Genomic DNA, 42226 nt, shown 5'->3' with positions numbered 1-42226 from the left:
GGCCGCCGGCCGGCTGGCCAGTGGGCGCGCTCAAGGCGCCCCCGGGCAGGCCGCTGCCCACGAACCCCGGTTGACCGTGCACGGCACGGCGCCGGGGCAGATCAGCCTCACCCGGGACCTGGCCGCCCTGCGCCCCGGCCGCTACGGCCTCTCCGGCGACGGCTCCCACGCGGTCGTCGGGCCCGTCCTGGCCGACGTCCCCGGCACCGCCGACACCGTCGTCCGCCGCCTGGAGCGGGTCACGCACGGCACCCTCGAAAGCGGCGACAAGGTCTGGCTCACCCCGAACGTGTACGTCGGCAACCCGAGCGCCGCCCTCGGCATCGAGCACGCCGACGTCGACGTCCCGGGCGAACTCGGCGCCCTGCCCTTGTGGTTCGTGCCCGGTTACTGTTTACACCCTGGGTGATCGCCGTGCACGGCCTGGGCACCACCCGCGAACTCGCCATGAACGTCATGGGGTTCCTGCACCGCAACCGCGTCCCGGTGCTCGCCCTCGCCTACCGCGGCGACCGCGGCGCGCCCCGCAGTCCCGACGGCCTGAACCACCTCGGCGAGACCGAGTGGCGCGACCTCGACGCGGCGATCCGCTACGCCGTGCGGTACGGCGCCCGGCAGGTCGTCCTGCTCGGCTGGTCCACCGGCGCCACCATGGCCCTGCGCGCCGCCGCGCGCTCGGAACTGCGCGACCGGGTCTCCGGGCTCGTCCTGGACTCGCCGGTGCTCAGCTGGGAGGCAACCCTGCGCGCCCTCGCCGCGGCCCGCCGCACCCCAAGCGCGCTGCTGCCGCTGGCGGTCCGTGCCGCGCAGGGCCGCACCGGCCTGTACGGCGACCGCGACGCGGCCACGCCTCCCGCCGCGGGGCTCCGCGTCCCCGCGCTCGTCATCCACGGACCGGACGACACGGTGGCCCCCTGGGGACTCTCCCGCCATCTCGCCGACACCCGCCCGGACATGGTCGCCCTCCACCGCGTCGCCGGCGCTCCCCACGGAGCGATGTGGAACGCCGACCCGCCGGCCTACGAGGAGGCGCTGCGGCGCTTCCTGGTACCGCTCATGTGACACCGCCCGCGTCATGCCCCGGGCGCACCTCGAGTTCACGCGCCCTCCATCCCGTCGCCACCACCTCGCGCTCCGCCCGCCGACGACCGGTCGCGATGATTCCGTTTAGCGTCGTACCACTGGCCTGTTCATGGCCCTCGGCCGCTCCCGGCACCCGGTGCGTTGGCCATCCCCGTCGCCCGCCGTGACATTCCGTTTGGGTTTTCGGACCGTCAACCGGGAGACTGCCCCCGTGACGTCCCGTATCCCGCGCGACTCCAGGCTTCGACTCGTCCGCCCGCGACCCCTGGCCGCCGCCCCCAGAGCGATGAATCAGCGGCCCTCGCGCCGACCCGCCCCGCGCCCTCCGGAGGGCACCCCGGCACCGGCGGAGCTGGCCAGAATGGCACGCTCACGTCTGGCCGGCGCGGCCCGCGTCGCCCGCTGGGCCGACGCCGCCCTCGGCCCCGGCCGGGACAGCGCCACCGCCGACGGCAAGGCCACCCTCTCCGGCGCGACCGCCGAACGGGCCGCCGACGAGTTGGGCCTGACCCCGGCTCAGGTCAGGGCCGACTGGGACACCGCCCGCCTCGCCGGCCTGGTCGAGGTGCACGGCGACAGCGCCCGCCCCGGCTGGCGGCTGCGCGCCTGGGACCGCGACGACAGCGCCGTACTGCGCGGCTGGGTCGCCCTCTTCGACGCCTGGTCGCTCGCCCACCCGGAGCCCGAGGGCCACGAGCCCGCCGCCGTCGCCGAGGTCGTCTCGGCCATGCCGCAGGCGCTCTCCTTCCTCCAGCTGTCCGCCGGCCCCGTCCCCGTGGAGCAGCTCCTCGACCTCCTGGAGCAGCGCGTCACCGAGCTGCGCACCGCACGCTGCGAGATCCCCTACGGCCCGCAGCCCGAGCCGGTGGCCGAACCGGAGCCCACCGACGCCCCGCTCGCCCCGCTCCTCGACTGGGCCCTGCGCGCCCTCGCCTCCGTCGGCGCCCTCACCTACGGCGACGGCCAGGCCACACTCACCCCGCTCGGCAGCTGGGCCGTCTGGGTCAAGCTGGAGCAGATCTGCGTCGCCGCGCAGAGCCCCGCCGGGAACATCGAGCAGGGCGCCGAGGACATGCTCCGCGGCTGCGCCCAGCTGCGCCCCAACGCGGCCCGCGCCGAGTACCGCGCCTGGCTCGCCGCCCGCCCCGTCGGCAGCGCCGTCACCGAACTCCTCGGCGCCGCCCGTGGCGAGGACGCCCTGCTGCGCGGTCTCGCCTTCGAGGCGCTGCGCGTGGTCGGCGCCCCCGCCGAGCCGGACGTCCACGCCGTACTGGACGAGCCGACGCTCCGGCCCTACGCGCTGATGTGGCTGGCCGAGCACGACGGGGCCGACCCGGAGGACGCCCACGAGGTCCTCACCCGGGAGGAGGCGACCTGGCTGTGGGTGGACACCGCCGCAGCCGTCGCCGACCACGGTGAGGCTCCGCTGCTCGTCCGCCACCTGGAGTCCGCGGTGCAGCCGACCGTCCCGATGCTCCTGGACGAGGTACGGGCCGTGGGTCACCCGCGCACCGTGCAGGTCCTGGTCGCCCTCGCGGCGGCCCACCCCGACCCCGCCCTGGCCAAGGCCGTACGCCGGGCCGCCTTCCAGGTGCACACCGGCGGCAGCTAGCCCCCCCGGGCCGGCGGCCGGCCCCGGGCCGTCAGGCCGCTATCTCGGGCGCGTACGTCCCGAAGCTCCACACGTTGCCCTCGAGGTCCCGGGCCATGTAGTCCCGCGAGCCGTAGTCCTGGTCCGTCGGGGGCATCAGGACCTCCGCACCGTGGTCGACGGCGCGGCGGTGGTGCGCGTCCACGTCGTCCACCACGACGTAGACCCCCGTACTGCCCGAGCCCTTCATGGCCGCGTCGAACACGCCGCCGCGGCCCTTGGTGCCGACCATGACCGCGCCGTTGCCCTGCGTCAGCTCGGCGTGCATCACCGAGCCGTCCTCGCCCTCGTACACCGACAGCTCCGTGAACCCGAAGGCCTCCGTGAGCTGCCGGATCGCCGCCTTCGCGTCCGCGTACAGCAGCGTCGGGTAGATGCTCGGACGCCCGCCGGACGTGCCTGCCATGGCGATCACTTCCTCGTGCCTCGCTGCCCGGGAAGGCCGGAATCCGGCCCGCTGTTCAGTCTTCCACCGGCCACTGACAACGGCCCCCGGGCCGTCGTGACCAGAACCGCACCAGGATCCAGAAAAAGTGGTTGCACGCCCCCGTTAGACTGTCCCCCATGGCCATTCTCCTCGCGCATTAGACGGCGGGAACGTCCTCAGCCGCCCATCCCGCCCCCGTATCCGCCCTGGAGTCTGTCCGTGATCTCCGCCTCCGGTATCGAGCTGCGCGCCGGTGCCCGCGTCCTCATCGAAAACGCCTCTTTCCGTATCGCCAAGGGTGACCGCATCGGCCTGGTCGGCCGCAACGGCGCGGGGAAGACCACCCTCACCAAGTGCCTGGCGGGCGAGGGCATGCCCGCCGGCGGCGCCATCACCCGCTCCGGCGAGGTCGGCTACCTCCCGCAGGACCCGCGCACCGGCGACCTCGACGTCCTCGCCCGCGACCGCATCCTCTCCGCGCGCGGCCTGGACGTACTGATCCGCAAGATGCGCGAGAACGAGCAGCGCATCGCCACCGGCAAGGGCGGCACCCGCGAGAAGGCCCTCAAGCAGTACGAGCGCCAGGAGACGGAGTTCCTCACCAAGGGCGGTTACTCCGCCGAGGCCGAGGCCGCCACCATCGCCGCCGCGCTGAACCTGCCCGACCGGGTGCTCGGCCAGCCCCTGCACACGCTCTCCGGCGGTCAGCGCCGCCGTATCGAGCTGGCCCGCATCCTGTTCTCGGACGCGGACACGCTGCTGCTCGACGAGCCGACCAACCACCTCGACGCCGACTCGATCATCTGGCTGCGGGACTACCTCAAGACCTACCGCGGCGGCTTCATCGTGATCTCCCACGACGTCGACCTCGTCGAGACGGTCGTGAACAAGGTGTTCTACCTGGACGCCAACCGCGCCCAGATCGACATCTACAACATGGGCTGGAAGCTCTACCAGCAGCAGCGCGAGGCCGACGAGAAGCGCCGCAAGCGCGAGCGGCAGAACGCCGAGAAGAAGGCCTCAGCGCTGCACTCGCAGGCCGACAAGATGCGGGCCAAGGCCACCAAGACCGTCGCCGCGCAGAACATGGCCCGCCGGGCCGACAAGCTGCTGGCCGGCCTGGAGGCCGAGCGGAAGTCCGACAAGGTCGCCAAGCTGCGCTTCCCCGAGCCCTCCCCGTGCGGCAAGACCCCGCTCATGGCCGAGGGCCTGTCGAAGTCCTACGGCTCGCTGGAGATCTTCACCGACGTCGACCTGGCCATCGACAAGGGCTCACGCGTGGTCATCCTGGGCCTCAACGGCGCGGGCAAGACGACCCTGCTCCGCCTCCTCGGCGGCGCTGAGGAGCCCGACACCGGCCGGGTCATCAAGGGCCACGGCCTCAAGCTCGGCTACTACGCGCAGGAGCACGAGACCCTCGACCCGGAGCGCACGGTCCTGGAGAACATGCGCTCGGCCGCCCCGGACCTGGACCTGGTGGAGGTCCGCAAGACGCTCGGCTCGTTCCTGTTCTCCGGCGACGACGTCGACAAGCCCGCCGGTGTCCTCTCCGGCGGCGAGAAGACCCGCCTGGCCCTCGCCACGCTCGTGGTGTCCTCGGCGAACGTGCTGCTCCTCGACGAGCCCACCAACAACCTCGACCCGGCCAGCCGCGAGGAGATCCTCGGCGCGCTGCGCACCTACAAGGGCGCGGTCGTCCTCGTCACCCACGACGAGGGCGCCGTCGAGGCGCTCCAGCCGGAGCGGATCATCCTGCTGCCGGACGGCGTCGAGGACCTGTGGGGCGCCGACTACGCGGATCTCGTCGCCCTGGCCTGAGTGTGAGCGCCGCCTGAGCGTCAGTGCCGCTTGATCGAATGCGTGATCAACGGCGTATGGATCATTCGGCCCAGTGGTGATCCATCATCTGTGTGAGATCTCCTCGTACCGAGGTGTGTCCTACATCGATTTCGCGGCCGAGCCCCCGATTCTTCCGGGCTCGGCCGCGACGCCTTTCTGACCAGGCATTTCCCGGAACAATCCGTTCGGGCGTACGGACGTCACTCCTCGGAATTCCATATTCCGCTTGTGGGGACGCGCTCCCGTCGTCACAACCTTGTCTCACGGACCTTGCCGAATGGGTGGCCATCAGGGCCCGGAGGGGTGATCATGAGGAGACCAGAGCGCACTTCCCATGAGGAGGCACGGGTGGCCGAGACTCTGAAGAAGGGCAGCCGGGTGACCGGCGCCGCGCGCGACAAGCTCGCGGCAGACCTGAAGAAGAAGTACGACGCCGGTGCGAGCATCCGGGCGTTGGCCGAGGAGACCGGCCGCTCGTATGGCTTTGTGCACCGCATGCTCAGTGAGTCGGGCGTCACGCTGCGAGGGCGTGGCGGGGCGACCCGGGGCAAGAAGGCCACGGCCTGACCCCGGGTGGCCCCTCGGCTTCGATGGTGGCCACCCGGTCGTTCGGCTGATCGCCCGGGTGGTTACTGTGCAGTCACTTAGCTGACCGCACACATCGGAGGCGTCCTATGGCTTCGCCCGACAAGGACCTCGTTCCCGTACTCGACAAGGACGGCGTACGGCTCACCGTCGACGACGCGATCGCCACGGTGACGCTGACCAACCCGGCCAAGCGCAACGCGCAGAGCCCCGCTCTGTGGCGGGCGCTGACCGAGGCCGGGCGGCAGCTGCCAGGCTCCGTCCGTGTCGTGGTGCTGCGGGCCGAGGGCAGGTCCTTCTCGGCCGGGCTCGACCGGCAGGCGTTCACTCCCGAGGGCTTCGACGGCGAACCGTCGTTCGTCGACCTCGCGCGCGGCAGTGACGCCGAGTTGGACGCGACCATCGCCGAATACCAGGAGGCGTTCACCTGGTGGCGGCGCAGCGACATCGTCTCCGTCGCCGCTGTCCAGGGGCATGCCATCGGGGCGGGCTTCCAGCTCGCCCTCGCCTGCGACCTGCGCGTCGTCGCCGACGACGTGCAGTTCGCCATGCGCGAGACCAGCCTCGGACTCGTGCCCGACCTGACGGGCACGCACCCGCTGGTGGGACTCGTCGGCTACGCCCGCGCGCTGGAGATCTGCGTGACCGGGCGCTTCGTCACGGCCGACGAGGCCGTGAACACCGGGCTGGCCAACCTCGCCGTGCCCGCCGGCCAGCTCGACGACGCCGTTCGGGACCTGCTCTCGGCCGTGCTCGCGGCGCCCCGCGACGCGGTCATCGAGACCAAGGCCCTGCTGCGCGGCGCCCAGGACCGCACGTACGAGGAGCAGCGCACGGCCGAGCGCCAGTCCCAGGCCCGCCGCCTGCGCGACCTCGCCGGCGTCGGCGACTGAGGACCGCCGGTCCTGCCCGGGGCGCGGTCAGCCGATCGCGCTCACCACGACCGCCGCCGTCGGGTGGTCCGACAGCGTCCGCCTGACCGCCGTCCGGACCTCGCGGGCCACGTCCCTGGCCCTCTGGTCCGCGCCCACCGCCAGCTCCAGCCGGACATGGCGGTGGGGCAGCGCCGCGCCCTCGGGGAACAGCAGCTCGATGTGCACGGGGTGGCCCAGCGTGCCGGTCAGATGGAGGACACCCGGGACGCCGAGCGCGGCGGCGGCCACCCGGGCCTCGTCGTCGCCCACGGCCCGCGCGGCAGCCGGGAGCTCGGGAAGGGCGACGGCGGGTCCGCCCTCCGCGGGCCCCTCCTCGTCCAGCAGCCCCGTCACCTGCAGGTCCACCTCCGTCACCGTCAGCCCCAGCCGCCGGTCCGCCGCGTTCGCCAGTGCCTCCCGCAGCACCGAAGCCGTCGCAGGCAGGGGTCGCGCGGCCGTCGCGGCGATCTCCGCCGTCACCCGCAGCGGCCCCGGCGGCAGCGCGCTCGGCGGAGCCGGTACGGCCGGCTCCCCGACGTCCGTCACATCGGCGAGCGTCACGCGCAGCGCGTCGAGGCGCACGCCCGGCGCGTCCCCCGCCGCGCCCCGCAGCACCGCCTCGGCGGCCCGCTCGGCGATCCACGCGCCGTCCCGGGCATCACCCAGAGGCAGCAACCTGCCGATACCCAGCTGATGTCTCACTGCCTGCGTCCATCGGTCGGCCGTCATTCCTCCAGCCTGCCGCATCAAAGGCGCGCTGCCACGCAACCGTGCTTACGGTGGTCGAAGGACGTCAACCGAAAAGGACGTACGGCGATGACCGATATGACCGAGAACCGGGGCGGGGAGAGCGAGACAGCGGCGGCACGCAGGAGTCCGCTGGTCAAGCGCGGCGGGGGAGACCCGGGCTCCCGCGGCCGGACCACCATCGCGGACGGCGTCGTGGAGAAGATCGCCGGGCTCGCCGCCCGCGACGTCGACGGCGTGCACGCCATGGGCAGCGGAATCTCCCGCACCTTCGGAGCCGTGCGCGACCGCGTGCCCGGCGGCGCCAAGTCGGTGACGCGCGGCGTGAAGGCCGAGGTCGGCGAGGTGCAGGCGGCCCTCGACCTGGAGATCGTCGTCGTGTACGGCGTGTCGATCGCCGACGTGGCCCGGGACGTACGGGAGAACGTCATCAACGCCGTCGAGCGGATGACCGGCCTCGAGGTCGTGGAGGTCAACATCGCGGTGAGCGACGTGAAGCTGCCGGACGAGGAGGAAGAGGAACCGGAGCGCCGGATCCAGTGAGGCACGGGCCACGGACAACACAGCGGCTGAGGAGCTGAGGAGCGCATGAGTATGGGCGTAGCCGGCATGATCGCCGGCATGGCGCTGGCCTTCGCCGGGTACTTCGGCGGGTTCGGAGCCTTCCTGCTGGTGGCGGCGCTGGGCGCTGTCGGCTTCGTCGTCGGCCGGTTCCTGGAGGGGGACATGGACTTCGGCGACTTCTTCCGCCCCCGTGACGAACGGCGGCGGGGACGCCCGTGAGCACGGGGGCCGGTGAGCTCGGCAGACCTCTGACGGTCGTCCCGCCGCGCGAGCGCGGCGCGACGCGGATCGCCGACCGGGTCGTCGCGAAGGTCGCCTCGCAGGCGGCCCACGAGGCCGTGGGGACGCTGCCGCTCGACGCCGGGCGGCCGTCCGCCACCGTCGTCGTCCACCACGAGGTGGCCCACGTCCGGGTCCACATCGAACTCGACTACCCCTGCGACGTCGGCGCGCGCTGCCGCCAGGTGCGTCGCCAAGTCGTCGAGCGGGTGGGCGATCTGGTCGGAATGCAGGTGCCGGAGGTCGTCGTCCAGGTGGAGCGGCTGCATCTGGTGGCGCCGCCCGGCGCGGTACAGGGGAGGACGCGATGAGCGAACCCCGGGGCACCGAACCCTCCGACGGCGCCACCGAGCGCCTGCCGGTCCCCGACGAGTCGGCGAACGGTACCGAACCGGACGGGTCCGCGCCCGATTCCGGCAGCGGACCGCCCCCTGTCGAGGACGCCGAGCAAGGCCGGGAGGGCCGTTTCTGGTCGGCACGCCGCATCCCCGCGGGCATCGTCGCGCTGCTGCTCCTGGGCCTCTTCGGACTGTTCCTCTACGACATCGTCTCCGTACGGGCCGGCCGGCCCGAGATGTACTGGCGGCGGGAACTGGCCGACCAGCTCGCCGAACGGCCCCTCGACGACACCTGGGTGCTCGTCGGCGCCGGAGTCACCGCCGTCCTCGGCCTCTGGTTGCTGGTCCTGGCCGCCACACCCGGCCTGCGGGACCTGCTCCCGATGCGGCGCACCCACAGCGACGTGCGCGCCGGACTGCACCGGGACGCCGCCGCGACCGCGCTGCGCGACCGGGCCATGGAGGTCGCCGGTGTGCAGTCGGTCCGGGTACGGATGCACCGGACCAGGGCGGACGTCCGCGCCGCGGCGCACTTCCGGGAACTGGACGACGTACGAACCGACTTGGACGCCGTGCTCACCGAAGCCGTCGACGGACTGGGACTGTCCCGGCCTCCCCGGCACTCGGTGCGCGTCCGGCGGCCCGGACGAAAGGGGTGACCGCGGTGCTCCGGGTCGTCAACCGCGTGTTCCTCGGGCTCGTGGGCCTCGTCCTGCTGGTGCTCGGCGGCTCCGTGCTGGCCGTCGGCCTGGGCGCTCCGGCGCCCTCGTGGTGGATCCACGACAGCAAGCACGACGTCCTGCTGAGCGACGCCGAGCGCACCCGCTGGCAGGACGAGAGCTGGTGGTGGCCGGTCGTCATCGCCGTCCTCGCCGTCCTCTTGTTGCTCACCTTGTGGTGGCTGGTCGCGGTGCTCCGCCGACACCGCCTGGCCGAGATCCTCGTCGACACCGGCGACGACGAGGGCGCGCTCGTGCGCGGCCGGGCCCTGGAGGACGTCCTCGGCCAGGAGGCGGGCACGATCGACGGTGTGGCCCGCGCCCAGGGCCACCTGACGGGCCGCCGCACCGCCCCCGAGGCCCGCGTACGCCTCGCACTGGAGCCGCACGTGAACCCGGGGACCGCGCTGCACGACTTCACGAGCGGCCCCCTGGCGCACGCGAAGACGTCGGCGGGCCTGGCGTCACTTCCCGCGGAGGTGCGGCTGCTCGGGGTCAAGCACGGTGCCGAACGGGTGGGTTGAGTGCGGCAGAGCCGTTTTGAGGGGTGTCGGGAACTGCGCGACCAGCCCCCACGCACCCGCACCCGGCACCGCTCAGAACCCGTGCCGCGCGCCCCCGTCAACCGGCACCATGACCCCGGTCACATAAGAGGCCGCCGGCGACAGCAGGAACGCGGCCACCCGCCCGAACTCCTCCGGGGCCCCGTAACGCCGCAACGGGATGCGCGACTCCGAGGCCGCCCGCGTCGCCTCGGGATCCGCCGACAGCGCGTCGAGCTCGCGCACGCGATCCGTGTCGATCCGCCCGGGCAGCACACCGACCACCCGGATCCCCCGCGGCCCCAGCTCGTTCGAGAGCGACTTGGCGAAGCCCGCGAGCCCCGGCCGCAGCCCGTTCGAGATGGTCAGCCCGGGAATCGGCTCGTACACCGACCCCGACAGCACGAACCCGATGACACCCCCGGGCCGCAACTCGGCGGCCGCGGCGCGAGCCAGCCGCACCGCACCGAGGAACACCGACTCGAAAGCCGCCAGCCACTGCTCGTCCGTGTTGTCCGCGACGAACCCGGCCGGCGGCCCGCCCACGCTGACGAGGACACCGTCGACACGGTGGAAGTGCTCCCGCGCGGCGCCGATCAGCCGGGCCGCCGCCTCGGGGTCGGCGTTGTCGACGGCCACGCCCACCGCGTTCGGGCCCAGCTCGGCCGCCGCCTCGGCGACACTCTTCTCGTCCCGCCCGGAGATCACCACCTTCGCCCCGTCCGCGACGAGCTCGCGCGCGGAGGCGTTGCCGAGGCCGCGGGTGGCCCCGGTGACGACGTACACCCGGTCATTGAGTCCAAGATCCATGGTTCCTATCCTGCCCCGTCCTGCCCGAACAGGGCGAGGGCGGTGTTCACGAGGCCGATGTGGCTGAACGCCTGCGGGAAGTTGCCGAGCTGCCGGCCGGACACCGGGTCGTACTCCTCGGAGAGCAGACCGACGTCGTTGGCGAGCCCCACCAGCCGTTCGAACAGGTCGCGGGCCTCCTTCGTACGGCCCGTCAGGTGCAGGGCGTCCGCGAGCCAGAACGAGCACACCAGGAAGGTGCCCTCGGAGCCGGGGAGCCCGTCGACGCCCCCGCTGCCGTCGGTGCTGTAGCGGCGCAGGAAGCCGCCGTGGTCCAGCTCCTCGCGGACCGCGTCGATGGTGCCGACCACCCGCGGGTCGTCGGGCGGCAGGAAACCCAGGCGCGGGATGAGCAGCAGCGCCGCGTCCAGTTCGCGGGAGCCGTAGGACTGCGTGAAGGTGTTGCGCTCGGAGTCGAAGCCCTTCTCGCACACCTCGCGGTGCACCTCGTCGCGCAGCGCGCGCCAGCCGTCCAGGTCGCCGTCCAGCTCCGGATGGGACTCCAGGGTGCGCACCGCACGGTCGGCGGCCACCCACACCATCACCTTCGAGTGCACGAACTGGCGCCGACCGCCGCGCACCTCCCACAGCCCCTCGTCGGGCTGGTCCCAGTGGGTCCGCAGAAAGTCCATCAGGGCCGTCTGCAACGCCCACACGTCGGGCTGGGCGGACAGGCCCGAGACGCGGGCCAGCGACAGGGAGTCCATGACCTCGCCGTACACATCCAGCTGGAGCTGGTCCACGGCGTCGTTCCCGACGCGTACGGGGACGGACCCGTCGAAGCCGGACAGCCACGGCAGCTCGTACTCGGGCAGCCGCCGCTCGCCCGCCACGCCGTACATGATCTGGAGGTCCGCCGGGTCGCCCGCGACCGCCCGGAGCAGCCAGTTCCGCCAGGCCTCGGCCTCCTCCTGGTAGCCCGCCGCCAGCAGCGCGCCCAGGGTGAGGGTGGAGTCGCGCAGCCAGCAGTAGCGGTAGTCCCAGTTGCGCACCCCGCCCGGCTCCTCGGGCAGTGAGGTGGTGGGGGCGGCGACGATGCCGCCGGTCGGGGCGTAGGTGAGCGCCTTGAGGGTGAGCAGGGAGCGGACGACGGCGTCCCGGTGCGGTCCGTCGTAGCGGCACCGGGCCACCCAGGACTGCCAGTCCTCGACACTGTGGCGCAGCGCCTCGTAGGGGTCGACGAGCGGCGGGCGCGGCTCGTGGGAGGGATGCCAGGTCAGGACGAACGCGACCTTCTCCCCCCTCCTGACCGTGAACTCGGCGTGCGTGCCGAAGTCCTCGCCCCAGCTGCGCACCTCCGGTTCGCTGCGCAGCCACGCCGAGTCGGGGCCGGCGACGGCGACACGGTGGCCGTCGGCCCGGCGCACCCACGGGATGATCAAGCCGTAGTCGAAGCGCAGTTTGAGGGTGCTGTGCAGCGTCACCTCGCCGTCGAGGCCCTCGACGACCCGCACGACGTCGGGGGCGATGTCGCGCTGCGGCATCAGGTCGGTGACCCGGACCGTCCCCCGCTCGGTCTCCCACTCGGTGTCCAGGACGAGGGTGTCCCGGCGGTAGGCGCGCCGGGTGCACCGGTCCGCGCCCACGGGGGCGATACGCCAGTACCCGTTGCCCTCGTCGCCGAGCAGTCTGGCGAAGCAGGCCGCCGAGTCGAAGCGGGGCAGACACAGCCAGTCGATGGATCCGTCCGTGCCGACCAGGGCCGCGGTCTGTTCGTCGCCGATGATCGCGTAGTCCTCGATGCGGGGGTGCACGGAGTGCGGGTTCCCGGCAAGTCGGCGTGGCAATCAGGGCAGCGGCCGGGGGAGTGACGTGCCGACCGCGGTCGGCGCGCCGGTGCCGGAGAAGATCACCCCCGGGTCCGACGGGGCCTGGTTGAGCACCCACAGACCGATCAGGGTGGCCAGCGTGAAGACGACGGTGATCAGTACGGCGAGCACGAGCCGCCGCCGGCGTTCCCGCCGCAGCCACTCGCCGCGCGCCGTGCGGTACGCGTCGGGGTCGGGGAGCACCCCGCCGGCGAGTGCCCGCAGCGCCTCGCGCAGCTCCTGCTCGGTGTCGCCGTGGCCGGTGCGGTCCGGACCGGTGTCACGCGACCCGGTCGCGTCTCGATGTGTCATCGCCGGGCCTCCATCGCCTGGGTCAGGGCGGCGATGCCGCGTGCCGTGTGCGTCTTGACCGAGCCGCCGGAGATGCCCATCGCGGCGGCTATCTCGCCCTCCTTGAGGCCGAGCCAGTGCCGCAGCACCAGGGCCTCGCGCTGCCGGGGCGGCAGTTGCTGGAGCGCGTCGATCAGCACACGCTGGTCGTCCCGCAGCAGTGCGGCGTGCTCGGCGGAGACGACCGTCTCGTCCGGCGTCTTCTCCTCGTGCCGGCGGGCCACCTGAAGGTGCCGTATCCGCATCCGTGTCAGATTGCAGACGGTGGAGCGAAGATAGGCCTCCGCCGCGGCCACGTCCCGCAGCCGCCGCCACTTGCGGTAGATCTGGTAGTAGGCCTCGGCCACCACGTTCTCCGGGTCGTCGGCGCCGAGCAGCACGGCGAGCCGCAGCATCGAGGAGTAGTGCAGCTCGAAGAGGTGGGCGACACCGGCCTCGCGCTCCTGGTCGGCCGGGTCGCCGGCCGGGGGAACGAGCGGCTCGGCCGGTGCCGGTGCCGGTGGCAGCGTCGGGTTCTGTCTGTGTCTCACGGGTTGTTCGCTCCCGTCTCCGGGCGTCGCCGGACGGTCAGGCGGGACGGCAGGTCGGTCGTGTCGGTGCCGCGCGGCACGCCGAGTCGGGTCAGCGCCGCGGTGCCGGCCAGCGCGACGGTCAGATTGAGCAGCAGGGCGGCGAGCCCGGCATAGATCTCCAGCGGCCCGGCGCCGGTGCCGAGCGGCACGATCGGGGAGAAGCCCTCCCGCACCACCAGGTACGTCCCCGACGCCATGCCCACGGCCCATCCGGCGAGCAGGGCCCGCGGGTGCAGCCGCCCGGTGAACAGCCCGACGGCGACGGCCGGGAAGATCTGCAGGATCCACACGCCGCCGAGCAGCTGGAGGTTGACGGCGTCCTGGTCGCGGAGCCCGAACACGAACGCCACCGCCCCCGCCTTCGCGGTCAGCGACACCGCCTTGGCGATGCGCACCTGCCGCTTGGGTGTGGCCGTCGGATGCACGTACTCGACGTACACGTTGCGGACGAAGCTCGTGGCCGCCGCGATCGACATCACCGCGGCCGGGACGAGCGCTCCCACGGTGATCGCGGCGAACACCAGCCCGGCCAGCGGCGCCGGCATCAGCCGGTCGACCAGCATCGGCACGGCCGCCTCGGCGCCACCGCGCGGCGCGCGCACCCCGGCCGCGAGGGCGGCGATGCCGAGGAACCCGAACAGCGCGAGCAGCCCGGTCCAGGCGGGCAGCGCCACCGAGACCTTGCGCAGGGTCCGCGGCCCGTCGGCGGCGAACCCGGCGGTGAGCACGTGCGGGTACATCAGCAGGGCGAGGGCGGAGCCGAGGGCGAGCGTGGCGTAGGCGGGCTGCTGCTCGGGGGAGAGGAGCAGCGCCGGTCCGCCCAGCCGCCGGGCGGCACCGTCGAAGACCGGACCCGGGCCGCCGAACCGCTCCAGGACCAGCCAGGTCACCGCGGTCAGCGAGACGAACACGGCCACCGCCTTCAGCGCCGAGATGACCGCGGGCGCCCGCAGCCCCTGCCGGTAGGTGGCCACCGCGAGCCCCGCGAACAGCGCCACCATCACCAGGTCCCCGGCGGCACCCCGCGGATAGACGCCCCCCGCGGTCAGCACCGCCCGGATCCCCAGCAGTTGCAGCGCGAGGTACGGCATCGTGGCGAGGATCCCGGTCAGCGCGACCACCAGGGCCAGCGACGGCGACCCGTAGCGGCCGCGTACGAAGTCCGCGGCGGTGATGTAGCCGTGCCGCCGGGCCACGCTCCACAGCCTGCTCAGCAGGACGAAGGCGAGCGGGCAGACGATCACCGTGTACGGCACCGCGAAGAAGGCCCGCGCGCCGTTGCCGTAGGCCAGTCCGGGCACGGCGGTGAAGGTGTACGCGGTGAAGACCGTGCCACCGAGCAGCAACCACGTCCAGCCGGGGCCGAGGGCGCGGTCGGCCAGCGCCCAGCCCTCCAGCGAGGGCAGCCGGTCCACCGGGCGGAGCCGCCGCGCGGTGACCGCGAGCAGCGACGCCCCGCCGATCACGGCGAGGAACGTCGCGGTCATGGCGCCGTCAGCCATAGGTCACCGTCCTTGGTGTGCCTGTGCCCTCGCGCGAGAGTTGCGCGGGCGGCCCGTCCGGAGGACAGGGAATCGGCGGGAAATCTTCCGTGAACGCCGTGTCATCCACTCCCGGCGGGAGCGCAACTCTTGCACAGACCGACAGCGAGCGGGAGAGGTGCGCGGATCAGGGAAGCGCACCGGAACCGACCCCGCGCACGTCCTGTCGCACACCACCGTCACGGTGAGGAGCCGCCATGCCCGTATCAGCCCTGCCCGAATCCGGCCGGTCAGCGCCCGAAAAGCGTCGAATGCCCCTTAGGTCCGTCCTGCTTTGGGGTGCCGTCGCCCTGCTCGGCGCGGTCGCCTGGGGGGTGCTCGCCCTGGCCCGCGGCGAGCGGATCTCCGCGGTCTGGCTGGTCGTCGCCGCACTCGGGTCGTACGTCATCGCCTACCGCTTCTACGCCCGGTTCATCGCCCGCCGGGTCCTGCGACCGGACGACCGCCGGGCCACCCCCGCCGAGCGTCTGGAGGACGGTGTCGACTTCCAGCCCACCGACCGCCGGGTGCTGCTCGGCCACCACTTCGCCGCCATCGCCGGCGCCGGGCCGCTGGTGGGCCCGGTGCTCGCGGCGCAGATGGGCTACCTGCCCGGGACCCTCTGGATCGTGGCGGGGGTGATCTTCGCGGGGGCGGTGCAGGACATGGTCGTGCTGTTCCTGTCGATGCGGCGGGACGGCACGTCGCTCGGGCAGATGGCCCGTGACGAGATCGGCCGGGCGGGCGGGGCCGCCGCCCTGATCGCCGTGTTCGCCATCATGATCATCCTGCTGGGTGTACTGGCGCTGGTCGTGGTCAACGCCCTGGCCCACAGTCCCTGGGGCACCTTCTCCGTCGCGATGACCGTCCCCATCGCCCTGTTCATGGGCTTCTGGCTGCACGTCATCCGCCCGGGCCGGGTCGTCGAGACCAGCCTGATCGGGGTGGTCCTGCTGCTGCTCGCCATCGTCGGCGGCAGCTGGGTCCAGGAGTCCTCGCTGGCCCCGGCCTTCACCCTCAGCCCGACCACCCTCGTCTTCTGCCTGGCCGGCTACGGCTTCGTCGCCTCCGTCCTGCCGGTGTGGATGCTGCTCGCGCCGCGGGACTACCTCTCCACCTTCATGAAGATCGGCACCATCGCCCTGCTCGCGGTGGGCGTGGTCGTCGCCGCGCCCGTCCTGCGCGCGGACGCGGTGAGCGACTTCGCCTCCTCGGGGGCCGGGCCCGTCTTCGCCGGGGCGCTGTTCCCGTTCCTCTTCATCACCATCGCCTGCGGCGCGCTCTCCGGCTTCCACGCGCTGGTCTCCTCGGGGACCACCCCCAAGCTGATCCAGAAGGAGTCCCAGGTCCGGCTGATCGGCTACGGCGCCATGCTGATGGAGTCGTTCGTCGCGATCATGGCGCTGATCGCCGCCGCGACCCTGGAGCCGGGCCTGTACTACGCCATGAACGCCCCGGCGGCCCTGCTCGGCACGACGGCCGAGTCGGCCTCCCACGCCGTCGCCGGCCTCGGCTTCACCATCAGCCCCGACCAGCTCACCCAGGCGGCCAAGGCCGTGGAGGAACAGAGCCTGATCGCGCGCTCCGGCGGAGCGCCGACCCTGGCCGTCGGCATGTCGGAGATCTTCTCCGGGGTCTTCGGCGGCACCGCGATGAAGGCCTTCTGGTACCACTTCGCGATCATGTTCGAGGCACTGTTCATCCTGACGACCGTGGACGCGGGCACCCGGGTCGGCCGGTTCATGCTGCAGGACATGCTCGGCAACGTCTTCAAGCCGGTCGGCCGGGTCAACTGGAAGCCCGGCATCTGGCTGTGCAGCGCGCTCGTCGTGGCGGCCTGGGGCTACTTCCTCTACACCGGCGCCACCGACCCGCTCGGCGGGATCAACCAGCTCTTCCCTCTCTTCGGCATCGCCAACCAGCTCCTCGCGGCGATCGCCCTGGCCGTCTGCACCACCGTCCTGATCAAGTCCGGGCGGCTGCGCTGGGCGTGGGTCACCGGCGTCCCGCTCGCCTGGGTGGTCGCGATCACCTTCACCGCGGGCTGGCAGAAGATCTTCTCCGCCGATCCGAAGGTCGGCTTCTTCGCCCAGCGCGCGCGGTACGCGGACGCCATCGACGCCGGGCAGGTCCTGCCGCCGGCCAAGGACCTCGGCGACATGCACACCGTGGTCACCAACTCCACCGTCGACGGTGTGCTGATCGCCCTGTTCCTGCTCCTGGTGGCCGTCGTGCTCGGCAACGCGGCGGTGGTCTGCGTACGGGCCGTCAGGGCCCCGGGGCCACTGCCGCTCGCGGAGGCGCCGTACGTGGAGTCCCGCATCGACGTGCCGGGCGAACCCGCCGAGCCGATGGCGGGGGCCCGTTCGTGAGGGCGGTGCGCTGGGCGCGGGCGGTGCGCTGGTACGTGCGGGAACTCACGGAGGTGCTGAACCGGTCGCATCGGGAGGACTGCCGGCAGGGGCGCTGCTGCTGAAGCCGCGGCGGCGGTCCGTCACACCGCGGCCGGCTCCGCCTTCTCGGAGTCGGCCGCCTCGGTCGCCTTCCGCGCCCGCTCCCGGGCCTCGCGGCGGGCCAGGACCACCCAGCCCACGGGGACGGCGGCGGAGAACAGCCACCACTGGATCGCGTACGCGTAGTTCAGCGCCGCGTCCTCTTTGCCGGGGTTGCCCAGCAGCTCGGGGGTGTCGCCCTTCGGCTCGGGCGCCGTCTGCGCGATGTAGCCGCCGAGCACCCGGGCGTCCAGGCGCCGGGCCTCCTGCTCGCTGTTGATCAGCATGACCTGCCGGTCCGGCAGACCCTCGAGGTTCTTGATGCCGCTCGCCTCGGTCGTCTCGTCGGGCATCAGCCGGCCCTTGACCGTCACCTCGCCGCCGGGCGGTGCGGGGACCTTCGGGAACGCGGTCTGGCTCGGGCCGTCCGACGGGATCCAGCCCCGGTTGACCAGGAGGACCTTGCCGTCGTCGAGGACGAACGGGGTCAGGACGTGATAGCCGACCTCGTCGTCGGAGTTGGTGCGGCGGCGGACGACGACCTCGTCCTCGGTGTCGAAGTGCCCCTTGGCGGTCACGGTCCGGTACCGCTCGGCGCTGGTGACCGTGTGCCCCGGCGTGGTCAGCTTCTCGACGGGCACCGGCTCGGCCGCCAGCGCGTCCGTGACCAGCTGGTTCCGGGCGGTGCGCTCCTCGTAGCGATGCATCTGCCAGATGCCCAGCCTGATCATCGTGGGGATGAGAAGCAGGGCGATCAGCGTCAGGATCACCCACTGCCGGGACATCAGGAAGCGGTACACCCCACGACCGTACAACCGGGTCGCGGGGTGCATTCAGGCGGGTACGGGTTTATACCTTGTCGACAATTCCCACCTTTCCCTCCGCGCGGGCGCAGTGGGCACCGCAGTACCAGTGGCCGTCGACGTCGACGCCCTGGCCGATGATCTGTACCCGGCAGTGCTCGCAGATCGGGGCCATGCGGTGGATCGCGCAGGCGAAGCAGTCGAAGACGTGCACCGCCCCCTGCGCGTGCACCTCGAAGGTCATTCCGTACTGATTGCCACATACCTCACAGGTCGCCATGGGCCACAGGGTGAGCCGTCGCCGTGGCCCGGGCGAGCGGTCACCGGGCGAGTCGCCCGCCAATCACCCGTCCGTACGGTCGCCCCGGCGTCGCCTCGCCCGGTCCGGTCACCCCTCCGAGGCCGGCTCCACATCCGCGAGGAGCTGCCCGAACGCCGCCTCGTCCACGACCGGCGTGCCGAACTGCCGGGCCTTGACCACCTTGGACGTGCCCGAGTCCGGGTCGTTCGTGACGAGCAGGCTGGTCAGCCGGGACAGGCTGGTGGCGACGTGCAGCCCGGCGTCGGTGGCCCGGTCCTCCAGCAGTTCCCGCTCGGTCGAGGTGTCACCCGAGAAGGCGACCCGCATGCCCTGCTTGAGCCGCCCGCCCGGCTCGTACCGCCCCGGGTTGGGGTAGGGGCACGCGGGCCGCTTCCGGGAGGGGCGCCAACTCGTCGGGCGGTATCCGCCGTAGCCCGCCTGCTGTCCGATCCGGGGCGTGGCGGGGCGGTCGGACCACTCCGTCAGCGGCCGGCACTCGAGCAGCGGCAGGCGTACGCCGCCCGCCGCCGCGGCACGCAGGCTCGGCTGGAACGCCTCCGCCAGGACGCGCGCGTCGTCCAGCGCGTGGTGCGCCCGCCGCTGGACGACGCCGTAGTGCGCGGCGAGGGACTCCAGCTTGTGGTTGGGCAGCGGCAGTCCGAGCTCTTTGGAGAGCGCGATGGTGCACAGCCGCTGCCGCACCGGAACCTCGCGCTGGGCGCGCGCGTACTCCCGGGCGATCATCTGCCAGTCGAAGACGGCGTTGTGCGCGACGAGCACACGCCCCTCCAACCGCGTCGTGAACTCCTCGGCGATGTCCTGGAAGAGGGGCGCGCCCTCAAGTGCCTCGCTCGTCAGTCCGTGGATCCACACGGGGCCGGGGTCCCGCTCCGGGTTGACCATCGTGTACCAGTGGTCCTCGACCTCACCGCGCGCGTCCAGCCGGTAGACGGCCGCGGAGATGATGCGGTCGTCCCGGGCCAGACCCGTGGTCTCCACGTCAACGACCGCATATCCCTTGGGATACGCGGTCGGCCACGATGTGGAAGAGAGCGCTGCGGTCGTCAGGTCTTCGAGCATGGTCCCTGAGGATACGGGCCACGACTGACACCGCCGTCCGCCAGGGGCGCCCGCCCGTCCCTTCCGACGCCCCCTCAGGCATCTTGTCCGGTCTGTCCGTTCGAGAGGCGTACGTCTGATCGGTGCTCAGGTGCTCCGCCGCCGGCCCCGGGCGATTGGCGGAGATCGCCAAGAAGCAAGCGCGTACCGTCGGTAATACTTGTGGGTAACAACGTCTAGTCGGGGCACGACAGCGGTCCTACGGTGCATGCATGCCGAACCTGCCCGATGTCGTGCTGTGGTCGATACCCGCCTTCGTGCTGCTCACCGTGGTCGAGATGGTGAGCTGCCGTCTCCACCCCGACGAGGACGCGGAGGGCTACGAGGCGAAGGACGCCGCGACGAGCGTCGGCATGGGGCTCGGGAGCCTCGTCTTCGACTTCCTCTGGAAGATCCCGATCGTCGCCGTCTACACGGCCGTCTACGAACTCACGCCCCTGCGCGTGCCCGTCCTGTGGTGGACCGTCCCGCTGATGCTGCTCGCGCAGGACTTCTTCTACTACTGGTCCCACCGCGGCCACCACGTCATCCGCATCCTGTGGGCCTGCCACGTCGTCCACCACTCCAGCCGGAAGTTCAACTTCACCACCGCGCTGCGCCAGCCCTGGACGTCCCTGACCGTGTGGCCCTTCTACCTCCCCCTCATCGCCGCCGGCGTGCACCCGGCCGCGCTGGCGTTCTGCTCCTCCGCGAACCTCGTCTACCAGTTCTGGATCCACACCGAGCGGATCGACAAGATGCCCCGCTGGTTCGAGTTCGTCCTCAACACCCCTTCGCACCACCGGGTCCACCACGCCTCCCAGGGTGGCTACCTCGACCGCAACTTCGGCGGCATCCTCATCGTCTGGGACCGGCTGTTCGGATCGTTCGTCGCCGAGACCACACGGCCGGTGTACGGGCTGACCAAGAACATCGACACGTACAACCCGCTCAAGGTGGCCACACACGAGTACGTGTCCATCGCCAAGGACCTGAGGGCGGCCCGCGACTGGCGCGAGCGCGCCGGACGGGTGTTCCGGGGGCCGGGATGGGGCCCGGCCCCGGCCAGGGCAGAGGTCGCGTCACCGGCGGCTTCGCCGGTGGTGGAGAGCACGCCGGTCGGTGGGGGCACGCCGGTCGGTGGCAGCGCGCCGGTCGGTGAGAGCACGTCGGCGTGAACCTCTCCCGCGTGCTCCTCCTCGCCCTCGGCCTGGCCGTCGCCACCGACCTCCTCTCGCTCGCGGCCGGCTTCGAGCCCGGGCACGTCGTCGCCAAGCCGTCGCTGATGCCGCTCCTGGCCGCCTGGGCCGCCCTGCGCCGCGCACCCCGGCCGCTCCTGGCCGCTCTCCTCTTCGGCTGGGGCGGGGACGTCCTGCTGCTGTCCGACGCCGAACCGGCCTTCCTCGCCGGCATGGCCTGCTTCGCGGCGGGACACGTCTGCTACCTCGTCCTGTTCGTGAGGAACGGCAGCCGGTACGCGGTCCCACGCGCGCGTGCGGGCCTGCTCGCCCTCGGCTACGCCACCGCCCTCGTCACGACGGTCGCGCTGCTGAGGCCGGACCTGCCCGCGGACCTGCGCGTGCCCGTCGCCGCGTACAGCCTCCTGCTCACGGCCATGGCGTACGGCGCCGCCATCCGGCTCGGCCTCTTCACCGGACTCGGCGGCGCCCTGTTCCTGCTCTCCGACACGCTCATCGCGACCGGCGTCGCCGAATGGCCGCAGCCACCGAGGCCGGACTTCTGGATCATGCTCACGTACATCGCGGCGCAGATCCTGCTCGTCCTCGGCACGCTCGGCGCGCTCAACGCCCGCCGGGCACCGGCCGCGACGTACGGCGAGATGCGCGCCGCCTGAGACTCACCAGCGGATCGGCGCCGGAAGAGCCGTCAGCAGCCCGGACACCGCGACCACCAGGCCCAGCGCGACGACCTCCGCCCGGGCCGGCGCACAGGCCGTCAGCGGATCGGCGGCCCGGCGCAGCCGCTGACGGGCCCACAGGGCGAGGCCGGCGACGACGGCCGTGAGGAGCGCCTTGGCGAGCAGGGCCCGCCCGTAGGCCGTCGCCGTCAGCTGCTCCAGGATCGTCTCCGGCGGCATCCGGCGCAGTGAACTCCACACGCCGGTCGCGGTGATGGCGGCGAGCAGCACGGCCGCCACGCGCGCGTAGAGGCCCAGCAGGGCGGCGCCGGCCTGTGTGCCGTACCGGCCGTTCCACAGCCGCAGGGTCCGCAGCGCGTGCAGCAGGCCGCCCACCCACAGCGCCGCGCAGGCCAGATGCACCAGCGTCAGCGCCGAACCGGTCAGCGGACCGTGCTCGGTCGTGGGGTGCGCGCGCAGGGCCTCCGCCACGACGACGGCGGCCAGCGGCCAGATCTGCGTGCCGGGCCGGCGCGACACCGCGCACAGCCCCGCCACGAGGAACGCGTTGACCTCGATCAGGGCGAGCTTGCCGTCCCGGGACGCGTAGAGCCCGCCGACGTCGATGTCCGACAGGCCGCCCGGGACGAGATTGCCGGTGGCCACGACCGAGGCGAGCCCGAGAGCGGCGACGAAGCCCGCACCGGCCGCGAAGGGCGACCAACCGCGGGGAACGGGCGGGTGACGCCCGTCAGCGGGCTTCTCCGGAGCACCCGGCACGGAGCGCGCCAGCCGGTTCACGAACAGCTCGCCGATCGGCAGGCACAGCGCGGCGAACAGCACCGTACGCAGCAGGGCTATGCCCCCGGAGCCGGGCGCGGCGGCCTCCCCGGTGCCGTGCAGCGCGGTGGACGGGCCGAACAGCGGGATCAGCGCGGCCAGCGTCACCAGTACCAGGAGGGCGACGGACCGGCCCGCACCGGTGGGCCGTACGGGCCCGTGCGTGCCGGCCGCCCCGGGGGTGGGTCTTGTCGAGGTCACCCCAGGATCTTCACCAGCCTTCACATCGGCGGGCAAGTCCGGGAGGACGAACTCAGTCGGTCTTCGACGCGGCCGACCACTTCAGCCGCACTTCCTTGCCCACGTTCGTCGGCCGCACCTCCCACCCCTGCGCGAGCGCGACCTCGGCGACGTACCGGCCGCCGACGCCGCGGTACTTCCGCAGGGGTATCGCACACTCGACCGGCGGTGGCGGCATGTTCGGCTTGCGCGGCGCCGAGGCCCGCGCGGTCCACCTCCCGACCGCCTTGTCCACCCGCGCCTTGTAGAAGTCGGCGTCACCTTCATGACGCAGCTCCGGCCAGGACACGCACCAGGAGGCCAGCGCCCCCACGCGGTCCAGCACCGCGCCCATCACGTTGAGGTAGCCGCGTTCGAGGGTGCTGCTGAAAGCCGTGATCACCTCGGCGAACATCCCGACGACGATGAACACGGCCGCCACCGCCACCCACAGCACGGCCACCACCGGGAACCACACCACGCTCCCGGCGAACCGCAGGGCCAACTGCCACCGCGGCCGCACCGGTTCGGCTGTCCAGGTCGACCGATCCTCGTACACGTCCATGACGAGGAATCCTGCCGCAGGAACGCAGCGGGCCGGGCGGGTACCCCCGCCCGGCCCGAACCGTCTTCACACTTCACACGAGCTCTACTTGGTCACCGCGTCCAGCGCGTCCGCGATGCCCCGGCCGTAGAAGCCGTTGCGGTTCTTCGAGCCCTCGCACACCGCGTCGACCTTGCCGTCGGCGTCGATGTCGTACGGGTCGGTGCACGGCGTGGCGTCGGCCTGTGCGTACAGCAGGGCCTTGACCCGGGCCGGGGACGCGGACGGGTGCGTCGACTTGATGAGCGCGGCGACGCCCGCGACATGCGGGGACGCCATCGACGTACCGGCCATGTAGCCCCACCGGCCGCCCGGCAGCGTGCCCAGGATCAGCCCGCTCGTGGCCGGCGGCTCCGGCTTCTGGTAGGCCGTCGAGTCGCCGCCCGGCGCGGCTATGTCGACCACGCCCAGCCCGTGGTTGGAGAAGGACGACTTGATGCCCTTCGCGCCCGTCGCCGCGACCGTGACCACACCGGGCAGCTGCGTCGGGATGTCGAGGCACTTCGACGGGTCGACGACGCGGTCGCCCGGCGTGGTGTCGTTCGGGGACGACGGGTCGGTGATCTCGTCGGAGGCGAGGTCGTAGTTCTCGTTGCCGGCCGCCGCGACGTTGACCGCGCCCTTCTTCTCCGCGTACCGCGAGGCCCGCGTGACGGCCTCCACCAGCGCCTTCTGGTCCGGGTCGTCCTTGCAGTTGAAGTACCAGGGGTCGGTGTAATAGCTGTTGTTCGTCACGTCGACGCCGTGCTCGGCCGCCCATATGAAGCCGCACACCACGGCCTCCGTGTAGAAGAAGCCGTCCGGGTTGGACACCTTGATCCCGGAGACCTTCACGCCGGGCGCGACACCGGTCATGCCGACGCCGTTCTTGGCGGCCGCTATCTCTCCCGCCACATGCGTGCCGTGCGGGCTCTCCGAGGCAGCGGGCCGCCAGGCCCCGTCGGCGGTGTCCGGCTTGCCCGAGACACAGTTGACCGACGCCTTGCGGTCGAAGTTGGGCGCTATGTCGGGGTGGGTGTCGTCCACACCGGTGTCGATCACGGCGACCGTGACCTTCTTGCTGCCCAGCGACTTCTCGTGCGCCCTGTCCGCCTTGATGGCGGGCAGGTCCCACTGCAGGGACTCCAGCGGGTCCTGGCCGGCCGCCGCGCCGGCGTTCGCGACCTCGGCCGCGCTCAGCACCTTCGGCGCGCCCAGGTCGGTCGTCGCCGCCGACGGCAGCGGCGCCGTGCGGGTGGCTCCCGCCGACCGCACCCCGCGCACCGTGCGCATGGTCTGGGCGAAGGCGGGGTTGGAGGAGTGGGCGACGATCACGCCGATCTGGTCGTACGACGTCACGATCGTGCCGCCGGCCTTGCCGACGGCCTTCTTCACGGACGCCGAAGTGCCGTGCCCCGGCCCCACGTTGACGACGTAGCTGAGCGGGGTCGCGTCGGCGGAGACCGCAGCGGGAGCCTGGTCGGCGGCCGTGGCCGCGGTGTTCGGCAGGAACGCGAGGGCCGTGGCCATGGCCATCCCGGCCGGGATCGCGACGGCGCGCCGGTAGCGCGCGTGCGGCGCAGTCATGGTGTCTCCAGTTCGTTCGCGGTACGAGCGGACTTTGCGGAAGGACTCAGGAGTACGGCTCACTTGACCGCGCGCAGCGCGTTGACGATGCCGTACCCGTAGAAGCCGTTGACGCGCTTGCCGCCCTTGCACACCGCGTCCTGCGTGCCGTCGCCGTCCTGGTCGTAGGACGAGGGGCAGGCGGTCGGGTCGGCCTGTGCCTTCAGCAGCGCCTGGAGCTGGGCCGCAGACGCCCACGGGTGCTTGGACTTCAGCAGCGCGGCGACCCCGGAGGCGTGCGGCGCGGCCATCGAGGTGCCCTGGAGGAAGCCGTACTCGCCGTTCGGCAGGGTGGACAGGATGCGGCCGTCCTTCGAGGGCGTGTCCGGCGTCTGGTAGCGCCTGTCGCCGCCCGGCGCCGCGACGTCCACGACACCCTCGCCGTACGACGAGTAGTACGACTTGAGGCTGTTCACGCCGGTCGCGCTCACCGTGACGACACCCGGCAGCTGGTTCGGCACGTCGAAGCACTCGTGCGGGTCGATGGTGCGCGGGGCGGGGGTGGAGTCGTCCGGGCTGGAGTCGTCGACGATCGCGTCCGAGTCCAGGTCGTGGTTGGAGTTGCCCGCCGCGGCGACGTTGAGCGTGCCCTTCTTCTGGGCGTAGAGCTGCGCCCTGTTGACGGCGTCGACGATGGCCCGCTGGTCCGGGTCGTCCATGCAGTTGTACAGCCACGGGTCCACGTAGTAGCTGTTGTTCGTGATCTCGACGCCGTGGTCGGCGGCGAACACGAAGGCGCACACGACGCTCTCCGGGTAGAAGAGTCCGTTGGCCCGGTCGGTCACGTTGATGCTGGAGACCTTCACTCCGGGGGCCACACCGGAGACACCTATGCCGTTGCGGGCGGCGGCTATCTCACCGGCGACGTGCGTGCCGTGGTAGTCCTCGGCGGTGTACGGCCGCCAGGCGCCCTCGGTGGTGTCGGGCTTGCCGCCCGCGCAGTTGGCGGACTGGGCCGCGGAGAAGTTCGGGGCGATGTCGGGGTGGGTGTCGTCCACGCCGGTGTCGATCACGGCGACGGTCACCTTGCGGCTGCCCGGGTTGATCTTCGCGGCCTGGTCGGCGCCGATCGCGCGCAGGTCCCACTGGTCCGCTTCGAGGGGCTCGCTCTCCGGCGCCTTCGCCGAGGCCGCCGCCACGCGCTGGGCCTGGGCGGCCGTCAGGTACTGCGCCGCCCCCTCCTGCGTCGTGCCCGCGGCGGTCAGCGGCGTGGTCCGCGTCGCACCCGCCGACTGGACCCCGCGCACCGTGCGTATCTTCTGGGCGAAGCCGGCGTTCGAGGAGTGCACGACGAGCACGCCTATCCGCTCGTACGTGGCCACGACCGAGCCGCCGGCCGCGCCGATCGCCTTCTTCACCGACGCGATCGTGCGACGGTCCACCTTGGTGTTGACGACGTACGCCAGCTCCGGCGCGTCCGCCGCCTGCGCGGTCGGCTCCGCGGCCGGGGCCGCCGACGCGGCGGCGGGCAGGAAGCCGAGCGAGGCCGTCAGCGACAGCACGACAGGCACGGCGAGAGCGAGCCGGCGTCTGGAACGCAGCTGGGACATGGGGTCTCCACATCATCCGGAAACGAAACCGGCCCGAGGCACAGGTGGTGCTCGGGCAGGTACATGACGGGTGGTGCAGGGCGAAGCTATCCCGCGCTCTCGCTGGCCAGCAACGTTTTGTCGAAACGACTTCGGAAAGAAAGCCCGGCCGTTGAACCGGTTCTCGCGTGCCGCCGTGACGTTGAGCAGGGAGCGCGAGGACACTCGCCTCCGTCCCCGTTCAAACCGCTTCCGTCGTCACGAGGAGACTCTCCGTGTCCACCGATGCACCGCCCCCCTCGAAAGAGCAACACAAACTCCCCTCACCCGAGGAGTTCGCCGAGGTGCAGGAGAGCGCGGAGTTCGGTGAACTGCGCCGCTCGTACCGCTCCTTCGCCTTCCCGCTGACCGTCGCCTTCATCGCCTGGTACCTGCTGTACGTCCTGCTGTCGAACTACGCGGGCGGCTTCATGGGAACCAAGCTGTTCGGCAACATCAACGTCGCCCTCCTCCTCGGCGTCGCCCAGTTCGTCACCACGTTCCTCATCGCCTGGTGGTACTCGCGGCACGCCGCCGCGAAGCTCGACCCCAAGGCCGAGGCCATCAAGTCCCGGATGGAGGGCGGCGCATGAGCCCCGCACAGCAGACCCTGCTCGCCGCGAACGAGGCCAGCGAGCACCGCCCGCTGATCATCACCCTGTTCGCGCTGTTCGTCCTGGCCACGCTCGGCATCACCGTCTGGGCCGGCCGCCAGACCAAGGACGCCGCCGACTTCTACGCGGGCGGCCGCCAGTTCAGCGCCTTCCAGAACGGACTCGCGGTCTCCGGCGACTACATGTCGGCCGCCTCGTTCCTCGGCATCGCCGGCGCGATCGCCCTCTTCGGCTACGACGGCTTCCTGTACTCCATCGGCTTCCTGGTCGCCTGGCTGGTCGCCCTGCTCCTGGTCGCCGAGCCGCTGCGCAACTCCGGGCGCTACACCATGGGTGACGTGCTCGCGTACCGCATGCGCCAGCGCCCGGTCCGCACCGCCGCCGGTACGTCCACGATCGTCGTGTCGATCTTCTACCTGCTGGCCCAGATGGCCGGCGCGGGCGTCCTCGTCTCCCTGCTGCTCGGCATCACCTCCGACGCGGGCAAGATCCTCATCGTCGCCCTCGTCGGCCTCCTGATGATCGTCTATGTCTCCATCGGCGGCATGAAGGGCACCACCTGGGTCCAGATGGTCAAGGCCGTGCTGCTCATCGGCGGCACCATCCTGATCACCTTCCTGGTGCTGCTGAAGTTCAACTTCAACATCTCCGACCTGCTCGGCCAGGCCGCCGAGAACAGCGGCAAGGGCGCCGCCTTCCTGGAGCCCGGCCTCCAGTACGGCATGACCGGAACCTCCAAGCTGGACTTCGTCTCCCTCGGCATCGCCCTGGTGCTCGGCACCGCCGGCCTGCCGCACATCCTGATCCGCTTCTACACGGTGCCCGACGCCAAGGCCGCCCGTAAGTCGGTGAACTGGGCGATCGGCATCATCGGCGGCTTCTACCTGATGACCATCGCCCTCGGCTTCGGCGCCGCCGCGCTGATCTCCCAGGACGAGATCATCGCGTCCAACCCGTCCGGCAACACGGCGGCACCCCTGCTCGCCCTGCACCTCGGCGGTGTCGACTCGACCTGGGGCGCGATCCTGCTCGCCACGATCTCGGCGGTAGCCTTCGCGACGATCCTCGCCGTGGTCGCCGGCCTCACCCTCGCCTCGTCGTCCTCCTTCGCGCACGACATCTACGCCAACGTCATCCGCAAGGGCAAGGCGTCGGGCGCCGAGGAGGTCCGCGCGGCCCGCTGGGCGACCGTCTTCATCGGCGTCGTCTCCATCGGCCTCGGCGCCCTCGCCCGCGACCTGAACGTGGCCGGCCTCGTCGCGCTCGCCTTCGCGGTCGCCGCCTCCGCCAACCTGCCGACCATCCTCTACAGCCTGTTCTGGAAGCGGTTCACCACCCAGGGCGCCCTGTGGTCGATCTACGGCGGTCTGATCGTCGCCGTCGGCCTGGTGCTGTTCTCGCCCGTGGTCTCCGGCGACCCCAAGGCGATGTTCCCCGAGGTCGACTTCGCCTGGTTCCCGCTGAAGAACCCGGGCATCATCTCCATCCCCTTCGGCTTCCTCATGGGCTGGCTCGGCACGATCCTGTCGAAGGAGGAGCCGGACGCCAAGAAGTACGCGGAGCTGGAGGTCAGGTCCCTGACCGGCACCGGCGCCCACTGAGCACCAACCCCCGCGCGCGGCCGCGTCGTAGGAACCTCCAGGTCCCTGCGGCGCGGCCGCGTCCCGCGTCGTGGGATCGGGACTGCGGTGTTGTCACCGGGGTCACGTAGGCTCGCTGGTGTCGGAGAAAGCGTGCTCCGGGCACGATCCGCGTCTAGGGAGGGGGCCCACGTGCTCATCGACACCTACGGCCGAGTGGCGACCGACCTGAGGGTCTCACTGACCGACCGGTGCAATCTGCGCTGCACGTACTGCATGCCCGAGGAGGGCCTGCAGTGGCTGGCCAAGCCGGATCTGCTGACGGACGACGAGATCGTCCGCCTGATCGACATCGCGGTCACCTCACTCGGCATCGAGGAGGTCCGCTTCACCGGCGGTGAGCCCCTGCTGCGCCCCGGCCTGGTCGGCATCGTCGAGCGCGTCGCGGCCCTGGACTCGCGCCCCCAGATGTCCCTCACGACCAACGGCATCGGCCTCAAGCGCACGGCCGAGGCCCTGAAGGCGGCAGGTCTGGACCGGGTCAACGTCTCCCTGGACACGCTCCGCCCGGACGTCTTCAAGACCCTGACCCGCCGCGACCGCCACAAGGACGTCATCGAGGGCCTGTACGCCGCCCGCGACGCGGGCCTGACCCCGGTCAAGGTCAACTCGGTCCTGATGCCGGGGCTCAACGACGACGAGGCCCCCGACCTCCTCGCCTGGGCCGTCGAGCACGACTACGAACTGCGCTTCATCGAGCAGATGCCCCTGGACGCCCAGCACGGCTGGAAGCGCGACGGCATGATCACGGCAGGGGACATCCTGGCCTCCCTGCGCACGCGCTTCGAGCTGACCCCCGAGGGCGAGGAGAAGCGCGGCTCGGCCCCGGCGGAGCGCTGGCTGGTGAACGGCGGACCGCACGTGGTGGGTGTCATCGCCTCCGTCACCCGCCCCTTCTGCGCGGCCTGCGACCGCACCCGCCTCACGGCCGACGGGCAGGTCCGCACCTGCCTGTTCGCCCAAGAGGAGACCGACCTGCGCGCCGCGCTGCGCTCGGATGCCCCGGACGAGGAGATCGCCCGCATCTGGCGCCTGGCGATGTGGGGCAAGAAGGCGGGGGCGGGCCTGGACGACCCGACGTTCGTACAGCCGGACCGTCCGATGTCGGCCATCGGGGGTTAGAACGTCGCGCTCAGGGCTGCGGGGAACTGCGCGGCCGGCCACAGCCGGCCCGCAGCCGACCACGCGACCTCATCCGCCGCTCTCGTCCCACTCCTTCAACGGGACAACGTCCTTCAAGAACCCCCGCACCCCGAGGAACTGCGACAGATGCTCGCGATGCTCCTCACAGGCCAGCCATGTCTTGCGCCGCTCCGGCGTATGGATCTTGGGGTTGTTCCACGCGAGCACCCACACCGCGTCGACACGGCAACCCTTCGCGGAACAGATCGGCGTCTCGTCACTCACTGCTTCGTCTCACCACTGCACACAGAAAAGGCGACGCCGAGCAGCCACGGGGGGAGCTGCCCGGCGTCGGTCCGTCGCTCCGACGGGGGATGCGGAGCGCGTACGAAGTATGTCACGGGTAACCCCAAGCCCGGCACCGGAACAACACGATTGATCTGAGCTTTTCTTGAGCTTGGCGCGAAGATGACTTCCGTGCGCGATCGCCCGCGAGAGCCCTCACCGCTCGCCGGACTCGGTCCGCGCGCCCGGCACCGGCCCGGACACGGCATCTTCCGCGGCGGATCCGGCCGGACCGTCCTGCGACCCCGGCGGCGTGATCATCGGGCGCACCGGCGGTGCGATGAACGTCGACGGCAGAGACGGCGCGTTCTCGCGCCCCGCGTTCGCGATCACCACCGCGATGTACGGCAGCACCAGCCCGAGCACCAACGCCACGATGGCCACGTGCCGTTCGACGTTCCACAGCGTGGCCGCGAGGATCACGGAGATCGTGCGGATCGTCATCGAGATCACGTACCGGCGCTGCCGCCCGCGGACGTCGTCCTGAAGTCCCGCCCGGGCGCCGGTGATCCGGAAAACCTGGACGTGCCCGCCGCCATGCTGCTTCCGCATCGCATCCACCATCCGCCCGTATCGGACTCTCCCCGCCCCGTAGCCGTCCCGGGCCGGTCGGGGAACCTGACCAGGACAGCTTCCACGGTACGCCGCGCCCGGGCCGGTCACGAGAGCGGGGCGGGTCGGCCGGGGGCAGGGGTTCGGGCCGTGCCGCGCACGCGTATCCCCCGGCATCACGCGTATCCCCGGCATGCGGCGCAGGGCGCCTCGGCCGACACTGGGCGTAGTGCTCATCTCGAGCCGTGCGAGGAGGCAGCGATGGGCTGGTTCTGGGCGATCATCGTGGGACTGGTGCTCGGCCTGATCGCCAAGGCGATCATCCCGGGCAAGCAGCACCTCCCCCTGTGGCTGACCGTCATCCTGGGCATGATCGGCGCCATCGCCGGCAACGCCATCGCCCGAGCGGCCGGTGTCGACGCCACATCGGGTATCGACTGGTGGCGGCACGTCTTCCAGCTGGTGATGGCGATCATCTTCGTCGGCCTCGGCGACCGGGCCTGGACGGCGAGCCGGGGAGACAGACGCAGGGCGTGACGGGCATACGGCGAAGGGGGCGGCCTCCGGCACCGGAGACCGCCCCCTTCCTCGTGTCCTTGTGCTCTCAGCCGCCCGTGACCTCGGCCGCCGCCAGGTTCTTCTTGCCCCGGCGCAGCACCAGCCAGCGGCCGTGCAGCAGGTCCTCCTCGGCGGGGACGGCGTCCTCGCCGGCGACCTTGACGTTGTTCACGTAGGCGCCGCCCTCCTTGACCGTGCGGCGCGCGGCCGACTTGCTGGCGACCAGGCCGACCTCGGCGAACAGGTCGACGACCGGACCGAGCTCGGCGACCTGGATGTGCGGCACCTCCGACAGGGCCGCGGCCAGCGTCTTCTCGTCGAGCTCCGCCAGCTCGCCCTGACCGAACAGGGCCTTGGACGCGGCGATCACGGCGGCCGTCTGGTCGGCGCCGTGCACCAGCGTCGTCAGCTCCTCGGCCAGCGCGCGCTGCGCGGCACGGGCCTGCGGACGCTCCTCGGTCTGCCGCTCCAACTCCTCCAGCTCCTCCCGGGACCGGAAGGACAGGATGCGCATGTACTTCGAGATGTCCCGGTCGTCCACGTTCAGCCAGAACTGGTAGAACGCGTACGGCGTCGTCATCTCCGGGTCGAGCCAGACGGCGCCGCCCTCGGTCTTGCCGAACTTGGTGCCGTCCGCCTTGGTCATCAGCGGCGTAGCCATGGCGTGCACCGTGGCGTCCGGCTCCAGCCGGTGGATCAGGTCGAGGCCCGCCGTGAGGTTGCCCCACTGATCGCTGCCGCCCTGCTGGAGCGTGCAGCCGTACCTCCGGTAGAGCTGGAGGAAGTCCATGCCCTGGAGCAGCTGGTAGCTGAACTCCGTGTAGCTGATGCCCTCGGAGGACTCCAGACGCCGGGCCACGGAGTCCTTCGTCAGCATCTTGTTGACACGGAAGTGCTTGCCGATGTCCCGAAGGAACTCGATCGCGGAGAGGTTCTCCGTCCAGTCGAGGTTGTTGACCATGACGGCCGCGTTCTCGCCCTCGAAGGTCAGGAACGGCTCGATCTGCGCGCGCAGCTTGGCGACCCAGCCGGTGACGGTCTCCGGGTCGTTCAGCGTGCGCTCGGCGGTCGGACGCGGGTCGCCGATCAGGCCCGTGGCACCGCCGACCAGTGCCAGCGGCCGGTGGCCGGCCTGCTGGAGCCGACGCACGGTGAGCACCTGCACCAGGTGCCCCACGTGCAACGATGGTGCCGTCGGGTCGAAGCCGCAATAGAACGTGACGGGACCGTCCGCGAGCGCCTTGCGCAAAGCGTCCTCGTCAGTGGACAGGGCGAACAGCCCGCGCCACTTCAGCTCGTCGACGATGTCCGTCACGGTTCTCGTGTCTCCTTGATGATCTTCGGGCAGTCGGGTGACAGCCGACTACGAGGTTATACGCCCTGACTGACAGAGCTCATATTGAAATCCGGGACCCGCAGCGCGGGCATGGCCGCCCTGGTGAACCAGTCGCCCCACTCCCTGGGCAGCGTCTTCTCGGTCCGCCCCGCCTCCGTGGCCCGGCCCAGCAGACCGACCGGCGACTCGTTGAACCGGAAGTTGTTCACCTCGCCGGTCACCTCACCGTTCTCCACGAGGTAGACACCGTCCCGGGTCAGGCCCGTCAGCAGCAGCGTCGCCGGATCGACCTCGCGGATGTACCACAGGCAGGTCAGCAGCAACCCGCGCTCGGTGCTCGCGACCATCTCCTCCAGGGAGCGGTCCTCGCCCCCGTCGAGCATCAGGTTGTCGATGCCCGGCGCCACCGTCAGGCCGGTCAGACCCGCACTGTGCCGGCTGGTCGTCAGGTGCCGCAGCTCGCCCTCGCGCATCCACTCGGTGGCCGTCAGCGGCAGCCCGTTGTCGAAGACCGACTGGTCGCCCCCGGAGGAGTGCGCGATCACGAAGGGCGCCGACTCCAGACCGGGCTCGTTCGGGTCACTGCGCAGGGTCAGCGGCAGGTCGGTCAGCTTCTCGCCGATCCGCGTGCCGCCCCCCGGCTTGGAGAACACCGTGCGGCCCTCGGCCGCGTCCCGGCCCGACGCCGACCACATCTGGTAGACCAGCAGGTCCGCCACGGCCGTCGGCGGCAGCAGGGTCTCGTACCGGCCCGCCGGCAGCTCCACGCGCCGCTCGGCCCACCCGAGCCGCACGGCCAGCTCCGCGTCCATGGCGGCCGGGTCGACGTCCTTGAAGTCCCGGGTGGAGCGCCCGGCCCAGGCGGACCGGGTGCGGTCCGGCGACTTGGCGTTCAGCTCCAGCGTCCCGTTCGGCTGGTCGTGCCGCAGCCGCAGCCCCGTGGACGTACCCATGTACGTCGACACCAGCTCGTGGTTGGCGAAGCCGTACAGCTCGCGGCCACCCGCACGCGCGCGTGCGAAGGCCTCACCGAGCGCCGGAGCGAAGTCGGCGAACACCGCGGAGGACGTCTCGGCGGGCGCCTCCGTGAACTCCGGCGCCTGCGCGACGCCTGTGACCAGCGGCTGCGCGTCCTCGGCGGGCCCGGCGCCGCGCGCGGCGGCCTCGGCGGCCCGCACCAGGGGCTCCAGCTCGTCGGCGGTCACGGCCGACCGCGACACCACACCCGAGGCCGTGCCCTCCTTGCCGTCGACCGTGGCGACGACGGTGAGGGTGCGCCCGCGCGTGACACCGTTCGTGGTCAGCGCGTTGCGCGCCCAGCGCAGGTTGGCCGTGGACTGCTCGTCGGCGATGACGACACACCCGTCCGCCCGGGACAGTTCGAGGGCCCGCTCGACCACTTCATGCGGCTTGCTGGTACGAGGGCTCATCGACCGGCCTCCTGGGTGGTGTTGAGGATGTTGACGCCCTTGAACAGGGCCGACGGGCAGCCGTGCGACACGGCCGCGGTCTGCCCCGGCTGGGCCTTGCCGCAGTTGAAGGCGCCGCCCAGGACGTAGGTCTGCGGCCCGCCCACGGCGGCCATGGAGCCCCAGAAGTCGGTCGTCGTCGCCTGGTAGGCCACGTCCCGCAGCTGCCCGGCGAGCCGCCCGTTCTCGATGCGGTAGAAGCGCTGCCCGGTGAACTGGAAGTTGTACCTCTGCATGTCGATCGACCACGACCGGTCGCCGACGACGTAGATGCCCCGCTCCACGCCCCCGATCAGATCCTCGGTCGACATCCCGGCCGGGTCCGGCAGCAAGGACACGTTGGCCATGCGCTGCACCGGCACGTGCCCGGGGGAGTCGGCGTAGGCGCAGCCGTTGGACCGCTCGAAGCCGGTCAGCTTCGCGATCCGCCGGTCCAGCTGGTAGCCGACGAGCGTGCCGTCCTTCACCAGGTCCCAGGACTGGCCCTCGACTCCCTCGTCGTCGTAGCCGATGGTGGCGAGCCCGTGCTCGGCGGTGCGGTCGCCGGTGACGTTCATCAGCTCCGAGCCGTACCGCAACTTGCCGAGCTGGTCGAACGTGGCGAAGGAGGTGCCGGCGTAGGCGGCCTCGTAACCGAGCGCCCGGTCGAGCTCGGTGGCGTGCCCGATGGACTCGTGGATGGTCAGCCACAGGTTGGACGGGTCGACGACCAGGTCGTACAGGCCCGCCCGGACGCTCGGCGCGCGCATCTTCTCCGCGAGGAGCTCCGGAATCCGCTCGAGCTCGCCCTCCCAGTCCCAGCCGGTGCCCCGCAGATACTCCCAGCCGCGCCCCACGGGCGGCGCGAGCGTGCGCATCGAGTCGAACTCGCCGCTCGACTCGTCCACCGACACGGCGTTGAGCACCGGGTGCAGCCGCACCCGCTGCTGCGTGGTCACGGTCCCGGCCGTGTCGGCGTAGAACTTGTTCTCGTGGACGGTGAGCAACGAGGCGTCGACATGGTCGACCCCGTCGGCCGCCAGCAGCCGCGCGCTCCACTCCGCGATCAGCCCGGCCTTCTCCTCGTCGGGCACGGTGAACGGATCGATCTCGTACGACGAGATCCACGTCCGCTCGGCGTGCACGGGCTCGTCGGCCAGCTCGACCCGCTCGTCCGACCCGGCCGCCTTGATCACCTGGGCGGACAGCTTCGCCATCGCCACCGCCTGACCGGCGACCCTGGCGGCGGCGTCCAGGCTGAGGTCGACACCGGACGCGAAACCCCACGTCCCGCCGTGCACCACGCGCACCGCGTACCCGAGGTCGGTGGTGTCCGACGACCCGGCGGGCTTGGCGTCCCGGAACCGCCAGGAGGCGTTGCGGATCCGCTCGAACCGGAAGTCCGCGTGCTCGGCACCGAGCGCACGCGCGCGTGCGAGGGCCGCGTCGGCGAGGGGGCGTAGGGGGAGGGCCGTGAAGGCCTCGTCGATGGTATGAGGCACCGCCGTCTCTTTCTGTCGAGGTGACCGTGGTTGCCGTACTTCCTGACTGGTCCGATCATGTCGTCCATCCCGCGCGCGGGCCATGAGTTTCCGGACCCGGGCGCGCGGGTTTCTGTAGGGACCCGACAGTGAGTCCCCTACGCCACTGTCGGTGCCCGATTGTCCGCGGGCATGCCCGGACCGATAGGTTTTCGAGGAAGCCGCCTGTCATCGCCGCCTGCTCGTCCAGGCGCCCGGGCGGGGTATCAGACCGCTATCGAAAGGGTGATCCGTTGAGCCGCTCGGTTCTCGTCACCGGAGGCAACCGGGGCATCGGCCTCGCCATCGCCCGCGCTTTCGCCGATGCCGGCGACAAGGTCGCCATCACGTACCGCTCGGGTGAGCCGCCGGCCGCCCTGACGGAACTGGGCTGCCTCGCCGTCAAGTGCGACATCACCGACGCCGAGCAGGTGGAGCAGGCCTACAAGGAGATCGAGGAGGCCCACGGCCCCGTCGAGGTCCTGATCGCCAACGCCGGCATCACCAAGGACCAGCTCCTGATGCGCATGTCGGAGGAAGACTTCACGTCGGTCGTCGACACCAACCTCACCGGCACCTTCCGCGTCGTCAAGCGCGCCAACCGCGGCATGCTGCGCGCCAAGAGGGGCCGCGTCGTCCTGATCTCCTCGGTCGTCGGCCTCTACGGCGGCCCCGGCCAGGCCAACTACGCCGCCTCCAAGGCCGCCCTGGTCGGCTTCGCGCGCTCCCTCGCCCGTGAGCTGGGCTCGCGCAACCTCACCTTCAACGTCGTCGCGCCCGGCTTCGTCGACACCGACATGACCAAGGCGCTCACCGACGAGCAGCGCGAGAACATCGTGAAGCAGGTTCCGCTCGGCCGGTACGCCCAGCCCGAGGAGGTCGCCGCGACGGTGCGGTTCCTCGCCTCCGACGACGCCTCGTACATCACTGGAGCCGTCATCCCCGTTGACGGCGGACTGGGAATGGGTCACTGATCACCATGAGCGGAATTCTCGAGGGCAAGCGCGTCCTGATCACCGGTGTGCTGACGGAGGCCTCCATCGCCTTCCACACCGCCAAGCTGGCCCAGGAGCAGGGCGCCGAGATCATCCTCACGGCGTTCCCGCGGCCGACGTTGACCGAGCGCATCGCCAAGAAGCTGCCGAAGCCCACCAAGGTCATCGAGCTCGACGTCACGAACGACCAGCACCTCGGGCGTCTGGCCGACATCGTCGGCGAGGAGCTCGGCGGCCTCGACGGTGTCGTCCACTCCATCGGCTTCGCCCCGCAGGACGCCCTCGGCGGCAACTTCCTCAACACGCCGTTCGAGTCGGTCGCCACGGCCATGCACGTCTCGGCGTACTCCCTGAAGTCGCTCACCATGGCCTGCCTGCCGCTGATGCAGAACGGCGGCTCCGTCGTCGGTCTGACCTTCGACGCGCAGTTCGCCTGGCCGCAGTACGACTGGATGGGCCCGGCCAAGGCCGCCCTGGAGGCGACCAGCCGCTACATGGCCCGTGACCTGGGCAAGCAGAACATCCGCTGCAACCTGGTCTCGGCCGGCCCGCTCGGTTCCATGGCCGCCAAGTCCATCCCGGGCTTCGGCGAGCTGGCCTCCGTGTGGGACAGCCGTGCCCCGCTGGAGTGGGACCTGGCGGACCCCGAGCCGGCCGGGCGCGGCGTCGTCGCCCTGCTGAGCGACTGGTTCCCGAAGACCACCGGCGAGATCATCCACGTGGACGGCGGTCTGCACGCCATCGGCGCCTGATCTCCGCCCGCGTCAACGCGACGCCGACGCCCCGTTCCCCGCACCGCGCGGGGATCGGGGCGTCACTCGTTCGGCCCACCGGCCGGGCGCGCAGGCTCACGAGCGGTCACTCTGGATGAAGCCTTCACCACGCGATCCCCTCCCCAGCACGGCCGAGGAGGTCCCCTTGTGCGCTTGTCCCGCCGAACGGCCTCGCTGTCCCTCGCCGTCGCTCTCGTGATGACCCTCTCGTACGAGGCGGTGCCCCACGCGCGCGTGCCCACCCGCGAGCAGGAGGCGGCGAAGCCGGCGGAGCCCTTCGGGGCCGCGTGCCGGATCCGCGTCACCGGCTCCCGGGTGACCGCCTACTGCCACAACCCGTACCCCGTGGTCGACCGCGTGAGCCTGCACGTCGAGTGCGCCCGCTGGTGGGACATCGACACCGACAGCTCCCCGGTGGAGACCTGGCCCGCACTGACCGTGCGGCTCACGGGACGCTGCTGGAAAGAGGTCGGCGAGGCGTGGATCAGTCACCAGCGGGGGAGCTGACCCCGGCCAGCCGGCACAGGAACGGGTAGCGGGCGGCCTCCGTCGCCGCCTGCGCCGCGTCCCCGGCGCGGATCGCGTCGAGCAGCCCTCCGTGCTCCATGTACGTCTCCGGCGTCAATTCCTCGCCGACGTCCTCCCGCAGCCAGTCCCGCAGCACCTCGCCCAGGTCCGCGTACATGGCGGTCATGACGTCGTTGTGGGAGGCCGACACCACGGCCAGGTGGAAGGTCGCGTCCGCGGCCACGAACGCCTCCGCGTCACCCGACTCCCAGGCCTCCTCACGCCGCAGCAGCAGCGCGTCGAGCTGCTTGAGGTCCTTCTCGGTGCGCCGCTCGGCGGCCAGCCGGGCGGCGGACGACTCCAGCGTGGAGCGCAGCTCGGCGATGTGCCGGGGATCGGCGCCGGCGAACCGCCGCTGCATCACACCGGCCAGCTCACTGGTGGCCACGACGTAGGTTCCGGAGCCCTGCCGGATGTCCAGCAGGCCGTTGTGCGCGAGCGCGCGGACGGCCTCGCGGACCGTGTTGCGCGCGACGCCGAGCTGCTCGACCAGTTCGGGCTCGGTCGGGATGCGGGAGCCGATCGGCCACTCGCCCGAGGTGATCTGCGCCCGCAGTGCGGCGATGACCTGCTCGGACAGCGCGGAGCGTCGGGGATGGCTCAGGGGCATGACTCACCTTCCCACGTCCGGAGCGCCCGCGGGCGTCCGGGGGTTGGACGGGAGTGGACAGTCAATCATCCTATGATTCTATGATGGGTCTCATGGCTAGTGAGGAAACCCGGACGATGACGCCCCCGACCGTACGCAGCTCGGCCGCGCACGACGCCGGGAAACGCGGCGGCCCGTCCACGCACGCGTGGACGAAACGGCTGCTCGTCCTCGGCATCGTGCTGTCCGCGCTGAACCTCCGCCCCGCCATCACCAGCCTCGGCGCGCTCCTGGAAGAAGTCCGCGACGGGCTCGGCATGAGCGGCAGCGTGGCCGGGCTGCTCACCTCCGTCCCCCCGCTCTGCTTCGCCCTCTTCGGCGTCATGGCCCCGCGGCTCGCCCGCCGCTTCGGCCCAGGCGCCGTGGTGTGCGCCGGCATGGTCGCCATCGCCACCGGCCTGCTGATCCGGCCGTACGCCGGCGGCACGGCCGGATTCCTGGCCGCCAGCGCCCTGGCCCTCATGGGCATCGCGGTCAGCAACGTCCTGATGCCGGTCATCGTCAAGCACTGGTTCCCCGACCGCGTCGGCTCCATGACCGGCCTGTACTCCATGGCGCTGGCCCTGGGTACGTCCCTCGCGGCCGCGGTCACGGTGCCGCTGACCGACGCGCTGGGCGGAAACTGGCAGTCCGGCCTCGCCCTGTGGGCGGGCCTCGCGGTGGCCGCGATCCTGCCGTGGCTGCCGTTCGTACGCGGACGCGTATCGGCCCCCGGGACGGAGCCCGAGCGCGAGGAGACGCAGGCCTCCGCATCGGCCGACCCCGCACGCGAGGAGGCGCCGCGGCTGCGGATCACCCGGAGCCGTACCGCCTGGGCACTGGCCGTCTTCTTCGGGCTCCAGGCCACCGCCGCCTACATCACCATGGGCTGGATGGCGCAGATCTTCCGGGACGCCGGTGTACCCGCGGGCACCGCGGGGCTGCTGCTGGCGGTCACCATGGCGATGGGCATTCCGCTGGCGTTCGTCATACCGCGCCTGGCCACACGACTGCCGCACCAGGGCCCGATCGTGCTCGCCCTGGGCGTCTGCGGCCTCGCCGGCTACGCCGGTCTGTACCTCGCACCGGCCGCCGGCGCCTGGGCCTGGGCCCTGCTGCTCGGCGTCGCCAACTGCGCCTTCCCGCTCGCTCTCACCATGGTCGGCATGCGGGCCAGGACCGGACCGGGCGTGGCCCAGCTGTCGGCGTTCGCGCAGAGCACCGGCTATCTGATCTCCATTCCGGGACCGCTCCTGGTGGGTGTCCTGTACCAGCACAGCGGCGGCTGGGGCCTGCCGATCGCGCTGATGAGCGCCCTGATGATCCCGCAGATGGTGGTCGGCTTCCTGGCGGGCCGGGACCGCACGGTGGAGGCCGAGGCGGGGCGCTGAGCCCGTCCCCGGGCGTCGAACTCACCCCGGGGCGGCCGGTGCGGGCGTCGGGTGCGAGACTTGCCCCATGCCAGTGCTCGACCCGAATCCCCAGCACGGTCAGAAGAAGATGCTGCTCGTCTTCGGCTCCTTCTTCGCGATCTTCATCGTCATCGCCGTGATCGCGACCATCGCCTCACCATGACCGCCGCTCGTCCGGCCGACCGGCCCGTATGCGGCCCGTGGTGGGGCTAGCCCCCCTGTCCCCTAGGGGGTGAGGGTCAGGGTCAAGTGGGTGGACCACCGGATGGGTTGGCCGCCGCCGGTTCCGTAGCTTCGTTGTGTGACCGCGAGACGCGGGCCACCACCACTCGAAGAGCGGAGGCACCCATGTCGGCCCCTACGCACCCCAGGCTCCACCCGGCCACCCGGGCCGGCGCCGACAGCCGGCTTCCCTGGTGGGCCCTCGCCCTGCCCACGCTCGCCTTCGCCGCACTGCTCGCCCTGATCCTGAACCCGTCCGACGCCCACGCGGCCACCGGTGACCCCGCGATCACCCAGCTCTTCGAGCGTATGCAGCAGCTGATATCCCGCTGAGCACGGCAAAAGACCGGTGGCCAACTCCCTGCGCCACATGGCGTGTTTCATGCGAAGCTGGATCTCATGAGCGTCGCAGAACCCCGCAGGATTGTCCTCTTCCGCCATGCGAAAGCCGACTGGCCACAGGTGACCGACCACGAGCGTCCGCTCGCTGACCGGGGCCGAAAGGACGCGGCGGAGGCCGGACGGAGGCTCGCCGACACCGGCGTCCCCTTCGACCTGGCCCTGTGCTCCACCGCGGTCCGGACCCGGGAGACCTGGAAGCTCGCCGTCCAGGAGTTCCCGCACCGGCCGAAAACCGTCTACGAGGAGCGGATCTACGAGGCCTCGCCGGGTGAACTGATCGCCGTGCTCAACGAGACCCCGGACGACGCCCAGAACGTCCTCCTGATCGGCCACAACCCGGGCGTCCAGGGCCTCGCGGAGATCCTCGCGGGCTCGGCCGAGGACGACGCCCGTGAGCGGATGGGCCGCCGCGGATTCCCGGCCGCCGCCTTCGCCGTGCTGTCCTTCTCCGGCTCGTGGAAGAGCGTGGAGCCGGGTGTGGCCACGCTGCAGGACTACTGGGCACCGACCGAGTGACCCTCTGGCGCTGACGGAGGCCCGGCACCGCACCGGTACCGGGCCCTCCTGGCCGGCCGGCAGCCGGTCGGACCGCGTTGGCGGGTTCAGACCGCGTCGAGGGTGTCCGCCGTCTCGACCTCTTCCCGGGTGACGCCCAGCAGGTACAGGACCGTGTCCAGGAAGGGGAAGTTCACCGCGGTGTGCGCGGCCTCGCGGACCACCGGTTTGGCGTTGAAGGCGACACCGAGACCGGCCGCGTTCAGCATGTCCAGGTCGTTCGCACCGTCACCGATCGCCACCGTCTGCGACAGCGGCACACCCGCCTCGGCGGCGAACCGCCGCAGCAACCGCGCCTTGCCCGCGCGGTCGACGATCTCGCCGGTGACCTTGCCCGTCAGCCTGCCGTCGACGATCTCCAGCGTGTTGGCGTGGGCGAAGTCCAGCCCCAGCCGCTCCTTCAGATCGTCCGTGACCTGGGTGAAACCGCCCGAGACCACACCGACTTGGTAGCCGAGCCGCTTCAGCGTACGGATCAGGGTGCGAGCTCCCGGCGTCAGCCGCACCTCGCTGCGCACCTTGTCCACGACCGAGGCGTCGAGCCCCTCCAGCAGCGCCACCCGCGCGTGCAGGGACTGCTCGAAGTCCAGCTCCCCGCGCATCGCGGCCGCCGTCACCGCGGCCACCTTGTCCTCGCAGCCGGCGTGCGCCGCGAACAGCTCGATGACCTCGTCCTGGATCAGCGTGGAGTCGACGTCCATGACGACCAGGCGCTGCGCCCGCCGGTGCAGACCGGCGGCGACGACCGCCACGTCGATGCCGAGCTTCGCCGCGTCGGTCGCCAGGGCGGTGCGCAGCGGCTCGGTCTCCACGCCGGACACGGCGAACTCGACCGCCGTCACGGGGTACTTGGCGAGCCGGAAGATACGGTCGATGTTGCCGCCGGTCTTCGTGATCCGCGCGGCGATCGCGGCCGTCGCCTCCGCCGTGAGCGGATGCCCCAGCACGGTGACCAGGGAGCGGCCCGACCCGCGCGGCCGGTTGTCGCCGAGGCCGGAGATGATCTCCGCCTGCATCTTCATCGACTCGGCCCAGCTGTGCACGGTCGCCCGCAGATCGCCCTCGAGCCCCGAGGGCGGCTCGGTCACGAGCGCGCAGAGCACCATTCGGCCTCGGGTGACGACCTGCTCGATGTCGACGACGTCGACGGAGTAGGCGGCGAGGGTGTCGAAGAGTCCGGCCGTGATGCCCGGCCGATCCTTGCCGAAAATCTTGACAAGGAGGGTGGGGACGTCGGAGGACGAGGTCTGCGAAGCGCTCATGGTGGTTCCACCGTATCCGGCGGGCAGGTCGCAGCGCCCCTGAGGTCCGCCTTGCGGACAGCGAACAGTGGGTGTCGCGGCGATGGCGTGAACCTTACG

Annotated in this window: 44 protein-coding genes and 1 pseudogene; 24 read left to right on the top strand and 21 right to left on the bottom strand. The window is 71.6% G+C overall.

Annotated features, from left to right (window positions below; all coding sequences use genetic code 11):
- Nucleotides 1-1062: pseudogene (locus tag SSQG_RS08605) on the top strand (alpha/beta hydrolase family protein); the annotation flags it as partial.
- A gap of 232 nt (nucleotides 1063-1294) precedes the next feature.
- Nucleotides 1295-2695 carry a hypothetical protein gene (locus SSQG_RS08600; protein ID WP_208865628.1) on the top strand — a complete coding sequence of 467 codons (1401 nt, stop codon included), beginning with the start codon at nucleotides 1295-1297 and terminating at the stop codon, nucleotides 2693-2695.
- A gap of 31 nt (nucleotides 2696-2726) precedes the next feature.
- On the opposite strand, the gene SSQG_RS08595 is transcribed toward SSQG_RS08600, so the two are convergent.
- Nucleotides 2727-3140 carry a VOC family protein gene (locus tag SSQG_RS08595; protein ID WP_039932165.1) on the bottom strand — a complete coding sequence of 138 codons (414 nt, stop codon included), beginning with the start codon at nucleotides 3138-3140 and terminating at the stop codon, nucleotides 2727-2729.
- Nucleotides 3141-3380: 240 nt separating this feature from the next.
- Here SSQG_RS08595 and SSQG_RS08590 point away from each other — a divergent pair, with 240 nt between their 5' ends.
- The 3 genes from SSQG_RS08590 to SSQG_RS08580 all read left to right on the top strand — a co-directional run bounded on the left by SSQG_RS08590 (nucleotide 3381) and on the right by SSQG_RS08580 (nucleotide 6478).
- A complete protein-coding gene (locus SSQG_RS08590; protein WP_003989340.1) occupies nucleotides 3381-4979 on the top strand; it encodes an ABC-F family ATP-binding cassette domain-containing protein in 1599 nt (532 codons plus the stop codon).
- 369 nt (nucleotides 4980-5348) lie between these two features.
- Entirely contained in the window at nucleotides 5349-5567 is a 219-nt protein-coding gene (locus SSQG_RS08585) for a helix-turn-helix domain-containing protein (protein WP_010037790.1), read from the top strand.
- A 107-nt stretch (nucleotides 5568-5674) separates the two neighbouring features.
- The gene (locus SSQG_RS08580) at nucleotides 5675-6478 is read left to right on the top strand and encodes an enoyl-CoA hydratase/isomerase family protein (protein WP_003989338.1); all 804 of its coding nucleotides are present in this window, start codon (nucleotides 5675-5677) and stop codon (nucleotides 6476-6478) included.
- Nucleotides 6479-6505: 27 nt separating this feature from the next.
- Here SSQG_RS08580 and SSQG_RS08575 read toward each other — a convergent pair whose 3' ends face one another.
- The gene (locus tag SSQG_RS08575; RefSeq protein WP_039932163.1) at nucleotides 6506-7228 is read right to left on the bottom strand and encodes a hypothetical protein; all 723 of its coding nucleotides are present in this window, start codon (nucleotides 7226-7228) and stop codon (nucleotides 6506-6508) included.
- 87 nt (nucleotides 7229-7315) lie between these two features.
- Between SSQG_RS08575 and SSQG_RS08570 the strand changes: the two genes are divergently transcribed.
- From SSQG_RS08570 to amaP, 5 genes are read left to right on the top strand one after another with little or no spacing between them, the layout of a single operon-like run.
- On the top strand, nucleotides 7316-7789 hold the full coding sequence (locus tag SSQG_RS08570; protein ID WP_003989336.1) for an Asp23/Gls24 family envelope stress response protein: 474 nt from the start codon (nucleotides 7316-7318) through the stop codon (nucleotides 7787-7789).
- A 45-nt stretch (nucleotides 7790-7834) separates the two neighbouring features.
- Nucleotides 7835-8029: a hypothetical protein gene (locus SSQG_RS08565; protein ID WP_003989335.1), complete on the top strand. Its 195-nt coding sequence runs from the start codon at nucleotides 7835-7837 to the stop codon at nucleotides 8027-8029.
- Entirely contained in the window at nucleotides 8026-8400 is a 375-nt protein-coding gene (locus tag SSQG_RS08560) for an Asp23/Gls24 family envelope stress response protein (protein WP_003989334.1), read from the top strand. The genes SSQG_RS08565 and SSQG_RS08560 overlap by 4 nt, the downstream gene beginning before the upstream one ends.
- A complete protein-coding gene (locus SSQG_RS08555; protein WP_003989333.1) occupies nucleotides 8397-9086 on the top strand; it encodes a DUF6286 domain-containing protein in 690 nt (229 codons plus the stop codon). Before SSQG_RS08560 ends, SSQG_RS08555 begins: the two co-directional genes overlap by 4 nt.
- Nucleotides 9083-9670, top strand: coding sequence for an alkaline shock response membrane anchor protein AmaP (gene amaP, locus SSQG_RS08550; protein WP_003989332.1), 588 nt, complete (start codon nucleotides 9083-9085; stop codon nucleotides 9668-9670). The genes SSQG_RS08555 and amaP overlap by 4 nt, the downstream gene beginning before the upstream one ends.
- Before the next feature lie 72 nt (nucleotides 9671-9742).
- Here the strand turns inward: amaP and SSQG_RS08545 are convergent, their stop codons facing one another.
- Genes SSQG_RS08545 through SSQG_RS08525 form a run of 5 tightly spaced genes read right to left on the bottom strand, consistent with a single transcriptional unit; the run spans nucleotide 9743 to nucleotide 14770 of the window.
- Nucleotides 9743-10498 (bottom strand): SDR family oxidoreductase, encoded by a 756-nt coding sequence (locus SSQG_RS08545; RefSeq protein WP_003989331.1) that lies wholly within the window; start codon nucleotides 10496-10498, stop codon nucleotides 9743-9745.
- Between the two features lie 5 nt (nucleotides 10499-10503).
- On the bottom strand, nucleotides 10504-12291 hold the full coding sequence (locus tag SSQG_RS08540; RefSeq protein WP_003989330.1) for a glycoside hydrolase family 15 protein: 1788 nt from the start codon (nucleotides 12289-12291) through the stop codon (nucleotides 10504-10506).
- Nucleotides 12292-12324: 33 nt separating this feature from the next.
- On the bottom strand, nucleotides 12325-12657 hold the full coding sequence (locus SSQG_RS08535) for a hypothetical protein (RefSeq protein WP_003989329.1): 333 nt from the start codon (nucleotides 12655-12657) through the stop codon (nucleotides 12325-12327).
- A complete protein-coding gene (locus SSQG_RS08530) occupies nucleotides 12654-13226 on the bottom strand; it encodes a sigma-70 family RNA polymerase sigma factor (RefSeq protein ID WP_003989328.1) in 573 nt (190 codons plus the stop codon). Before SSQG_RS08530 ends, SSQG_RS08535 begins: the two co-directional genes overlap by 4 nt.
- Nucleotides 13223-14770, bottom strand: coding sequence for a sodium:solute symporter family protein (locus SSQG_RS08525; protein WP_003989327.1), 1548 nt, complete (start codon nucleotides 14768-14770; stop codon nucleotides 13223-13225). Before SSQG_RS08525 ends, SSQG_RS08530 begins: the two co-directional genes overlap by 4 nt.
- Nucleotides 14771-15006: 236 nt before the next feature.
- On the opposite strand from SSQG_RS08525, the gene SSQG_RS08520 reads away from it, so the two are divergent.
- Nucleotides 15007-17160 (top strand): carbon starvation CstA family protein, encoded by a 2154-nt coding sequence (locus SSQG_RS08520; protein WP_003989326.1) that lies wholly within the window; start codon nucleotides 15007-15009, stop codon nucleotides 17158-17160.
- Nucleotides 17161-17282: 122 nt separating this feature from the next.
- On the opposite strand, the gene SSQG_RS08515 is transcribed toward SSQG_RS08520, so the two are convergent.
- The 3 genes from SSQG_RS08515 to SSQG_RS08505 all read right to left on the bottom strand — a co-directional run bounded on the left by SSQG_RS08515 (nucleotide 17283) and on the right by SSQG_RS08505 (nucleotide 19464).
- On the bottom strand, nucleotides 17283-18080 hold the full coding sequence (locus tag SSQG_RS08515; protein ID WP_208865627.1) for an SURF1 family protein: 798 nt from the start codon (nucleotides 18078-18080) through the stop codon (nucleotides 17283-17285).
- 49 nt (nucleotides 18081-18129) lie between these two features.
- Nucleotides 18130-18363 (bottom strand): hypothetical protein, encoded by a 234-nt coding sequence (locus SSQG_RS08510; protein WP_003989324.1) that lies wholly within the window; start codon nucleotides 18361-18363, stop codon nucleotides 18130-18132.
- A gap of 108 nt (nucleotides 18364-18471) precedes the next feature.
- The gene (locus tag SSQG_RS08505; protein WP_003989323.1) at nucleotides 18472-19464 is read right to left on the bottom strand and encodes a DEDDh family exonuclease; all 993 of its coding nucleotides are present in this window, start codon (nucleotides 19462-19464) and stop codon (nucleotides 18472-18474) included.
- Nucleotides 19465-19715: 251 nt separating this feature from the next.
- On the opposite strand from SSQG_RS08505, the gene SSQG_RS08500 reads away from it, so the two are divergent.
- A complete protein-coding gene (locus SSQG_RS08500; RefSeq protein WP_003989322.1) occupies nucleotides 19716-20660 on the top strand; it encodes a sterol desaturase family protein in 945 nt (314 codons plus the stop codon).
- A complete protein-coding gene (locus tag SSQG_RS08495) occupies nucleotides 20657-21337 on the top strand; it encodes a lysoplasmalogenase (protein WP_003989321.1) in 681 nt (226 codons plus the stop codon). The genes SSQG_RS08500 and SSQG_RS08495 overlap by 4 nt, the downstream gene beginning before the upstream one ends.
- A 3-nt stretch (nucleotides 21338-21340) precedes the next feature.
- Here SSQG_RS08495 and SSQG_RS08490 read toward each other — a convergent pair whose 3' ends face one another.
- The 4 genes from SSQG_RS08490 to SSQG_RS08475 all read right to left on the bottom strand — a co-directional run bounded on the left by SSQG_RS08490 (nucleotide 21341) and on the right by SSQG_RS08475 (nucleotide 26158).
- Nucleotides 21341-22381, bottom strand: coding sequence for a CopD family protein (locus SSQG_RS08490; protein WP_003989320.1), 1041 nt, complete (start codon nucleotides 22379-22381; stop codon nucleotides 21341-21343).
- A 52-nt stretch (nucleotides 22382-22433) separates the two neighbouring features.
- Nucleotides 22434-22964, bottom strand: a complete 531-nt coding sequence (locus SSQG_RS08485) for a hypothetical protein (RefSeq protein WP_003989319.1) — start codon at nucleotides 22962-22964, stop codon at nucleotides 22434-22436.
- An 84-nt stretch (nucleotides 22965-23048) separates the two neighbouring features.
- Entirely contained in the window at nucleotides 23049-24569 is a 1521-nt protein-coding gene (locus SSQG_RS08480; protein ID WP_003989318.1) for a S8 family serine peptidase, read from the bottom strand.
- A gap of 59 nt (nucleotides 24570-24628) precedes the next feature.
- Nucleotides 24629-26158: a S8 family peptidase gene (locus SSQG_RS08475; RefSeq protein ID WP_003989317.1), complete on the bottom strand. Its 1530-nt coding sequence runs from the start codon at nucleotides 26156-26158 to the stop codon at nucleotides 24629-24631.
- A 254-nt stretch (nucleotides 26159-26412) separates the two neighbouring features.
- Between SSQG_RS08475 and SSQG_RS08470 the strand changes: the two genes are divergently transcribed.
- The 3 genes from SSQG_RS08470 (at nucleotide 26413) to moaA (ending at nucleotide 29552) form a co-directional block, all read left to right on the top strand.
- Entirely contained in the window at nucleotides 26413-26769 is a 357-nt protein-coding gene (locus SSQG_RS08470) for a DUF485 domain-containing protein (RefSeq protein WP_003989316.1), read from the top strand.
- Complete coding sequence (locus SSQG_RS08465; RefSeq protein WP_003989315.1) at nucleotides 26766-28391, top strand: solute symporter family protein; 1626 nt, start codon at nucleotides 26766-26768, stop codon at nucleotides 28389-28391. The genes SSQG_RS08470 and SSQG_RS08465 overlap by 4 nt, the downstream gene beginning before the upstream one ends.
- A 171-nt stretch (nucleotides 28392-28562) precedes the next feature.
- Nucleotides 28563-29552, top strand: a complete 990-nt coding sequence (gene moaA, locus SSQG_RS08460; protein ID WP_039932161.1) for a GTP 3',8-cyclase MoaA — start codon at nucleotides 28563-28565, stop codon at nucleotides 29550-29552.
- A 69-nt stretch (nucleotides 29553-29621) separates the two neighbouring features.
- Here the strand turns inward: moaA and SSQG_RS08455 are convergent, their stop codons facing one another.
- Together SSQG_RS08455 and SSQG_RS08450 are read right to left on the bottom strand one after the other, a co-directional pair.
- Nucleotides 29622-29837, bottom strand: coding sequence for a hypothetical protein (locus SSQG_RS08455; protein WP_039932160.1), 216 nt, complete (start codon nucleotides 29835-29837; stop codon nucleotides 29622-29624).
- A gap of 216 nt (nucleotides 29838-30053) precedes the next feature.
- Nucleotides 30054-30449 carry a DUF3099 domain-containing protein gene (locus SSQG_RS08450; RefSeq protein ID WP_039934882.1) on the bottom strand — a complete coding sequence of 132 codons (396 nt, stop codon included), beginning with the start codon at nucleotides 30447-30449 and terminating at the stop codon, nucleotides 30054-30056.
- A gap of 261 nt (nucleotides 30450-30710) precedes the next feature.
- On the opposite strand from SSQG_RS08450, the gene SSQG_RS08445 reads away from it, so the two are divergent.
- On the top strand, nucleotides 30711-30986 hold the full coding sequence (locus tag SSQG_RS08445) for a GlsB/YeaQ/YmgE family stress response membrane protein (RefSeq protein WP_003989312.1): 276 nt from the start codon (nucleotides 30711-30713) through the stop codon (nucleotides 30984-30986).
- 67 nt (nucleotides 30987-31053) lie between these two features.
- Here the strand turns inward: SSQG_RS08445 and tyrS are convergent, their stop codons facing one another.
- The 3 genes from tyrS to SSQG_RS08430 are packed head-to-tail and all read right to left on the bottom strand — an operon-like array spanning nucleotide 31054 to nucleotide 35293.
- On the bottom strand, nucleotides 31054-32322 hold the full coding sequence (gene tyrS, locus SSQG_RS08440) for a tyrosine--tRNA ligase (protein WP_003989311.1): 1269 nt from the start codon (nucleotides 32320-32322) through the stop codon (nucleotides 31054-31056).
- 56 nt (nucleotides 32323-32378) lie between these two features.
- Nucleotides 32379-33773, bottom strand: a complete 1395-nt coding sequence (locus SSQG_RS08435) for a metallopeptidase TldD-related protein (RefSeq protein WP_003989310.1) — start codon at nucleotides 33771-33773, stop codon at nucleotides 32379-32381.
- The gene (locus SSQG_RS08430; RefSeq protein WP_003989309.1) at nucleotides 33770-35293 is read right to left on the bottom strand and encodes a TldD/PmbA family protein; all 1524 of its coding nucleotides are present in this window, start codon (nucleotides 35291-35293) and stop codon (nucleotides 33770-33772) included. The genes SSQG_RS08435 and SSQG_RS08430 overlap by 4 nt, the downstream gene beginning before the upstream one ends.
- 272 nt (nucleotides 35294-35565) lie before the next feature.
- On the opposite strand from SSQG_RS08430, the gene fabG reads away from it, so the two are divergent.
- From fabG to SSQG_RS08415, 3 genes are all read left to right on the top strand, one after another.
- Nucleotides 35566-36285, top strand: coding sequence for a 3-oxoacyl-[acyl-carrier-protein] reductase (gene fabG / locus SSQG_RS08425; protein WP_003989308.1), 720 nt, complete (start codon nucleotides 35566-35568; stop codon nucleotides 36283-36285).
- 5 nt (nucleotides 36286-36290) lie between these two features.
- Entirely contained in the window at nucleotides 36291-37058 is a 768-nt protein-coding gene (gene fabI / locus SSQG_RS08420) for an enoyl-ACP reductase FabI (protein WP_003989307.1), read from the top strand.
- Nucleotides 37059-37226: 168 nt separating this feature from the next.
- On the top strand, nucleotides 37227-37586 hold the full coding sequence (locus SSQG_RS08415) for a hypothetical protein (protein WP_003989306.1): 360 nt from the start codon (nucleotides 37227-37229) through the stop codon (nucleotides 37584-37586).
- On the opposite strand, the gene SSQG_RS08410 is transcribed toward SSQG_RS08415, so the two are convergent.
- Entirely contained in the window at nucleotides 37564-38256 is a 693-nt protein-coding gene (locus tag SSQG_RS08410) for a FadR/GntR family transcriptional regulator (protein ID WP_003989305.1), read from the bottom strand. The two genes, SSQG_RS08415 and SSQG_RS08410, sit on opposite strands and share 23 nt — an antisense overlap.
- An 80-nt stretch (nucleotides 38257-38336) precedes the next feature.
- Between SSQG_RS08410 and SSQG_RS08405 the strand changes: the two genes are divergently transcribed.
- The 4 genes from SSQG_RS08405 to SSQG_RS08395 all read left to right on the top strand — a co-directional run bounded on the left by SSQG_RS08405 (nucleotide 38337) and on the right by SSQG_RS08395 (nucleotide 40826).
- Nucleotides 38337-39665, top strand: a complete 1329-nt coding sequence (locus tag SSQG_RS08405; protein ID WP_003989304.1) for a CynX/NimT family MFS transporter — start codon at nucleotides 38337-38339, stop codon at nucleotides 39663-39665.
- A 67-nt stretch (nucleotides 39666-39732) separates the two neighbouring features.
- The gene (locus tag SSQG_RS43395; RefSeq protein ID WP_086025071.1) at nucleotides 39733-39849 is read left to right on the top strand and encodes an SGM_5486 family transporter-associated protein; all 117 of its coding nucleotides are present in this window, start codon (nucleotides 39733-39735) and stop codon (nucleotides 39847-39849) included.
- A gap of 185 nt (nucleotides 39850-40034) precedes the next feature.
- Nucleotides 40035-40241 (top strand): hypothetical protein, encoded by a 207-nt coding sequence (locus SSQG_RS08400; protein ID WP_003989303.1) that lies wholly within the window; start codon nucleotides 40035-40037, stop codon nucleotides 40239-40241.
- A 66-nt stretch (nucleotides 40242-40307) separates the two neighbouring features.
- Complete coding sequence (locus SSQG_RS08395) at nucleotides 40308-40826, top strand: SixA phosphatase family protein (protein WP_003989302.1); 519 nt, start codon at nucleotides 40308-40310, stop codon at nucleotides 40824-40826.
- Between the two features lie 86 nt (nucleotides 40827-40912).
- Here SSQG_RS08395 and serB read toward each other — a convergent pair whose 3' ends face one another.
- Nucleotides 40913-42127, bottom strand: a complete 1215-nt coding sequence (serB, locus tag SSQG_RS08390) for a phosphoserine phosphatase SerB (RefSeq protein ID WP_039932159.1) — start codon at nucleotides 42125-42127, stop codon at nucleotides 40913-40915.
- Nucleotides 42128-42226 lie beyond the last annotated feature (99 nt).

Source organism: Streptomyces viridochromogenes DSM 40736, from assembly GCF_000158955.1.
Classification (GTDB): Bacteria; Actinomycetota; Actinomycetes; order Streptomycetales; family Streptomycetaceae; genus Streptomyces; species Streptomyces venetus.
Note: the sequence above shows the minus strand (reverse complement) of the source record. Positions and strands in the feature narration are given on the sequence as shown.

Coding starts and splice junctions, on each gene's coding strand:
- SSQG_RS08595 (WP_039932165.1), bottom strand. CDS start 3,140: ATGGCAGGCACGTCCGGCGGGCGTCCGAGCATCTACCCGACGCTGCTG.
- SSQG_RS08580 (WP_003989338.1), top strand. CDS start 5,675: ATGGCTTCGCCCGACAAGGACCTCGTTCCCGTACTCGACAAGGACGGC.
- SSQG_RS08575 (WP_039932163.1), bottom strand. CDS start 7,228: ATGACGGCCGACCGATGGACGCAGGCAGTGAGACATCAGCTGGGTATC.
- SSQG_RS08570 (WP_003989336.1), top strand. CDS start 7,316: ATGACCGATATGACCGAGAACCGGGGCGGGGAGAGCGAGACAGCGGCG.
- SSQG_RS08565 (WP_003989335.1), top strand. CDS start 7,835: ATGAGTATGGGCGTAGCCGGCATGATCGCCGGCATGGCGCTGGCCTTC.
- SSQG_RS08555 (WP_003989333.1), top strand. CDS start 8,397: ATGAGCGAACCCCGGGGCACCGAACCCTCCGACGGCGCCACCGAGCGC.
- SSQG_RS08545 (WP_003989331.1), bottom strand. CDS start 10,498: ATGGATCTTGGACTCAATGACCGGGTGTACGTCGTCACCGGGGCCACC.
- SSQG_RS08535 (WP_003989329.1), bottom strand. CDS start 12,657: ATGACACATCGAGACGCGACCGGGTCGCGTGACACCGGTCCGGACCGC.
- SSQG_RS08525 (WP_003989327.1), bottom strand. CDS start 14,770: ATGGCTGACGGCGCCATGACCGCGACGTTCCTCGCCGTGATCGGCGGG.
- SSQG_RS08520 (WP_003989326.1), top strand. CDS start 15,007: ATGCCCGTATCAGCCCTGCCCGAATCCGGCCGGTCAGCGCCCGAAAAG.
- SSQG_RS08510 (WP_003989324.1), bottom strand. CDS start 18,363: ATGGCGACCTGTGAGGTATGTGGCAATCAGTACGGAATGACCTTCGAG.
- SSQG_RS08505 (WP_003989323.1), bottom strand. CDS start 19,464: ATGCTCGAAGACCTGACGACCGCAGCGCTCTCTTCCACATCGTGGCCG.
- SSQG_RS08500 (WP_003989322.1), top strand. CDS start 19,716: ATGCCGAACCTGCCCGATGTCGTGCTGTGGTCGATACCCGCCTTCGTG.
- SSQG_RS08485 (WP_003989319.1), bottom strand. CDS start 22,964: ATGGACGTGTACGAGGATCGGTCGACCTGGACAGCCGAACCGGTGCGG.
- SSQG_RS08480 (WP_003989318.1), bottom strand. CDS start 24,569: ATGACTGCGCCGCACGCGCGCTACCGGCGCGCCGTCGCGATCCCGGCC.
- SSQG_RS08475 (WP_003989317.1), bottom strand. CDS start 26,158: ATGTCCCAGCTGCGTTCCAGACGCCGGCTCGCTCTCGCCGTGCCTGTC.
- SSQG_RS08465 (WP_003989315.1), top strand. CDS start 26,766: ATGAGCCCCGCACAGCAGACCCTGCTCGCCGCGAACGAGGCCAGCGAG.
- SSQG_RS08450 (WP_039934882.1), bottom strand. CDS start 30,449: ATGCGGAAGCAGCATGGCGGCGGGCACGTCCAGGTTTTCCGGATCACC.
- SSQG_RS08445 (WP_003989312.1), top strand. CDS start 30,711: ATGGGCTGGTTCTGGGCGATCATCGTGGGACTGGTGCTCGGCCTGATC.
- SSQG_RS08435 (WP_003989310.1), bottom strand. CDS start 33,773: ATGAGCCCTCGTACCAGCAAGCCGCATGAAGTGGTCGAGCGGGCCCTC.
- fabI (WP_003989307.1), top strand. CDS start 36,291: ATGAGCGGAATTCTCGAGGGCAAGCGCGTCCTGATCACCGGTGTGCTG.
- SSQG_RS08410 (WP_003989305.1), bottom strand. CDS start 38,256: ATGCCCCTGAGCCATCCCCGACGCTCCGCGCTGTCCGAGCAGGTCATC.
- SSQG_RS08405 (WP_003989304.1), top strand. CDS start 38,337: ATGATGGGTCTCATGGCTAGTGAGGAAACCCGGACGATGACGCCCCCG.
- SSQG_RS43395 (WP_086025071.1), top strand. CDS start 39,733: ATGCCAGTGCTCGACCCGAATCCCCAGCACGGTCAGAAGAAGATGCTG.
- SSQG_RS08400 (WP_003989303.1), top strand. CDS start 40,035: ATGTCGGCCCCTACGCACCCCAGGCTCCACCCGGCCACCCGGGCCGGC.
- SSQG_RS08395 (WP_003989302.1), top strand. CDS start 40,308: ATGAGCGTCGCAGAACCCCGCAGGATTGTCCTCTTCCGCCATGCGAAA.
- serB (WP_039932159.1), bottom strand. CDS start 42,127: ATGAGCGCTTCGCAGACCTCGTCCTCCGACGTCCCCACCCTCCTTGTC.